The sequence below is a fragment of the Streptomyces sp. NPDC107471 genome, from assembly GCF_055582845.1.
This window is the reverse complement of the sequence record NZ_JBVJPC010000013.1, coordinates 115,344-170,485: the sequence shown is the minus strand read 5'-3', so window position 1 is coordinate 170,485 and position 55,142 is coordinate 115,344. Positions and strand designations below refer to the sequence as shown.

The window sequence follows — 55,142 nt, the reverse complement described above, 5'->3', positions numbered from 1 at the left end:
AACCAGGAGGCCACCGGAGTCTCCGGCGCGGCGGAGGCGAACGACGGCTTCGGCACGAGCGTCGCCGCCGACGCCAACTACCTCGCGATCGGCGCGCCCGGCGACGCCATCGGATCGGACGCCAACGCCGGAAACCTCGCCGTCTTCTCCCACACCCTGAACTCCGAGAACCGCCCCACTCCGAAGTTCGGCCTGGACCAGGACCTCGACACGGTCTCAGGTGGCGCCGAGGCCGGTGACCTCTTCGGTCAGTCCCTGGCCCTGGTCCCGTACCGTCCCTCGGGCTCCGCGGCCGCCACCGACTCGATCCTCGCGGTCGGCGCCCCCGGCGAGGCCCTGAGCGTGGACGGCGCCGACAAGGCGGAGGCGGGCCTGGTGCTGTCCTTCCGGATCACCGCGGCCGGCGCCTTCACCCAGCTCGAGAACTACAACTCGGGCACCGGTGACGACGACGTCTCCGGCACGGCGGAGGCCGGCGACCACTTCGGCCAGACGCTCGCCGCGATCAACACCGCACCGCGCGCGGCGAGCACCACGGCGACGATGAAGCTCGCCGTCGGCATCCCGGACGAGGCCATCGGCACCACCGCGAGCGCGGGCGCCGTGGAGACCTTCTCCCTGCTGGGCAGCCCCGGCGCGAACGAGCGCTGGCTCGAAGCGGGCGACGGGGACGGCATCCCCACCGCCCCGGGCGCGAACCAGAAGCTCGGCAGCAGCCTTCACTACACCGGCACCCGCCTCTACGTCGGTCTGCCCTACGGGCCGTCCACGTACGGCACCCTGTACGCCCTGCCGCTGTCCAACGTGACCGCAGGCGGCGCCGTCGCCGCCGTGACCACTTACCAGCCCGGAACCGGTGGCCTGCCCGCCGCCGGAGCGGACTTCGGCACCGCCGCGAGGTGACCCCATGAGCCCTCCGGGAACCGGCGACGACCGGTTCCCGGAGGGCTCGTCACCTCGTCGGCGCCGACGAATTGACGACGACTCCGCTACGGCCGGTTCGTCGCACGTGAAGGCAGACTGCGGCTGGTTCGCAGTGAACAGCTCAGGCAGACAGCCGGGCCGTCGGCCCACATCGGGCCCGACGCTTCCAACCTCCCTTCGCACCACGGCAGTTGCCCGCTGACCGTGGCGCAGCCGTGCCGTTCCCCCAGCCAAGAGAAGAGGTACGACGACGATGCAGGCGATACGACCCGAACGGCCCGGACGAAGACGAGCCCGGTCAGCCGTTCTGGCTCTGCTGACGGTGGTGACGCTGGGCGTGTCGACCGGCGTGAGCCATGCGCAGCAGGGGACGCAGGACTCGCGGCAGGTGGGCACCCACAAGTCGGCGACCACGCCCCTCGCCACGACCAGCGCCCTCCCGGCGAAGCCCGGAGAACGCTGCGAGCCGACCAGGGCTGGTTCGAAGGAACGCCGGGCGGGCGCCGTAGAGGCATGTGTGAGCACGACCCCGGCCCCCACCAAGCGCACGGCGACACAACAGCGGGGCCTCAACACGCTCGCAGCCGCCGATGCCACCAGTTGTGACATCACGATCCCCGGCAACTACTCCTACAAGCGTTTCGCGTACTGCGTCAGCGGCGTGAACGTCCTCTACATCCTGCGTGACAGCAACGGCAAGGAGCTCGGACGCGGCACCCTGACCGTGTCGACCAGCGCGACCCTGCCCGCGCAGGGCACCAAGTGGGACGAGCAGGTCACGGTGACCATGACCTCGGCGAGCGGTGGTGTCGCCGCCCTCAACGCCAAGTTCAGGGCCTCCTGCGGAACCGGCTGCACGACGACGAAGACCGCGCCCTGGTACGGCGGTGACCTGACGCTGGGTCAGTCCCTGACCGGCACGGTCTCCTACTCCTCGGCCCCGGCCCCGAACACGAACGTGCAGTTCACCACCTCGTACAAGATGTACGTGACCTCCCCGGGCGCCACGGCCGTCGACCCCAATGCCTCTTGGGACAACCCCCGCAAGATCCGCTGCGACGACGCCGTCCGGGACGTCACGACCTCGACCACGGCGTCGCCGGGCTGTGTCATCCCCTCGATCACACCCGTGGTGGAGATGGGCGCGCAGGGTTCGGACCCGGGTGGCGCGGTCGCCGCGTTCCAGTGGGCGCAGCAGAAGCTCGCGGACGGCTGGGGGCAGAACAAGCTGTTGACCAGAGAGAAGAGCAGTACCGCCGACCGTACGGCGCGCACCTGCGGCAGCGCGGGCAGCGAGCCCTTCCAGGCCAACACGGACCTCGTGGAGACCGACACCTGCGCCGAGTTCCCCTTCGCGGAGGTCGAGGAGGGAGGGATCGACGGCGCACGGTGCGTCGAGGTGATCCCCAACGCCAGCAGCGGGGGATGGGACACCTACGTGCTCGGCAACAGCCTTGACACGGATTTCGCCGCGCCCTGCGTGCGTGCCCATGTGCCCGCGGCCGACAAGCAGTTCGCCGACGGCGAGCTCACCAAGGGCTTCGAGAACCAGCGGGTGATCGACGCCGATCAGTTCAAGCTGGAGCTCTCGACGCCGGCCGCTGTCCCGCAGGCCCCCTGCCTGTCGAACCTGCCGACCGGTGCGCTTCCCTCGGGTACCGGTTGGATCAGGAACACCACCGAAACCGTCGCCCACGTCAACAAGACCACCACCCCGCTCGGCCCGCCCGGCACCCGGCCGGCCCTGGCGCAGGCCTGCCTCGGCAAGACCCTCGGCAAGGGCAAGGACGCCACGGGAGACATCACCGGCTGGCAGGACGCGCAGTTGTTCGCCCAGGCGAATCCGCCCGTGGTCGCGCAGGCCCGGTGCCATCTGATCGCCAAGGTTCTCGGCGGACCCGGCAAGATCCGTGACGGCGGCCAGAACAACCTCGTCCCCTGCTGGCAGGTGGGGATGAACACCGGTACGCCCAGCATGCGGACCTACGAGTTCGAGGCCCAGAAGGCGGTGGCGCTGGACTCGTTCGGGCCGAACGACGCGATCTTCTACGAGGTCACCCCCGTCTTCCGGGATGCAACCAGCACCATTCCGGTGGGGGTCACGATGAGCGCTAACATCCAGCGGGAGAACGGGACGACGGAGGAGCTGTTCCCCAACGTCTACGTTCCCAACACCCAGGAAGACACTGGGCTGCTCAACCTCGGAAACTGACCTCGGTCAGTTCGTGCCACGGGAGCCAGCATGAGTCGCACCACCCCGCCGCGGCCCTTCGACCTCACCGCGCTCTTCCCTCAACTGGCTCCCCTGGCACGCACGGCGACCCGACTGCACCCCCTTCCCGGGTCTTCGTCAGCGCACGACAGCTCCGTCGGCGGGCCGCTGCTGTGGCCCGCCGACGAGCCCTGGCCGCACTGCGAAGGCCCGCACAAGTGGGACCGGGTGAACGCGGCCCTCTCCCCGGAGGACGTACGGCTGTGGCGTCGCAACCGGGCTGACGCGGAAGGCCGGCGACGCCGCGATCCCGCCGGGCCCTGGGCCACGCCCGAGGAACTGGCGACGGAGGAGCGGCTCTTGGCCGGTCGCCCGTGGCCCGAGGGCCCGATCGCGATGCTGCCCGTCGCGCAGCTCTACTCGCGCGACATCCCGCTGCTGAGGCCGCCCGGTGACTCCCGAGCCGACCTGCTCCAGGTCCTCTGGTGCCCCTTCGACCATCCGGCGCACCCCAGGACCGCGCTGTTCTGGCGGACCGCCGCCGAGGTCACCCACGTACTCGACGCCCCGCCCGAGCCGCCCGCGGTCCAGTTCCCGGGTTACGTGCCGGAACCGTGCCTTCTCACTCCGGAGCAGGTCACCGAATACCCCAGCTACCTGGAGCTGGACAAGGAGCTTCAGGAGCAACTGGGTGACTGGAGCCGGTGGCAGGCGGCCGGACCGGAGCTGGACACCTCCTACGAGGTAGCCCCGGAGGAGCTGTACATGGACATGCTGTCCATCTCCCCGGGCTGGAAGACCGGCGGCTGGACCCGCTGGGGCCTCACCGACCCCCTGCCCCGGCTCTGCCCCACGTGCGGCACCGGAATGGACCCGCTCCTGACGATCGCCTCGACCGAATGGAACGACGGCACCGAGAGCTGGATCCCTGAGGAAGAGCAGGCTGACCCCACACCGCTCCTCCCTGGCACCCCTCCGGCCAACTTCACCATGCTCGACCTCGCCCGAGGCTACGACCTGCAACTGCACATGTGCCCGGTGTCCGCGGACCATCCGCACCTTGAGCTGATCCAGTAGGCCCACGAAACGATCCGGCGTACCGACCACGAGGGTCGCCTGCCTTCGTCCTGGCAGCGCGAGTGTCGCCGTAACCCTCCGCGCCCTTTAGTCTAGGTAGACCTACCTACCTAGTTTGGAGAACGATGGGCGACACCGACGGGAGCACGGCGGGCAGTGGGCGGCGCCGCCCGGCCCGGGAGCGGCTGCTGCGCGCCGCCGCCCGGCGGTTCTACGCCGACGGTGTGGCAGCGACCGGGATCGACACGATCACCGCCGAGGCCGGCGTGGCGAAGATGAGCCTGTACAACAACTTCTCCTCCAAGGCCGACCTGGTCCGGGCCTACCTGGATGCCCGGCACGAGGAGTGGCTCGGCCTGTACCGGACACGCCTGGAGCACGCCGACGGCCCGCGTGAGGGTGTGCTGGCCGTCTTCGACGCGTACGCAGACCACGCCTCGTTCGCGTACGAGCACGGCTTCCGCGGTTGCGGGCTCCTCAACGCCGCCGCCGAACTGCCGGCCGGCGACGAGGGCCGGACCGTGGTCCGCGCCCACAAGGAGGAGGTCGAGCGCCTGATGCTGGGACACCTGGAGCGGCTGCTGCCCGACCGGCCGGAAGAGGCCCGCGCGACGGCCGAGCACCTCTCCTTCCTGCTGGAGGGGGCGATGGCCCGGGCCGGCCTGGAAGGCGACGGCGAGCGGGTCCGGCACGCCCGCTCGATGGCCGCAGCGCTGCTGGACCGACTGTGAGGGGCACCAGCCGCCGCGGCCGGTCCGCGGCCATGGGAGCCCTGTGCGTGCTGGCCGCGTCCATGCTCTGGGGGACGACCGGAACGGCTGCCACCTACGCCCCGGAGGTAGGCCCGCTCGCGATAGGGGCCGTCGCCATGGGCCTCGGCGGACTGCTACAGGCCCTGATCGCCGCCCCGCAGATCCGCCGCCACACGTTCCGGCTGCGTGAGCAGCGAGGCACGGTCGTGCTGGGCGCCGTCTCGGTTGCCGTGTATCCGCTCGCGTTCTACACCTCCATGCGGCTGGCGGGAGTCGCCGTCGGCACCGTCGTCTCGATCGGCACCGCCCCGCTCGCCTCGGCCCTGATCGAACGCGTCGTGGACGGCCGTCGGCTCACCCGCCGCTGGATGCTCGCGGCCGGCCTCGGCCTGCTCGGAACCGCCCTGCTGTGTGTGGCCGAGGCCGCCCACGCCGGCGAGGGCACGGGCCGCGCCTCCACGGGCGGCACCCTGCTCGGCATCGGCCTCGGACTGGTCGCCGCCGCGACGTACGCCCTCTACTCCTGGGCCGCGCACCGGCTCATCACCCGCGAGATCCCGTCTCGGGCGGCGATGGGTGCCGTCTTCGGGCTCGGAGGGCTGCTCCTCACGCCCGTCCTCATCGCCACGGGCGCACCGCTGCTCGCCTCCTGGACCAACACCTCCGTCGGCATCTACATGGCGGTGGTCCCCATGTTCGCCGGGTACGTCCTCTTCGGCTGGGGCCTCGCGCACGTACCCGCCAGCACCGCCACCACGTTGTCCCTGCTGGAACCGGCCGTTGCGGCGGTGCTCGCCGTCCTCGTCGTCAGTGAACGCCTCCCCGCCCCGGGCTGGTTCGGCATCGCGCTCGTCGTCACCTGCCTCGCCGTGCTCACCACCCCGACGCCAACTCGCCGCTTCCACAGACAGCTTGGGAACTCCATGGAGTCCCTTCCTGTTGCCGTTCATCCCGACTCGGAGCTGGGACCCCGTCGTTAGAGGGCGATCAGTCCGGCCGCGGTCTCCTTGAAGCCGCAGGCGTCGAAGTGGAACGACCGCAGATGCTCCTCGAAGTCGACGTGGAGCCATGCGCACTTCGCAGTACGGGCTTCGTCGGCTGCGGTCGCGATCAGTGCGGCGCCGACACCCCTTCTCCGCGCGCGTGTGGCGACCACCGTGTCCACGAGGAAGGCGTGCGCCCCGCCGTCCCAGACGACGTTGACGAAGCCGATCAGCACGTCGTCCTCGCGGGCGCAGACCCAGCCGAGACTGTGGCGTTCGAGTCGTTCTCGCCAGTCGGTCCTTGTGACCGGGTGGCCGAAGCCGTCAGCGTGCAGCGCGTTGAGTTCCCCGTTGTCGAAGGCGCCCCGCCACTCGTACTTGATCGCCATTCCTCGATCGTACGGTCCCTGCGGCGATGCCCGACCCGTTGCGGCTGCGCGTATCGCGGGAACTCGAACGGCCCAAAGTGCAGAGGCCGCTCACGGCCGCCGTGGAAGCCGTCCGAACCGCGCGGGCCGTCGAGCCGGGGGAAGGCCGCGGCCTGCGCCGACTGCGGGAAAGCGGTCGCCAAGGCGGCCGAGTCGCCGACCGGTACGGCCGGCGTGGCCACGGCCACCAGTGCCGAACGGCGAACCTGCGAGGACATGGAGCCTCCTCAAGACTATGGACTGCGTACAGGAAGCGGAATTGAGGGGGCGGGCGCTGAGTGCAACACCCGAAAAGGTGAGGGAAAGGAAAGGGACGATGATAAAAGCGAGAACTTGGACGCCATTTGCCGCCGCTGTCCTGCTGTCTTTTCTGCCGACCGGTGCCGCGCCCGCGTGGGCCGATCGGCCGCCCTTTCCGGGCCCGTCCTCCTATGCCTGGCAGGCGCCGCTACCTCCGCAGTGGCCGGGACCCGACTTCGCGCACTGGCAGATATCCGCCCCGTTCCGGGACGGCGCCGAGCCCGCATCGGAACTCGCTGCTTCGAAAGTTGCCCAGGATGTCGTCGACAGGATCAACCGGCGTCGCGCCGCTGAGGGCTGCTCCCCGCTGCGCCTGCGGGCCACGCTCGGTCGGGCCGCTCAGCGGCACAGCGACGACATGGCCCGCCACGCGCACCTGAGTCACACCGGATCCGACGGTTCCAGCCCGGCCGACCGCCTCCGCGCCGTCGGCTACCACGCCACTGCCAGCGGCGAGACCATCGCGTCCGGAGCCGCATCAGGGAGCGCGGTCGTGGCGCTGTGGATGGACAGCCCACCCCACCGCGACATCCTGCTGAACTGCCGGTACACCCAGGCGGGCGTGGGTGTCGCCACCGGGTCCGGCGGGCCGTGGTGGACGGCGGACCTCGCCTCCGGCGGCTGAGCCCAAAGCAGGTCCGCTCCGGCGTCAGACGAGGTCGGCGTCCCACACGAGGCAATGCCGCGCGCGCGTAAAAATCAGCGCGGTGAGGACGTCGGGCTGATTCGCCGCCCCTGCACTCCAGACAACTGGCTTTCAGGCGCTGCATGTTGGGCGTGTCTTGGGCGACGTTACGTCAGCGTCCGTTGGAGTCTGAAAGCATGACCGACCCGAGTCAGGACCCACGCTTCCTCCAGGACCCCTATCCCACCTTGGCGGCCATGCGGGCCAGATGCCCTGTGCAGGCCATGCCCACGGAGTCGGGCGGACGCCTCAGCTACCTGGTCACCGGTTACGCGGAAGCCAGGCAAGCCCTCGGGGATCCCCGGCTCTCCAAGGACACGGCCGCCTTCTTCGCGGGCAAGGAGTCACGGCGTCGGCTGCATCCCGCGGTCGCGCACACCATGCTGGCCAGCGATCCGCCCCGCCACACCAGGCTGCGGAAGTTGGTGACGAAGGCCTTCACCGCTGGGGCCGTGGCGCGGCTGCGACCGTTCGTCGCGCAGGTCACCGAGGAACTGCTGGACCGGTGGCCGACCGGTGAGCCGTTCGACTTCGTGGCCGCTCTGGCCGTGCCGCTGCCGGTCGTCGTGATCTGCCAACTGCTCGGAGTTCCGCAGCAGGACCGGCCCGACGTCCAGCGCTGGTCCGGCGAACTGTTCGCGGCAGGAAGGCCCGACATCATCGACGCGGCCTCGCACGCCCTGGCCGCCTACATGACGGGCCTTATCGCGGCCAAGCGCAGGGACCCCGGCGACAGTCTCCTCGACCGCCTCGTCTCGGCTCGGGACGGAGCGGAGCGGCTCAGCGAGGAGGAACTGGTCTCCCTGGCGGTCCTGTTGCTGGTCGCGGGTCACGAAACCACGACCAACTTCCTCGGCAACGCCGTGCTGGCACTCCTCCAGCGCCCTGCCGAGCTGCGTCGCCTCCGCGACCGTCCGGACGACATCCCGGCCGCGCTGGACGAGCTGCTCCGGTTCGATTCCCCGGTCAGCACGGCGACCTTCCGGTTCACGACCGAGCCGGTCGCGCTCGGCGGTGTCGACATCCCGGCCGGGACCCCGGTACTGGTGGCGCTGGGGGCGGCCAACCGGGACCCCGTGCGCTTCCCGTCACCGGACCTCCTCGACCTGGACCGGGACGCCACCGCGCATCTCGGCTTCGGCCACGGCATCCACCGCTGCGTCGGCGCGTCCTTGGCCAAGGCCGAGGCGGAGATCGCCGTGCGGGCCGTACTGACCCGGTTCCCCGGCATCCGGCTCGCCGTGCCGGCTGATCGACTGGACTGGCGGCGCACTCGTCTCATGCGCGGGCTCGCAGCGCTTCCCGTCACGGTGTAAGCGGTCCGACTGTCGGGTGCGAAGAGGGTCCCCGCCGTCCGTGTGACCTCTGTTTGCCGGTCCGGCAATTTTTCGTGCGGATCGGTGCCGGTCCTAGCACCATCGACAACGCGCCCGAGTGGGACGGCGCGGCACAGCACCACGAACAACGGGAGGCATCCGGTGTCAGGACACCATGAGCACGGCGATCAGGCGGCGGCTGAGATGTTCGAGCCGGAGGCTTGGGACGAGCGGTACGCCGGGCAGGAGCGGTTCTGGAGCGGCGAGCCCAATCCGCAGCTCGTCACCACCGTCGGCGAACTCACCCCGGGCACGGCGCTCGACGTGGGATGCGGCGAGGGCGGCGACGTGGTCTGGCTGGCCCGGCAGGGCTGGCGGGTGACCGGGGCCGACTTTTCGACCGAGGGTCTGGCCCGTGCCGCCCGTCACGCCGAGCAGGCGGGTGTGGCTGAGCGTGTCGACTGGTGGCAGGTGGACGCGAGGACCTTCGATGCCGGCGAGCGCTCGTACGACTTGGTCACCACCCACTATCTGCACGCTCCGGACGGCGGCATGGTCGACGTGACCCGCCGCCTCGCCGGAGCCGTCGCCCCCGGCGGGTTGCTCCTGGTGGTCGGACACGCGCCGTCCCACGAGTTCACGCACCTCTCCGAGAGCCACCGCAAGGCGATGTTCCTGGCGGCGGAGCTCCTGCCCGGACTGCCCGACGGCTTCGAGCCCGTGGTCGTGGAGCAGCGCACGCGGACGCTCAAGCGGGACACCGGGCCGGTCGAGGCCGAGGACTCGGTGCTGCTGGCCCGGCGTGCGGAGAGCTGAACGACAAACTCGCCGTGCTCACCGCAGACCTGCCGTACGAGGGGTGTGACCGGTGCCGGGGTCCAGGGCAGGCCGCGGTAGGCAGCCCGGCCTGACGAGGACCCCGGCGGTTCGGATCAGCGGACGCGGATGAAGACCACGTCGTAACCGCTGTTGGTGGAGCGGGACTTGACGTAGACGCCGTCGCTGCCGCCGTTGGGGTTGCTGGTGTTGCCCTCGACGGTGGTGAAGGACGAGCCGCCGGACACCGTCCGGACGATGCCGATGTGCTCGTTGCCGCCGGTGAAGTCGCTGCCGCCGTCCCAGTCGAAGGCCACGATGTCACCCGGCTGCGGGCTGGTCGTCACGGACAGGTGGTAGTTGCCGGCCCGTGCCTGCTTGACCCAGCCCGACACGTAGGAGTTGCGGTAGGAGCTGGCTCCGGTCTGCTTGGCCACCCAGCTCACGAAGGTCGCGCACCAGGCGTAGTTGCTGGTGGACAGGGACAGGCCGACGGACGAGCCGTAGCTGTTCGCGCGGGCACTGCCCTCGACCGTGCCGACCTCGGCCGCCGCCACGTCGAGGATCTTGGCGTAACCGCCGCCGGGCGGGGGCGACGAGGGCGGCGTGACCGCGCCGTACAGGGCGGCCTTGGTGTTCGGCCCCACGTGGCCGTCGACCGAGAGGCCCTTCTCGGCCTGGAAGTCCCTGACGGCGCTGTCGGTGAGAGGACCGAAGTCGCCGTCCACGGCGAGATCGGCGCCGTGGTGGTTGAGCAGGCTCTGCAACTCGGTGACGCAGCCGCTGCGTTGGCCCTGCACGATCTCGTTCGGGCAGGAGGCGGAGTTCAGGTTGATCGGCGCGGGGGCGCCGTTGCCGCCGCCACCGCCGATGTTCGCGTACAGGGCGGCCTTGGTGTTCGGACCGACCTGCCCGTCGGCGGTGAGGCCGCTCGCGGACTGGAACGCCTTCACGGCCGTCAGTGTCTGCGGGCCGAAGCTGCCGTCGACGGCGAGGCTCTGCCCCTTGCCGTTCAGCAGGGACTGCAGGGTGGCGACGCAACCGCCGCTCTGCCCCTCGACGATGTTCTCCGGGCACGACGCCGACCTCAGGTCCAAGCCGGTCGACGGCGACTCGTCGGTGTCGTACAGGGCCCGCTTGGTGTTGGTGCCGACCTGGCCGTCCGCCGTCAGACCATGCGCGGACTGGAAGCTGCGGACGGCGGTCGCGGTCCCGGCGCCGAAGTCGCCGTCCACGTCGACGGCGTACCCGTGGTGGTTGAGCAGCCGCTGGAGCTCGGTGACGCAACCGCCCTTGGCGCCCTGGACGATGTCCGCGGGGCAGGAGGAAGAGTTGAGGTTGATGGGGGAGGGGGCCGAACCGCCGGTCACGTAGAGCTTGGTCTTGGTCGCTGGGCCCACCCGCCCGTCCACGGCGATGGCGGTGGCGGCCTGGTACTCACGGACTGCGTAGAGCGTGGCCGCCCCGAACTGCCCGTCCACCACCAGACCGGCGCCGTGCGCGTTGAGCAGGTTCTGCAACTCCGTGACGCAGCCGCTGGTCTGGCCCTGGAGGATCTCGTTGGGGCAGGAGGCGGACGTCAGCCTGATCGGGGCCGGTGCGGCTGACGCCGGGGCGGCGCCGAGGACGATGCCCGCCGAGACCATGGCCGCGGTGGCGGCGAAGGTTCCGACGCGGATCCGCCAACCCGGCCCGGTGGGGCGCGTGGCCCGTAGGGAGGAGTTCTTGTCTTCGGTGCGGACGAGAAATGCGGGTCTTCCCATGGCGGCGAGGTTCTCCTTCTGAGGACGGGCGGGGGGATCGGGCACACGGATCCGCGGCCCGTCCTTGCCGGGCAAGGACGGGCCGCGGGCGCGCACTTCACGAACGGCCCGGCCGCTGCGCGATCAGCCGGACAGGCGTTGTGCCGCGTCGGCGGATCGTGGTGGCCGGTCGGTCGTACCGGTCAGGCGGCGAAGCGCTTGAAGGCCGCCCGGGTGCCCGAACCGGCGATGCCGTCGATCTCGCCCGTGTAGCCGTAGTCGTCCTTCAGCAGGCGCTGCAGGGCCTTGATGGTGTTGGTGCCCGGGTCCCCGTCGATGGCGCCCGTGTAGCCCCAGTACGTCGCGAGGCAGCGCTGGAAGGCCTTCCAGCTATTGGTGCCGAGCTGACCGTCGATGGAGCCCGTGTAGCCCCAGTAGTCCGCGAGGAATTCCTGGACGTTCTTGGCCTCGGCCGTGGTCAGACCGAAGTTCTGCGTCGCGGCCACGGCGGCGGGCTGGGCCACCGCCGACGTCCCCGCGGTGCTCGCGCCTGCCGCGAAGCTGGTGCCCGCGGTCGCCACGCTGCCGGCGGCGAGGCCGACAACGGCGATGACACCGGCGATGGTCCTGCCCATAGCGTTCGGTCGCATGCGTTCCTCTTTCACTCGTGGGGTCGGCACCTGTCTCGCCGAGCGGGGCAGGTGGCGAGACCAAGGTGCAGGGCGCCCGGCCCCGGTGGCCACGGCTGCGTCCCAAGTGGCGGTCTTGCGGGACGGCCACCCCTCTGACCTGCGGAGACAGCATCCGGTGGGACGGTGATGCGGGACACCTGTGACAGATGTGGCGGGCTCATGCAGAATGCGCAGCAGCGGAGGGGAACCGCTGCTCACGCACATGACCATGCTGACGACCGCAGTGGGGGAAACATGCCGCGCTCCAAGACGCTGCCCGCGGAACTCGACCCCAGCGCACGCCAGTTGGTGGCCCGCTTACGCCGATTGAAGGACCACAGCGAGCTGACGATGAGGCAGCTCGCGGCCAAGACGGGGTACAGCGCGAAGTCGTGGGAGCGGTATCTCGGTGGTGCCTCGCTGCCACCGCGCGAGGCGGTGGAGGCGTTGGCGCGGATCACCGGCACCGACCCGGTCCCCCTGCTCGCGCTGCACGAGATCGCCGCCGATGCGCGGGACGATCGCCGGGCGGCCCGTGGGGCGGCCAGGGGAAGGCCCACCCCGGAGGGAGAGGGCGAGCAGCGGTGGGACGAGGAGGGGCAGAGCGAGGGGCAGCAGGACTCGTCGGTCAGTCCGACGACCCCCCTTCCCGGGCCAACGGCCGCCGCCGCAGCCGCCGTCAACCCGCTGCCCCCGGACCCCGAACCGGCCCCCGGTCGCTTCCCGCACGTCGCGCTCACAGCGGGTATCGCCACCGTGGCCGTAGCCCTGTCCGCGGTGCTCCTGCTGATGCTGCGCCTCGACGACGACGCCGGCCGGGCAGTGGTCACCGCTGCTCCCCGCACCACCGCGGCCTCCCCACCGCCCTCCTACACCTGCCGCGTCACAAAGGTCGACGGCCGCTGGTCGGCGGGCATCAACAAGGGCCGCAACACCGAGATCGTCTACGGCGCTTCCGGCGCCGACGTCGCCGAGGCGCAGTGTCTGCTGCGCCGGGCAGGCATCTCACCGGGCGGGATCGACGGCATGTTCGGCCCGCTGACGCTGCGGGCGGTGAAGACGTTCCAGGAACGTGCCGGTCTCACCGTCGACGGCATGCTGGGGCCGCGTTCGTGGAAGGCCCTGCGCGGATGACACCCCGAGCACCCTCACCTCCGGGGGCGCGACTGGCCGCCGTACTGCAGGAGTTGCGGCAGCGCACCGGACTGAGCCTCGCGCAGCTCGCGGGCGCGAGCACCTACAGCAAGTCGTCCTGGGAGCGCTACCTCAACGGCAAGGGCCTGCCGCCGCGCAGCGCGGTCAAAGAGCTGTGCCGCCTCGCCGACGAACCCGCCGACCACGCACTGGCGCTCCTGGACATCGCCCGGACGGAGCGGACGGAGGACGGTGGGACGGCGCGGGGTACGGCGGTGCGGCCGCACAGGGGTACGGCCACCGGGGCGGACGCAGGGGCACCTGTCTCGTCGGAGACGGTCGGGGGCGAGGCGGCTGTGGGTGACACGGTCGAGGCCGGCATGCCCCTGCCTGCTTCAGGCCCCAGCGACGCGGTTGAGTCGGGCACGCCACGGCCCGCTTCGGACCCGAGCGGTACGGACCACCCGCCGACCCGGCCAACCGGCCACCGGCGCGCGAACGTTGTCATCGCCCTCCTGGCGACCTGTGCCGTCGTCCTCGGGGTGCTCGTGCTCGCCAACCTCCCTCCCACGCAGCACGAAGTAGCGCCGCCACCGTCCGCCGCGCCCTCCGGGGTGCTCTGCCGGCACGCGGCCTGTCAGGACAAGGACCCGATCGAGACGCGGTGCGCTGCCGAACCGCTGACCCTCGCCGAGCACGAGACCGCCACCGGTGCCTGGATCCAGATCCGCTACAGCCAGGAGTGCGGGACGAGTTGGGCTCGGATGTGGGGTGCCGTGGTGCAGGACCGCGTAGAGATGCGAGTGGGAGGACGACCCGGTTCGCTCCAGAGCGCCGAGGTCACCACCCGCCGAGAGGCTGACACCTACGTCCACACCCTCATGAGCGTGATCGGCCCCGACATGCCTGTGCAAGCGTGCTTCAGCCCGGGAGCCGGCGGCGAGAGGGAGTGCTTCAAGGCTGATTCCTCGCCGCCGGACGGGGACGGGGACGGGGCGTAGCACTGGAGTCGGCTTGGACAGCCATGACGTACCACTGTCTGGGTGATGCTCCCCGCAGGTACAGATGCCGGCCCCGTCCTACGGGGCGTGCGTACCGCGTGAGTGGAGTCCCGTTGGGGAGCGTGAGCCGGGCTTCCTCGACCACTTGGGCCTCGTCTTCCGTCAGCCGGCAGAGGTGGAGGCGGTCCGGCTGTCGGTCGCCGCCCAGCAACGTGATGTGTTCTCCGTGCACGGCCATGCCCCGGGGAGCCGCTACGGGAGTCCTCCGGAGCTGCATAGCGCCGTTGGCCCGGACTTCGAGCAGCGGGAACGTCGGGTAGTAGTTGGCAAACGCGACACCGTCGCCGACGTTGAGGGCGTAGACCGTGTCGATGTGTTGCACGCCCTCGGGAGGCGTGTACCCCCATTGGTGGTTGCCGCCGCTGTCCCAGCGGACCAGGCCGGAGGCGCTGATCCGGTCGCTGTAGACGCCTTCGTCGGAGTAGGCGCTCCATACGTGGTGCCGCCGGTCTGCCATCAGATGCTGGACCGCGCGCCCCATCGGGAAGCTGCGGCGGCATCGCCCGTCCGGCCCGTAGATCTGCGCGTTCCGCTCCCCTGTGGGGCTGTGGCCCTGTACGACGAGTCGTCTGTTGGGCAGCGTGTCGAGATGGGTCACCCGCAAGCTCATGCCACGCAGGGCCTGCTCGCGGACCGTGCCGCCGTCGTCTATGACGAGGAGGGCGTCGTATGGGAAGTTGCGGGGGCGAGGGTGGGGGCTGCCGGACGGATTTGGGTGGAGTTCGGCGTCGGGGCAAATGAGCCAGAGACCTCGGCCCCAGGCGTCCACAGTGGTCGCCAGAACCCTCCGGTGGTCGTACTGCCGAGGCAACAGTGCGTGAGGACGCAGTGCCACCTTCTTCAAAAAATCACCTCACGGGCGAACGAACATGACGTGCCGATGATCGCATCCTCGCGGGTCCCTGGCTGCAAGTGAGCCCCGTCTCACCTCACCGGCAGCTCTTGGCTATGCAACTCGTTGCATAGAAAGATCGCGGCATGGCGCTCGAGCACGCGATTCTCGTCTCCCTGCTGGAGAAGCCGGGGTCCGGCTATGAACTGGCCCGGCGGTTCGAGCGGTCCATCGGGTACTTCTGGACCGCCACCCACCAGCAGATCTACCGCGTTCTCCGGCGTATGGAGAGCGACGGCCTGCTCGCCGTCCGTGAGATGCCGCAGCAGAACCGGCCGGACAAGAAGGAGTACTCCGTCATGGGCCCCGGCCGCGCCGCCCTCTCCGAGTGGCTGCACGAAGCGATCGAACCCGAGAGCATGCGGCACGACCTCGCCGTGAAGATCCGGGGTGCGGCCTTCGACGACCCGTCCGTGCTGGTGCGGGAGGTCGAGCGGCACCGTCAGGTGCACAGCGACCGGCTCGCGCACTACCTGGCGGGGGAGGAGCGCGACTTCACCGGACCCGCGGCCCCCGCCCCGCTCGACGCCGGTCAGGAGCTTCAGCACGTCGTGCTGCGCGGAGGCATCGCGTACGAGCGGATGACGATCGCCTGGCTCGACGACGTGCTCGCCACCCTCGGCCGACTGAGTACGCCACGGCCGCACGCCTGATCCGCCGGCCGACGAGACCCGCGATCCAAGGCCTGCGGAGAACTTCAGAGACCTTCAGCACCACCCCCTCACCCTCAACCCCCGGAAGGCGGACCTCCATGGCCGACTCCCTCCTGTTCAACCCGCGCACGTACGACCCCGCGCACTTCGACCCCGAGACCCGCAGGCTGCTGCGTGCCACCGTCGACTGGTTCGAGGACCGCGGCAAGCGCAGGCTCATCGAGGACTACCGTTCCCGCGCCTGGCTGGCCGACTTCCTCGCGTTCGCGGCCAAGGAAGGGCTGTTCGCCACCTTCCTCACCCCCGCGTCCGCCGGGCGACGGGAGGACCAGCGCTGGGACACCGCCCGGATCGCGGCCCTCAACGAGATCTTCGGCTTCTACGGCCTCGACTACTGGTACGCCTGGCAGGTGACCATCCTCGGCCTCGGACCGGTCTGGCAGAGCGACAACGCCGCCGCCCGTGCCCGAGCGGCGGAACTCCTGTCCCAGGGCGAGGTGTTCGCCTTCGGTCTCTCCGAGAAGACCCACGGCGCGGACATCTACTCCACCGACATGCTGCTGACCCCGGACGCCGACGGCGGCTTCCGGGCGACCGGCTCCAAGTACTACATCGGCAACGGCAACGCGGCCGGGCTCGTCTCGGTCTTCGGCCGGCGCACCGACATCGAGGGCCCGGACGGCTACGTGTTCTTCGCCGCCGACAGCCGCCACCCGGCGTACCACCTCGTGAAGAACGTCGTCGACTCCTCGAAGTACGTCAGCGAGTTCCGTCTCGAGGACTACCCCGTCGGCCCGGACGACGTCCTGCACACGGGCCGCGCCGCCTTCGACGCGGCCCTCAACACCGTCAACGTCGGCAAGTTCAACCTCTGCACCGCCTCCATCGGCATCTGCGAGCACGCGATGTACGAGGCGGTGACCCACGCGCACCAGCGCGTCCTGTACGGCCGTCCCGTCACCGCCTTCCCGCATGTGCGCCGGGAGCTCGCCGACGCGTACGTCCGCCTCGTCGGCATGAAGCTGTTCAGCGACCGTGCCGTCGACTACTTCCGCGCCGCCTCCGCGGAGGACCGCCGGTACCTGCTGTTCAACCCGATGACGAAGATGAAGGTGACCACGGAGGGCGAGAAGGTCATCGACCTCATGTGGGACGTGATCGCCGCCAAGGGCTTCGAGAAGGACAACTACTTCGCGCAGGCCGCCGTCGAGATCCGGGGACTGCCCAAGCTCGAAGGCACCGTGCACGTCAACCTCGCGCTGATCCTGAAGTTCATGCGCAACCACCTGCTGAACCCGGTCGAGTTCCCGGCCGTGCCGACCCGCCTCGACGCGGCCGACGACACGTTCCTCTTCGAGCAGGGCCCGGCACGTGGCCTCGGCTCCGTGCGCTTCCACGACTGGCGCCCCGCCTACGACGCGTACGCCGGCATTCCGAACGTCGCCCGCTTCCGGGAGCAGGCGGACGCCCTGTGCGAGTTCGTCACCACGGCGGCCCCCGACGAGGAGCAGAGCCGCGACCTCGATCTGCTGCTCGCCGTCGGCCAGTTGTTCGCGCTGGTGGTGCACGGTCAGCTCATCCTCGAACAGGCCCGTCTGACGGACCTCGACGAGGACGTGCTCGACGAGCTGTTCGCCGTCCTCGTCCGCGACTTCTCCGCCTACACCGTCGAGTTGCACGGCAAGGACTCCGCCACGGAGGCCCAGCAGCGCTGGGCACTCGAAGCCGTCCGGCGTCCCGTCGTCGACGAAGCGCGCTCGGGCCGCGTGTGGCAGCGAGTGGAGGCGCTGTCCGGGACGTACGAGATGGCACCGTGAGGGTCTGACGGAGAGGTCCGTCGACCCACGTCGACCGAGACTCCGGGGAGTTGTTACGTCCGTACCGTGGTCTTCCGGGCAATGCGCGGAGGGCCACGGCCGGCGGCGTTCGCCTGGCCTTCGCTCGCGACGTATGTGGCTGACGCCGGCTCAGCCGAGCGGGTTGGTGGGGTCGCGCAAGGTGGTCAAAGTCGGGCCGTACATGCGGGACTTGATCGTGCCGAGGGTGTCGCCGGCCTTGCTCGTCTGGGACTGGGCGATAGCGATGGCGGTGGAGCGTACGGCGTCCGCGTCGGTGGCCCGGTCGACGATGCCGGCGGCCGCGGCGTCCGTGCCGCCGTAGCGGCGGGCGGTGACCATGGCCTCGTGCGCGGTCTGCGGTGTCAGTCGGGACTGGATGAGCGCGGCCATGCCGGGGGTGAAGGGGATGTTGATGTCCGCTTCGGGCAGGCACCAGTAGCCGCGGTCCGCGCGCATGACGCGGAAGTCGTGAGCGAGGGAGAACATCGCGCCGGCGGCGAAGGTGTGCCCCTGGAGGGCGGCCACCGTGACGAACGGCAGGGACAGCAGCCGTGCGAACAGTTCGTGGACGGAGACGACGTAGTCAAGGTGCTGGTCGGCGTGGGCGAACAGCCAGTCCAGGTCGAGCCCGTTGGAGTAGAACTTGCCGGTGGCGGTGGTGACCAGGGCGCGCGGACCGTCGGTCTTCTCCACCTCGTCGAGCGCAGCCCCGACGGCGGTGATCCAGTCGGGGTGGAAGCGGTTCTCACCGTCTCCGAGGTCGAGGACGTAGACATCGTCCTGTCGGTCGAGCGAGGGCATGGTGGCTCCTTCGGGCAGAACGCGGCGAGGCTGGCAGGTCGTGCGCCTTGGCGGTGCCGACTTCCGCGAGACGGCGCTCCGTTCAGTGACCTACCCGTCGGTAACGTATGGCCCGGGGTCTGAACACACAAGGGGATGTGGGGGCGCTAGCCCAGACGGGCCTCGCGTGTCAGCAGGTCGGCGACCCGGGCGATCAATTGGCTCTCCGCACCGTCCCGTACCGTCGTCGGGTGGTACGCGAGTACGAAGCGGCGCTGCTGGTCCCGGGTGGAGAACGCGGCGTTCTTGTAGCCGTACGTCTCCCCGGTCTTGCCCCAGAAGGTGACCCCGTTGACGGTGGCCCGCTGCAAGCCGGTGCTGTAGCGCGCGGGAGAACCGTCCAGCATGCGTACGTCGTCGGCCGGCAGGGTGAACATGAGACGCAGCAACTCGGGCGGGAGCAGTGCGCCGGAGAACAGCGCGGCGAGCACGCGGTCGAGATCGCCCGTGCTGGAGATCATGTCGCCCTCGCCGCGGGCGGCCGACTGGTCGTACGTGGTGATGTCCCGCAGGCTGCCGTCGGCCGTCCTCAGGTAGCCGTGCACGTGGCGGCCGTGGAGGTGCGGGTCGTCGCCCGGCACCACGGTGCGGGTCAGACCCAGCGGACGCAGGACGCGCCCCGCCACGGCCTCCCCGTACGAGCGGCCTGTCACCTGCTCGATGATCAGGGCGGCCAGCACGTAGTTGATGCCGCGGTACTCCTGCCTGGTGCCCGGTGCGAATTTCAGCGGCCCGTGGGCCGCCGTCGCCACCCACTCCCGCGGCGTCCAGTGGTCGAAACGGTGGCGGAGGACTTCCTCCGCGGTCTGCGGGTCCGGTATGCCGACGTGGTCGGGCAGTCCGCTGGTGTGGCTGAGCAGGTGGGCCACGGTGACGGCGTCGAACCGGGCCGGCAGCAGTCCTGGCAGGACGCGCCGTACCGGTTCGTCCAGGCTGATCCGTCGCTCCGCCACCAGTTGAAGCATCACCGTGGCGACGAAGACCTTGGTGATGCTGCCGATCCGGACCTTGTCATCTGTAGTCACCGGTCGCTGCGTTCTGATGTCGGCCACTCCCGAAGTGCCTCGCCAGTGGCCGGACGTGCCGCTGACGCGCAGTTGGGCCGCGGTCGACGGTTGGTGCTCCAGATCGTCGATGGCCGCCTGGAGGGCGATGGGGTCCAGTGGGGGGAGCGCCGACGACGTGGACGCGGCGGTCGCCCGCGGCACGGGCAGTACCGCGGTGGCGGCCAGCGCGGCCGTTCCCGACACGGCGACGTATGCAAAGGACCTGCGTGACATACGCGTTGAGGGCATGCACGTCACCCTCTCAACGCGTATGCCCTCGGGCATCGGGGTCGGCCCCGGAGTGGTCCCCCATCACACCCTGATCCGTCCCCGACCCGGCTGCCCTCGACGTCAGTGGGGGCGGACCGGGTGTACGTGCTCGACCTGAGGTGGAGCCGCGAAGCAGGGGCCCGCCAGAGCCCGCCACCGGGCGAACCCGTCCGAGGCGCGGAAGGTCTCGGTGTGGTGCTCGACCGTCTCCCACTGGACCATGAGGCGGTACCGCGTGGGATGTTCGAGGCTGCGGAGCAGGTCGACCCCGTGGCAGCCCTCGGCCGCCAGGAAGACGGGCACAGCCTGACCGAAGGCCTTCTCGAAGGCATCCTCCTGCCCCGCTTTGATCTCGATCTGCGCTATCTCGGTGATCATCGAATGGGTTCCTGTCCTCCAGGACGTGCGGGTCAGCGGGTGGGCTTGGCGTGCTCCGCGTCCACGCGTGCGGTGACGCCCGTCTCCACGAGCGTGCGGGTCGCGTCGACCGAGGCGTAGATCCACAGGATGCGCATCGGCTCGGTGGGGGAGGCGTTGCGGAAGCGGTGCGGGGTGCCGGCGGCCACGTACGTGGTGTCGAACCGGGTGACCTCGTGCTCGATGCCGTCGATCTCCACGATGGCGTCGCCTTCGAGGATGGTGACGCTCTCGGGGCAGTTGTGGGTGTGCAGGGGAATGCCCGCGCCGCCCTCGAAGAGGGTCTGGCCGGTGAGGAACACCTCGGCGCCCACGGCCCGCGTGACCAGCGGAACGGTACGGGCGCCGCCGCCACGGCTGAAGACGGGCAGCTCGGCCGGGCGCAGTACGACGGGCGGGAAGGCGCCGCAGCAGGGCTCGTCGGGTATCTCGGTGGTGCTCATGGCGTGGTCGTCTCCGTGTCGTGTGCGGGTGGGGAGTGTCAGACGGCCGGGCCGATCCAGACCGTCTTGGTGTTGGTGAACTCGCGGATGCCTTCGCCGCCGAGTTCTCGGCCGTAGCCGGAGCGCTTGATGCCGCCGAAGGGCAGGCGGGGATCGGAGGCCACCATGCCGTTGACGAAGACGGCGCCCGCGTCGAGCGTGCGGGTGAGCCGGCGGGCGCGGACCAGGTCGGAGGTCCACAGGGCGGCCCCGAGACCGTACTCGGTGTGGTTGGCCAGGGCGATGGCCTCGTCGGCGTCGGCGGCGCGGGTGACAGCGGCCACCGGCCCGAAGGTCTCCTCGTCGAAGGCGGCCATGCCGGGTCGGACGTGGTCGAGAACGGTGGGCGGGTAGTAGAAGCCGGGGCCGTCCGGGATCGTCCCGCCGAGCTTGAGTTCGGCGCCCGCGGCGACGCTCCGCTCGACCTGGTCGTGGACGGTGTCGCGGAGACTGCCGCGGGCCATGGGCCCGATCGCGGTGGTCGGGTCGGTCGGGTCGCCCACCGCCAACTCGGCCGCGGCGGTGGTGAAGGCGGTGACAAACGCGTCGGCTACGGCCTCCTCGACGATGAAGCGCTTGGCGTTGACGCAGGACTGGCCGGCGTTGACGTAGCGGGCCTTGACGGCGGTCGCTGCGGCGGCCGGGATGTCGGCGTCGGCGAGGACGACGAACGGGTCGGAGCCGCCGAGTTCCAGGACCTGCTTCTTCAGGGCGGAAGCCGCCTGCGAGGCGACGATCGCGCCGACCTCGGTGGAGCCGGTGAGGGTGACCGCGGCGACGCGCGGGTCGGCGATGATGCCGGCCACCTGGTCCACCTCGACGAGCAGCGTGCGGCACAGGCCCTCGGGGGCGCCGGCCTTGCGGACGACCTCCTCGACGGCGAGGGCGCACTGCGGAACGTTGTTCGCGTGCTTGAGCAGGGCGCCGTTGCCGGCGGCGAGCGCGGGGGCGGCGAAGCGGAAGAACTGCCAGAAGGGGTAGTTCCACGGCATCACCGCGAGGACGACGCCCAATGGGTCGTACACCACGGCACTTTCGGTCGCGTTGGACTCGACCGGCCGGTCGGCCAGGTGCGTCGGAGCGTGCTCGGCGTAGTAGTCGCAGGTGGTCGCGCACTTGTCGATCTCGGCCAGTGCCTCGGTGACCGGCTTGCCCATCTCGGCGGTGATCAGGGCCGCGTAGGACTCCCGGTTCTCGCGCAGGACCTCGGCCATGCGCCGCAGCAGCGGGACACGGTCGGTGATGTCACGGCGGCGCCAGTCGGCCTGGGCGGTCACCGCGCCGGTGAGGATCGCGTCGACCTCGTCGGCGGACTGCGGTGCGTAGCGCGCGAGTTCGGCGCCGGTGGCCGGGTTGGTGGAAATGATCATCAGAGGGTTTCTCCGTGGGGCTTGGAGGTGGGACAAGGGTGCTGGGGCCCAAGGCGCGGGTGGATGGTGCGGCGATGCGCCGGCGCGGGGGAGCTGCGCGGCGAGGAAAGCGGGCGGGTCGAGGCGGCCGTAGACGCTGCCCACTCAGGCCACGGGTAGCGTCTCCGTCTCCGTGGCGCCCTCCTGCGCCGCGAGGGCTTTGTTGCGGCGGACGGAGGACCAGAAGGACCAGCCGATGAGGATCACGCCGACCAGGCCGGTGATGATCTCGTTGATCTGGTACTGGATGGTGACCATGAGGATCACCGCGAGGGCGCCGATGGCGTAGTGGGCGCCGTGCTCCAGGTAGACGTAGTCATCGAGGGTGCCCTGGCGGACCAGGTAGACGGTGAGCGACCGGACGTACATCGCGCCGATACCGAGGCCGAGCGCCATCAGGACGATGTCGTTGGTGATGGCGAAGGCGCCGATGACCCCGTCGAAGGAGAACGAGGCGTCCAGGACCTCCAGGTACAGGAACATGAAGAACGCGGCCTTGCCGGCCATGGCCACGGCCGACTTGGGCTTGCCCTCGCGCTCCTCGCGCTCTTCCGCTTCGTCGAGTCGGCTCTCGAAGTAACCGGAGAGACCGCCGACGACGAGATACGTGATCAGACCCGCGACACCGGCGAGCAGCACGGTGGCCTGCTTGTCGACGTGGGCGCCGCCGTGCTGGTGGGCGTGGACGGCGACGGTCATGGAGGCGACCAGCAGGACGACCAGGGCGACGCAGACCGACAGCATGTCGACCTTGCCGAGCTTGGCCAGCGGCCGCTCGATCCAACGCAGCCACTGGATGTCCCGGTCCTCGAAGATGAAGTCCAGGAAGATCATCAGCAGGAACATGCCACCGAACGCGGCGATGGACGGATGCGCGTCGGTGACCAGCTCCTGGTAGCGGTCGGGCTGTTGGAAGGCGAGTTCGACGGCCTCGAACGGGCCGGTGCTGGCGCTGATCGCGACGATGACGACGGGGAAGACCAGCCGCATGCCGAACACGGCGATCAGGACGCCGACGGTGAGGAAGATCTTCTGCCAGAAGGCGTTCATCTTCTTCAGGATCCCGGCGTTGACCACCGCGTTGTCGAAGGACAGCGAGATCTCCAGGACCGCGAGGATCGCGACGACCCCGAAAGCTGTCGCCCCGCCGTAGAAGGCCGCCGCGATCAGACCGAGCACGGTGACCGCGAACGACCAGCCGAAGGTTTTCAGAACCACTGGCATTCCCTTGTGAGTTGTCAGTCGGTGCGCGGCAGGAGTACGACGCCGTCGTCGTCGGCGTGCAGCACGTCGCCCGGCCAGAAGGTGACGCCGCCGAAGGTGACCGGCACGTCGACCGTGCCCGCCGCGTCCTTGCGGCTCTTGCGCGGAATCGTGCCCAACGCCTGGATGCCGAGGTCGAGTTCGGCGAGGGCGGCGCTGTCCCGCACGGCGCCGTGGAGGATCAGGCCGGCCCAGCCGTTGTCCTGGGCCGAGCCGGCGATGAGGTCGCCCACCAGGGCGGTCCGCAGCGACGCCCCGCCGTCGACGACGAGGACGTGCCCCTCGCCCGGAGTGCGCAGCAGGTCGCGCAGGAGGCCGTTGTCCTCGTGGCAGGAGACGGTGCGCACCGGCCCGGCGAAGGCGCGGCGCCCGCCGAACCGGCGGAACTGGACATCGCAGACGCGTAGTTCGGTGCCGTACCGGTCAACCAGGTCGGCGGTGGGGACGGGTGGGACGGTGTGGGGCATGGGGGAATCCTCGTGAGGTGGTGTCGAGATACGGCTGCCGCGCTCGGGCCGGTCCGGCCGTCACTGGGTGGGCGCGAGCGCGGCAGCCTGTTCCGGGGTGAGGGGACGTGTGCGGTGACCGTGCAGGAGGAGGTGGAGCCTGGCGGTCTCCTCCAGTTCCTCCGTGGCGTCGGCGGCCTGCTCCAGGGTCGGCGCGGCGATCACGGGGCCGTGATTGGCGAGCAGCACAGCGCGGTGCGAACGGGCCGTCACCTCGGCCAGCGGTTCGAGCGCGCTGTCCCCGGGGGCGTGGTAAGGCAGGAGCGGGAGGGTGCCGACGCGCATCGCGTAGTACGCGGTGAGCGGCGGCAGCACGTCGGCGGGGTCGATGTCCACGAGGCAGGACACGGCCGCCGCGTGTGTCGAGTGCAGGTGGACGACGGCTGCGGCCCCGGGCCGGGCCCGGTAGAAGGCGGCGTGCAGGAACGCCTCCTTGGTGGGTCGCGGGCCGTCGAGGTGACGCGCGCGCAGATCCGTGCGGGACAGGGCGTCCTCGGTGACGGTCCCCAGGCTGCACCCGGTGGGCGTCAGCAGCAGGGTGCCGTCGGTGAGACGGACCGAGAGGTTGCCGGTGGAGCCGTGGGTGAGGCCCCGCGAGAAGAGCGAGTGCGCTGTGCTTACGATCGTCGCGCGCGCCGCGGACTCATCGGTGTACGGGCTCATCAGGCGTCCTGAAGGGCGCGGACGAACAGGTCCGGAGCACCGAAGTTGCCGGACTTCAGCATCAGGGCGAGGTCGTCCGCGTACGTCCAGGGCACTCCGGGGTCGGCCTCCTCGCCCACGAGTACGGCGCGCACGTCCAGCGCGGTGGTGACCGCGCCGGAGGTCTCCCCGCCGGCCACCAGCAACCTGCGCACTCCGCGCGCGACGAACTCCACGGCGAGCGTGCCGAGCAGTTCCTCGACCTTCGCCGCGGCCTCAGCCACGCCCAACTGCGCCTGCACGGCGGCCAGTTCGTCGGCCGACGCGGACGCGTACACGAGGACCGGAACATCCGGTGCCTGCGCCTCGAACCAGGTCAGCGCCTCACCTGCGACATCCCGTCCGGCGGCCGCGGCCAGTACGTCGAGATGGAGGGCGGGAAGTCCGGCGGAGTAGAAGTGCGCGATCTGTTCCAGGGTGCGGGCCGAGCAGCTACCGGCGAGAACGGCCGCCCGGCCGCCCTTCACGGGAGCCTGCGCGAGCGGTCGTGCGGACGGTGGGTAGGCGCGCCCGAGGCCCTCCGCGAGCCCGGCCGCCCCCGTGACGACGGGCAGTTCGAGCGCGGCGGCGCCGAGGATGTTGAGGTCGTCGTCGGTGAGGGCGTCGGCGATCACGTGCCGCACGCCGTCGCGCTCGAAACGGGAGAGGGCATCGCGCACGGCGTCCACCCCGCGTCGGACCGTGGCCCAGTCGAGCAGCCCGACGCGGTGCTCGGTCTGCGCGGCGAGCAGGCGCGGCAGCGAGGAGTCCGTCATCGGGTTGAGCGGGTGGTGGCGCAGCGGTGACTCGTCGAGCGGCTGGTCGTGGACGAAGAGGTGGCCCTGGTAGACGGTCCTGCCGTTGGGCGGGGACGCCGGGCAGGCCAGGGTGAGCGGCGCGGTCGCGGCGTCCAGGAGGGCGTCGGTGACCGGCCCGATGTTCCCGGCGGGAGTCGAGTCGAAGGTGGAGCAGTACTTGAAGTAGACCTGCGCGGCGCCCTTGGACCACAGCCACTCCTGGGTGGCCAGCGACTGGGTGACGGCCTCTTCTGCGGGAACGGAACGGGACTTGAGGGCCACGACGGCGGCATCGCAGTCACCGGGCAGTTCGGTGTCGGCGCCGGGAACGCCGAAGACGAGCGCGGTGCGCAGTCCGGCCCGCCGGAACGCGGCGGCGACGTCGGTGCCGCCGGTGAAGTCGTCGGCTGTGCAGCCGATGCGCAGGGTCATGTCGGGGGTCTCCAGGGGCGTACGGGGGAGGGGGCGGGAAGGGGGGTGTTGGTGCATGCCGGTCGGGACATTCGGTCCCGTCCCGCGAGAGGGTTGATGCGCGGCCGGGTGTGGTGAGGGTCGGTTGGGCGTTCGTGGTCCGTTCCTGCTCGCGGTCCCGTGGGGTCGTACGCCCATGAGGGCCGCCGGCCGAGGGTGACGGGTCAGTGGGGCTGACCGCCTGGCTTCACCCGCCTTACGGGGGAGTGGGGTTGACCGTCGGCCGGGCCCTTCGGGTTTCCCGGTCCCACCCGGCTTACGGAGGTGGGGCGCCGATCCGGTCTCCCGGCCCTGTCAGCCTTAGGGAGCATGGGGCTGACCGCGGACGCGGCCTGCCCGGTCTCCCCCAGCCCTGCGGGAGAGCGGGTCCGGTCGCCGGCCCCACCTCACGGAGGCAGTGGACGGATCCCGCCGCCGCTCGGGCCCGACCCCGGCGCCCGGCCTCACCCCCCCAACCCTCGATCAGCCCTGACCGGCGCCGGCCTCGATCGCCTTGATGACAGCGGCCGTGAACTCCGTGGTGGAGGCCGTGCCGCCGAGGTCGCGGGTCGAGGTGCCGGCGGCGATGGTCCGGGCGACACCCGCCTCGATGATCTGGGCGACCTTGGCCAGCGCCGGGTCCTGGTGGCGTGCGGACAGCCACTCGAAGAGCATCGCACCGGACAGGATCATCGCGACCGGGTTGGCGATGTCGCGGCTCGCGATGTCGGGGGCGGAACCGTGGGACGCCTGGGCCATGGCGCGGTCGGCGGAGGCGTTGATGGAGGGGGCGGTGCCCAGCGAGCCGGAGATCTCGCCGGCGAGGTCGGAGAGGATGTCGCCGAACATGTTCTCCGTGACGATCACGTCGAAGTCCTGGGCGCGCCGCACCAGGTGGACGGTCATCGCGTCGATGTGGAAGTCGTCGACCGTGACGTCCGGGTACTCCGCGGCGACCTCCTGGCACACCGTGCGGAACAGACCGGTGGTGAGCTTCAGGACGTTGGCCTTGTGCACGATCGTCAGCTTCTTGCGCCGCGAGCGGGCCAGGTCGAAGGCGACCCGGGCGACCCGCTCGGTGGCCTCCCGGGTGATGATGCCGAGCATGATCGCGGTGTCCGGGGTGGGCATGAACTCACCCGTGCCCGCGAAGGTGTTGCGGTCGGCGTAGAAGCCCTCGGTGTTCTCGCGGACGATGACGAGGTCGGCGTTGTCGCACACGGCCCGGGCGCCGGGGAAGGACTTCGCCGGGCGGATGTTGGCGAACAGTTGGAAGTGCTTGCGCAGGGTGCCGGACGGGTTGAGAGCGGACTTGTGCGGCTCGGGGTAGGAGACCGAGTCGTGCGGGCCCAGGTACCAGCCGTCGAGGTCGGCGAGGGCGGCCTTCGTCTCGTCCGGGACCGGGGTGCCGTGGGTCTCGATGGAGGTGGCGCCGAGCGGCAGGGTGACCCAGTCGATGCTCGCGCCGGCGGCACGGGCCGCGGCGGTGGCGATCTCCACGGAGGACGGGACGATCTCGGGGCCGATCCCGTCGCCCTCCAGGACGCCCAGGCGGTAGGTGGTGGTGCTCATGTCCGTTTCCTCTCAAGGGTGTTGCTGTGCGGGGGAGTGGGGTGCGTGGGTCAGAGGCGGGCGGCGTCGTGCACGGCGGTCCAGGACCGGGCCGCGGCGAGGACGCTGTCGCCGTTCTGGGTGTGTTCCATGGCGAGCCAGCCCGTGAAGCCGCCGTCGCGCAGGGCTCGCAGGATGCCGGGCAGGCGGGGGTCGCCGGTCTCCAGCGGGCCGCGCCCGGCCGGGGAGGCGAGCTGGAGGCAGCCGCTGTCCTCGACGTGCGCGGCGACAGCGGTCACCGTCTCCAGGCCCTCCTGCTCCAGATGGTGCGTGTCGAGGACGAGCCCGGTCGGCGCGTCGAGCCGGGCGGTGTACGCGAGGACCTCGGCGGGGGTGTTCCACAACGAGGTGTTGGCCTTTTTCTGCGGCTCGATCAGCAGCCGCGTGCCCAGGTCGGCCGCCTCGACGGCAAGCCTGCGCACGGCTTGTTCGGCCCAGGTCCGCTGGAGATCCTCCAGGCCGGGCAGGAACGTCCCCCGGGTCTGACCGAGGGTGACGGGCACGCCAAGCGCGGCGGCCAGCCGGGTCGCGCCCAGCAGCCGGTCCAGTGCGTGCCGGCGGACGTCGGGCGCGGGGTCGGTCAGGCTCAGGCCGTCCTGGGCGGCGACCGGGCCGGTGCCGAGGGCGGCGATGCGCAGACCCGACGCCGAGACGGTACGGCTCAGACGTTCCGCGTCCCGGCCGTCCACCTCGCGGACCTGGACCTCCAGGGCGTCGTAGCCGAGCGCGTCCAGTTCGTGGACGGCCTCCGCGAGCGGGGCGTCGAAGCCGAGGGGCACGGGCGTACGGCAGTCGTCGGAGGAGACCGTGTAGGCGAGGGGCCAGGGCAGTCCGGGCGGGCTTGCGGTGTTCACAGGGCGGCCTCGGCGTGTGCGGTCACCGAGGGCAGCAGGAGGGAACGCAGTTCGAGGGCGGCCGCGCCGGCGCCGTCCAGGACCGGCACACCGAGCATGCCGGACAGTGCGGACCCGGCCGGGGCCAGGGAGTACTGGGCGAGGAGCACGGTCTGCGGAGCATCGTCGGCGGGTGCCGCGCGCAGCGCCGCCGCGAGGTGACGGGCGGTGTCCTCGGACGTGGTGGCGTCCGCGGCGGCTTCGCTCAGCGCTGCCGTGACGTGCACGGGCCGGTCGGGGCGAAGGCGCGCGGCCAGGTCGTCGATCTGGGACAGTGCCGCCGGGACGGCGGGCTGCGTGGAGGCGACGACCGCGAGCCGGTCGTGCGGGCCGCTGAGCGCGGCGCGGAACATCGACTCGTCCGACTTGAGGACGGGGATCTTCCACAGCGTGCGGGCGGTGTCGACCACGTCGCCGTACGAGGAGCAGGTGAGCAGGACGCCGTGGGCGCCGCCCTCGGCGGCGAGGCCGATCAGGCGCAGCATGCGCCGACGCAGCGCGTCGTCGAGTCCGCCGACGGCGCGGGCGTCGTCGAGGAGTCGGTCATCGAGCAGATTCCACAGTCGGGCCTCGGGAAACTCCCGGGTGAAGCTGTCCTGCGCGATCCGCGCGGCGGCGGGGACGGCATGGATCAAGGCGATCAGCGGTGGGCGGTCACGCACCGGGCTTCCCCTCTTCCGGTTCACGGCACTGAGTCGTTCGGTGCCGCCGGTTCACTCTAGGCAGCGATGGTCAACCGGTCAACCGGTAAACCGGTTGAATGTGCGAGGGGGCATCCCCGGCGTCGGGGGTGCCCCGGTTTCCCGGTGGTCGGTCGGCGGTGGCCCTGGGGTGGCAGCAGCCGGTCGCCCTTCGTCAGTCGGCGGCGGTGCTCTGCTCCAAGGCCTGGCGCAGCCGACGTGAGGCGTCACGCATGTGCCGGCCCATCGCCTCCCGGGCGGCGTCGGCGTCGCCCTTCTCGACGGCCTCGAAGATCGGCACGTGATCGTCGTAGGCGATCTTCCTGCTCCGCACCGACCCGGTCCGCTCGACCCAGCCGCGCTGGATCATCGCCCGCATGCCCTTGAGCATGTCCCGCAGCACGCTGTTGTCGGCCACGTCGGCGAGAGCGGCGTGGAAGGCGGTGTCGGCCTCGGCGAACTCGTCGTCCGGGCACTCGCGCATAGCGGCCAGCCGGGCGCGCAGCAGCTCGATTCCGGACTCGTCACGTGCCTCGGCGGCGAGCCCCGCGACGACGACCTCCAGCTCGGCGCGCGCCTGCATCATGTCCTTCGCGCCGCGCTCGCCGAGGACGAGGCCGAGCTCGAACAGGCGGTACAGCACGTCCGAATCGGTGCCGCGGAAGTACGTTCCGCTCGACTGGCGGATCTCCAGCAGACCCAGGAATCCGAGGGACTTGATGGCCTCCCGCACGGTGGGGCGGTTGACTCCGAGCATCTCGGTGAGCTGGCGCTCCGAGGGGATGCGGTCGCCGGGCTGGACCTCGCCGGACATCAGATAGTCGATGAGCCGCCGGGAGACCTCGGCGGCCAGCGGCTCGCGCGGCTCGACCGTGATTCTCGAGAGTTCGGCCATGGATTCCCTCACTTCGGTATTGACGATCAGCCCGGAGTCTAGTTACCTACCGGCCAACCGGTAAACCGGTTAGCCGCATCCGGATGTGCCGTACGACACCTGAGCCGCCCCCACAGGTTCACCGCCACAGCACGCCCGGCGATCCGCCCTGCGTCCATACCCGTCCCCGCGTCGTACGGCAGCCGCCGCAGCGCCCTTGCCAGGCGCGTCGCCTGCCCGGCGTGTCGGCCCGTGCGCCGCGGCTGAGACGCAGGACACCACCCACCGACGCAGGACGCCACCCACCGACGCAGCCGCCACCCACCACAGGAGCCGCACCTACCATGAGCCCCTCGCACCTTGCGCCGAGCTTCGCGGCGTGGGTCCGGCGGGGCAGTCACCGGCCCCGCTGATCCGTGCCCTGGCCGCCACCCGCCGCCGCCCCGAGCCCCGCCCCAAGGAGCAACGATGCTCGCCGTCCTCGGCTTCGCCACACTGGGCAGCTTCATGCTGCTCGTGATGCGCAAGTACCTCTCCGCATTCACCGCCATCATGCTCACGCCCATCATCGCCGCCGTCATCGTCGGCAAGGGCACCCAGATCGGCGACATGATCATGAACGGTCTGGAGACCGTCGCCCCCACCGCCGTACTCCTCCTCTTCGCAGTCCTCTATTTCGGCCTGATGATGGAGGCCAAGCTCTTCGACCCCATATCGGCGTTCATCATCCGGGCCGCGAAGGGCGACCCGATGCGCATCGTCGTGGGCACGGCGGTGCTCTCCCTCCTGGTCGCCCTCGACGGAGACGGCACCACCACGTACATGATCGTCTGCTCGACGTTCCTGCCGATCTACCGCCGTCTCGGCATCAACCCGCTGATCCTGGCCGCGCTCGCCACGATGGCCCTGGGCACGATCTCCGGCACCACACCGTGGGGCGGCGCCGCCACGCGTGGCATCAGCGCGCTGCACCTCGACGCCGGCGACTACTTCGTCCACATGATCGGCCCCATGGCACTCACCAGCCTCGCCATCGTGGCCGTCGCCTACTGGCTCGGAGTGCGGGAACGCGGCAAGCTCGACCCCGAGAAGCTGGACGCCTACCGACTCGAGGTCGCCGGCGGCGAGGCCATCCCCAAGGTCGAGGTCACCTGGCGGATGTGGGTCAACGCCGCCCTCACCGTGGCCCTGATGGTCCTGCTCATCCTGGAGGCCGCCGACCTGGTCGTCCTGTTCATGGTCGCCTTCGTCATCGCCCTGCTCATCAACCTGCGCACCATCGACGCCCAGCAGGACCTCATCAAGCGGCAGGCCGCCAACGCCGTACCCGTCGTGATGCTGGTCCTCGGCGCCGGCATCTTCACCGGCATCATGACCGACGCCGGAATGATCAAGGCCATGGCGAACGCGGCCCTCTCCCTCGTCCCCGAAGGCTGGGGCAGCATCGTCCCCCTCTTCACCGCCGTCCTCGCCCTCCCGCTGGGCTTCTTCATGTCGAACGACGCCTACTGGTTCGGTGTCGTCCCCGTCCTCGCCGAATCCGCGAGCCACTACGGCATCCACGCCAACGAGATCGCCCGCGCCGGCGCCATCGGCCAGATCCTGCACAGCATGGGCCCCACCTCAGCGCCCCTGTGGGTACTGCTGGGCCTGGTCAAGGCCGAACTCGGCGACTTCCAGAAACTGGCACTGCGCTGGGGCATCCCGGTCTCCCTCGCCTACATCGCCTTCGCGCTCGTCACGGGAGCGATCACGATCTCGTAGCGGCAGGGACGTCGAAACCTGGGACTCGCGCGACGCGGCACGCCGGACTGTCCATCGGCGTACCGCGTCGCGCCCTCAGCGAAGTGAACGAGAGCGGCCCGCGTCGGAGCGCCGGAGGCGCGCGATCTGTGGGTCACCCCGCCCGCGCTCGCGGCGATGGCCGGGTCCGCCTCACCGGTCCCCGTCGCTGTAGGCGGGCGGCACATCGCCGTACGGCGGCTTCGCCTCGCCCTCGGTCGTCACCTCGAAGGTGTTGAGGAAGTCGCAGATGAGTTGGTAGAAGCCGACCGTGAGGACGAGGTCGGCGAGCTGGTTCACCGTGAGGAAGGCGAGGAGTTCGTCGCGCGCGCCCTCGTCGAGGCAGTGCTGGTCGAGCAGCCGGTCGGTGGCGGCGAGGACGGCGGCCTCGGACGCGGACAGCCCTTCGGCGGAACCGGTCGAGGCGGCGGTGATCGCCTCCTCACTCAGTCCGACGAGACGGGCGATGTTCTCGTGATGGTGGACCTCGTACGCCGCCCGGTAGACCTGGCCGACCCGGACGATGGCGAGTTCGCGCAAGGCGTCCGGCAACGAGTTCCGCCGCAGGATCGCGTCCCCCAGCGCCAGCACGCCGGGCGCCAGCGCCGGGGAGTGCGTCAACATCCGGAAGACGTTGAGCGAACCGCGAGCGGTCACGTCCTCCTGCAGCTCCGCGGGCAGTGCGGAAAGGTCCGGGTACTCCATGTCGGCTCCGTTCGCTGGGCGATGGACTGCACAGGACGGGGATCCCCACCCAGCCCGCGTCGAACACCAGGTGCCCGAAGTGACGGTTGCGCTCACAGCCATGCGGGGCCGCGCCACGCCCGTGCCCTGTTCGAGAGCGACCCCGCAGCGGAGGTTGCACACGCGAGGCCGGGCTCCGGCACCGGCCGACTAGTAACTGTCGTACCGGGGCTTGCCATTGGGCCGGTAGACACCGACGACGGTGCCGCTCTTCGTCGTCGAGACGCTGACCGGCTCCAGCGACGTGGGGATCGCCCCGTCGGCGAACAGCCGCTTGCCGGTGCCGATGATCACCGGATGGACGGTCAGCCGGTACTCGTCGACGAGGTCGTGCCGCATGAGGGTCTGCGCGAGATCACCACTGCCGACGACGTTGATGTCGCCTCCCTCGGACGACTTCAGCGCGCGTACGGCATCGGCGACATCGCCCTCCAGCAGCGTGGAGTTCTGCCACTCGACGGACGTCAGGGTCCGGGACGCCACGTACTTGTGCATGCTGTTCATCCGCTCGGTGAACGGGTTGCCGGGATCGGCGGTCGGCCAGTACGACGCGAAGATCTCGTACGTCTTCCGGCCGAGCAGCATCGCGTCCGCGGGCTCGTACCAACCGGCGATCGCCGCGCCCACCTCGTCGTCCGACACCGGCCTCTGCCAGCCGCCGTGCTCGAACCCGCTCTGCGTGTCCTCATCGGGCCCGCCCGGCGCCTGCATGACGCCGTCCAGTGTCAGGAACGTGCAAACAATGATCTTGCGCATGATGCGCTCCCTTCGTCGAGGGGATAGACGGCACGGCCGCCGGAAAATCATCGGAGCAGATCCACGTCCTGCTGGGTTTCGGGAACCGATTGCGTCTGTCAGGCACCGTCGCGGCTACTCGGCTGATCCGTGGTCGTGGTGCCTCGCCTGCCATGCCCTGACGGCTTCCGCAAGGTGGACCTGGAGGTGCTCGGGCATCGGTGTGCCAGTGGCGACCTGCGTGATGGCCTCGGCCACCGTGTGGATGTCGACGTCGGTGCGCCGCGAGACGGTCATCAGGATCTCCCACGCATCCTGCGGCGGACAGCCGTAACCGGCCGCCAGCACGCCGCGGGCCATGTCGATCACCGGGCGGTTCTCCATGGCCCGCTTGAGCAGCTCACGTTCTTGCTGGAGCTCGGCGGCGGTATCGAGCTGCTGGTATTGCTCGTTTCCTAGCGGTGCAGGTGCCGGTGCCGGTGCCGGTGCGGATCGGGGCAGGGTGGGGTCCTGTCGTGGGGAGGGGCGCATGGCCGTCGCCTGCCCTTCACTCCCACCGGCACACGCGTGTGCGCCCAAAATGGCCCTTTCCCTCACATCATCAGGTGAGTCCGCGCGCCGGGGGGACCCGGGTGACCGACCTGTCTTCACAGGTGTGGCCCGCGTCAAGAGACGACCCCCGCCGCACCGGAACTAGAGCGAGCACCAGCCAGTGCGGCCTGTTCACCGCGCCTTACCCTCACGATGGAGGCGAGAAAGACGCCGGTGTATCGGCGTCGAGGGCCGCCAGGCGCAACGCTGCCGCGACACGGGCGCTCGGGTCGGTCATCGGGTGGGGGAGACGGGCGAGTAGGAGGCGCCGTTGTTCCTGGGGTCCACCGCGGACGGGCAGGACACGGACACCTGGTGGCGCGGCGGAGGCGAGGACTGCGGGCACCGTCGTCAGTCCGCAGCCTGCGGCGACCAGGTGGAGCTTGGCGAGCCAGTCGCGGGCGGTGTGGGCGATCTCCGGCCGCTCGTCCAGCCCCGGCCACACGCCCAGTAGCTTGTCCTCTCCCGAGGAGGATGCGGTGATCCACCGTTGCCCGCGCAGGTCGGCCACGTCGATGTAGTCGCCGCGGGCCAAGGGGTGGGTCGCGGGCACGGCCAGGCAGAGGGCGCGTTCGGTGAGTGTCTGCACTGCCAGTGGAGGCGACTCGGCGTCAGGCGGTCGGAACGGCGGCGCCGAGGCGAGCAGGGCGAGGTCCAGGCTTCCGGCCCGCAGAGCGCGCACGAGCGCAGACGTACTGCCCTCCCGGCCGATGACATGCAGGTCCGGATCCGTGCGGCGCAGCGCGGACAGCGCACGAGGCACCAGCACGGCGCCGGCGCTCGGGAACCAGCCCAGGCGGACCGTCCCGGCCTGACCGGGCAGGCCCGACAGTTCGCGGGCCGTCGCGTCGATCTCGTTGAGCACGGTCGTCGCACGGCGCATGACGACCCGGCCGGCCGCGGTGAGCCGTACGCCGTCGCGCCGCCGTTCCAGCAGCTCGGCGCCGGCGGCCCGTTCGATCGAGGCGATCTGGCGCGAGACCGCGGACTGGGTGTAGCCCAGCGACGTGGCGGCCGCCGTGAAGGTTCCCTGCTCCGCTACGGCACGGAGGACGCGCAGCGCGGTGAGTGACACATCCGTGAAGTCCATGACGATTACGCATGCTAGCCGTGCGGAACTTTCGTTGGACGCATGGACGCGGGATTCCTAGCGTGGCAGGCATGAACGCATCCCGAATCGCCCTCGTGACGGGCGCCAACCAAGGACTCGGCCGTGCCCTGGTCGAAGGGCTGGCGGCCCGTATGCAGGGAGACGACCTGATCCTGCTCACCGGCCGCAGTCACCGGCGGGTGACCGAGGCCGCCGTCGAGGTGGGCCGGCTGCCCGGCACCCGTGCGCGCGTCGAGGGCCGGGTCCTCGACGTCACCGACACCGAGGCCATAGCTCACCTCGCCGAGGACCTCCGCGCCAGGTACGGAGGGGGCGACGTCGTCATCTCCAACGCGGTGGCCCGCGTACTGCCCGAGGAGTCGCAGGCCGAGCGAGCGGACGAGTTCATCGACGTCTCCAACACCGCCACGCACGCGATCCTCCGCTCCTTCGGCCCCGTGCTTCGCCCCGGCGGCCGGCTGCTCGTCGTGGCGAGCAGCCTCGGCACCCTCGGCCACCTTGATCCGCGCCTGCACCGTCTGTTCGACGGCGCGAGCCTCGACGAGGTCGAGTACGCCGTCGAGTCCTGGCGCAGCGCCATCCACAACAGGACGGCTCAGGAGGCGGGTTGGCCCGTCTGGCTGAACGTGCCCTCGAAGGTGGCGCAGGTCGCCGCCGTACGCGCTCTCGCCGCCGAGCGCCGTGAAAGCGACCTCGCCACCGGCACGCTGATCGCGTCCGTGTGCCCCGGCATGGTCGACACCGCCACCTCACGCCCTTGGTTCAGTGACTACAGCCACGCGCAGTCACCGGCCCAGGCCGCCGCGGCCGTGCTCGACCTCGTCTTCGCCGAAGGCGTCGATCCCGCTCTGCACGGCGAGTTGGTCCGCTTCGGCAAGGCCCTGGACTGGTACGAGGGGACTCCTCCGGTGGAGCAGGACCGCATGGTCACACCCTGAACGCACCGAGTCGGTACCCGGCACCGGGGCAAGATCCCGACAACCCCCGCGACCGCCGCGACCCCCGCGATCTCAGTGTTCTCGGCAGGAAAGAAAGCAGTTGTCCGCCGAATGGTTTCCCTGAACGATCCGGGGGTGACCACGTTGTTCCTCACCGTCGGCCTGCCAGGTGCCGGCAAGACCACAAGAGCTCGGCAGTTGGCCGAGGAGCACAACGCCCTCCGGCTGACGCCTGACGAGTGGATGATTCCGCTGTTCGGTGAGCCGGAGGCGGGCGGGAAACGTGCCGTCCTGGAAGGCCGGTTCCTTTCGCTCGCCCTGGAGGCGTTGAAGCTGGGAACCAACGTGATCCTGGACTTCGGATGCTGGTCTCGTGACGAGAGGTCCGCGATCCGCTGGCTGGTGGGATCCGTGGGGGCGTCCTGTCACATCGTGTACGTGCCGGTGGATGTCGAGACCCAGCGAGCCAGGATCGCCCACCGTCAGTCGAGCACTCCGGATCAGACCTTCCCGATGAGTGAGGCGGACCTCGTACGCTGGCGTGCGCTGTTCGACGAGCCGGACGCGGTCGAGCTCGACGGACAGGAGACGGCCAACCCGCCTCCGCATTGGCCGGGTTGGCCCGAGTGGGCCGCCAACCGATGGCCCTCACTTGTCATCTGACACACAGTCACATCTGTAGTATCACGTGGCTTTCGGGGCGTGGCCGGTCAGTGCCAGTCGCTGATCTTCAGGTCGCGCGGATCGGGCGCGCCATCCCCGGTCTCCAGGAGCTGCTTCAGGCTCAGCAGGAAGGTGGCCCACTTGGTGCTGCAGTGGTGCATGAACTCGACCTGCTCACGCCAGCCTTCGTGCCTGAACAACACGATCGTGTAGTCACCTTCCTGACGGAGGTCCCACTGCACGCTGGTGCCGATCCATTCCTGCGGTCCGTCCACGACGTCCCAGCGGACGAGCCGGCCCGGATCGAGCTCGGCGACCTTCATGTCGAACCCGCCCGGCCCGAAGCGGAACTCGATCACGCCACCGAGGTCGGTCTCCCCGGACGTCTTCTCGGTCCACCAGCCGGACAGGCCGTCCAGGGTGGTCAGAGCGTCGTACACCTGCTGCGGCGAGGAGTGCTCGATGCCGATGCGGTGAAGGATGTCAGCCATCTCCGTGTTCCTCTCTACTGTTCGCTGTCGGTCTCGTTCTCCGTGTCCTTGCCGCGCTGGATCGTCTCGGCGATGCGCTTGATGCGCTGGAGACGGGAGTCCCAGGCGGCGCCGACATCGGCAAGTTGCGTGATGGCGCGGGCCAGTTGGGCCTCGTCGACGCGGAAGTGTCTCTCGCGGCCGGCGGTGGTGGCGTGCACCAGGCCGACCCGGTCGAGGACGACGAGGTGTTTCGCCACCGCCTGACGGGTCACCGGCAGCCGCTCGCTGAGGCTGGTCGCCGTGCCGCTGCCGTCGCTGAGCAACAGGTCGAGCATGCGGCGCCGGGTCGGGTCGCCGACCGCCGACCAGAGGTCGTCGTCCACCATCATGCCTGTGCAGCTCCGACCTTCGCGGCGTACGCCGGCAGTCGCGGCAGGTAGAAGTCCCAGCCGGTGACGTGTTCGGCGTACTTGGCGGCGATCTTCGCCTCGTCCCAGCCGCGCTCGCGGAAGCCGCTCTCGGTCATCCGCAGGAGCGTCCCTGTTCCGGCGGCTTCGAGCTCGAAGACGACCAGGTTGGAGTTGCCGGGGGCGGCCGGCTCGCCTTCCTCGTGGGTCCACCGGAAGGAGAAGAGCCGCGGCGGTACGGCGTCGACGACCGTGAACTGCACCCAGGTGCCGCCGCCCTGCGAGCAGTCGCCGAAGCCGATCCGTCCCGATCCCCCCGGCGTCACCGGGAACTCCGCCTCGTCCGGCCACCACTCGCGCAGGTGCTCGGGACTGCTCACGACGTCGAAGACGACCTCGGGTGAGGCGTCGATGTGGATCTCCCGCTGGAGTGTTCCGTATTCCATGTTCGCGCGCCTTCCGCAACGTTTGGTTGCACATCAATCTAGCGGCTGGCTACGCGATGTGCAACCTTAAGTTGCGTGAACATGTGGGCCGACTCGGCGACTGGTCGTTCCAGGGGCGTGGCGGACGGCCGACGGCAGGTGCGGTGACGCTGGACCGGTGAGAGAGGGGTGCGGGAGCGGTTGGGCAGGTGACAGCCGCGCCGCGACCGTTCCGGAGAGTCGGCGGGGGGCTGGCGGCTGTCCGGAACGGCGCCGACGGGCGCGACGTCACGCAGGGGTGCCGAGCGGCGGGTGTTCGAGCACGCGGGGCTTGTACTCGACGAGCTGGATGCGGCCGTCGAAGGTGCGATGCTCGGTCATCTCGAGGGCGACGTCCGGATAGCCGTCGTAGATGCGTTCCTGACCCGTGGCGCCGGTGATCACCGGGAACATCACGACCCGGAAGCGGTCGACGAGTCCGGCTCGCAGCAGGGACCGGCTCAGGCTGAGGCTGCCGATCGTGCTGAGGAGCCCCGACTCGCTGGCCTTCATGGCGCGGACCGCCTCGACGGCGTCGTCACGGACGAGGGTGGAGTTGGCCCACGTCAGCGGCTCCTTGAGCGAGGAGGAGAACACCACCTTGGAGGCTTGCGTGAGCTCGTCGACGGACGCCTCCTCCTCAGGCCGGAACTCGTCCTGACCACCGGGGATCTCACCCGCGGCGAAGCCCGACATCAGACGGTAGGTGTTCGTTCCCATCAGGTAGGTGACCTTGGGCTGCTCACCGAGCCATGCGAGGTACTCCGGGCCTTCGAGGCCCCAGAACCCGGGCCATCCCTCTCCGGACGCGTAGCCGTCGAGGGAGGTGATGAAGTCGACGAGAAGCTCCGACATGACGGTGTCCTTTCCTAGTGCCAGGGCGTCATGAGCTTGGACCGACCGGGAGCCACAAACTCATCGGCGCGCTGTGGAGCAATGAGGAAAACCATGACGGGGGAGCCGATCGGGTCGACGGAGCGACACTCCTTCTGTGTGGCCGAGACTCCGACGGGATCTATGCGATCCGGGACTGCGAAGCCGCCCCGTCCCTTGCGACGGCGATTTGGTGTGCACGCAGTTCCGCACGTGTCCGTGGGCGGTACTTGGGCTCCTTGTCGCACCCACAGGCCGACCGGCCCTCGTAGCGCATCCCTGCGCCCAACACGGCATCCACCACGGACCACGCCGTCGAGAGGGCGCCCCAGAAACGAGCAGATCGTCCCATCAGCAATCCGTGGATCGTGCCGACCTGACGGCAACGGTCTGACGTCATGGCTGTGTGCCGGCGTGCGTGACCCCGCGCCCTGCCGCCCGTCGCACCCTCCGACACTGTCGCCGTGAACCCACCCGCCCCTCGATAAGATCGAACGCATGGCCCTGACTCTGAGCGACGTAGACCGGTTCGAAGCGGCCAGGCCGCGTCTCGAGGCAATCGCCTACCGGATGCTCGGCTCGTCGAGTGAGGCGCAGGACATCGTGCAGGAGACCTTTCTGCGTTGGCAGGGCGCCGACATCGCACATATCGAGGTGCCGGAGGCCTGGCTGACCAAGGTGCTCACCAACCTCTGCCTCAACCAGCTCTCGTCGGGTCGAGTACGCCGGGAGACCTACGTCGGCCAGTGGCTGCCGGAACCGCTTCTCGAAGGGGACCCGATGCTGGGTCCGGCGGAGACGGCCGAGCAGCGCGAGTCGGTGTCGTACGCCGTGATGGTGCTGCTGGAGCGGCTCTCGCCGAACGAGCGCGCGGTGTACGTGCTGCGCGAGGCGTTCGCGTACTCCCACCGGGAGATCGCCGGGATGCTGGATCTCACCGAGGCGGCCAGCCAGCAGATCTTCCACCGCGCGAAGAAGCACGTGGCACAGGGCAGGGCCCGGGCCGAGATCGACCAGGCGGCCGCGCGCCGCGTCGTCGAGGAGTTCCTCGCCGCGGCGACCAGCGGGGAGACCGAGCCCCTGATCAAGTTGCTCACCACGGACGCCATCGTGGTCGGTGACGGCGGCGGGAAGGTGCCGGCCCGGGCCAGTGCCGTCCAGGGCGCCCTCGCGGTGGCCAAGTTCCTGCGCGGTCTGTTCAAGCCGGCCCCGTCCAAGCGGCAGGTGGTCGGAGGCTCCCCCGATCTCTACGCCACCACGGCCAACGGCGGCCCCGCGGTCGTCGCGGTGGTCGACGGACGCGTCTTCGGTGTCATGTGCCTGGAGCGCACGGACGAAGGCGTCGTCGCGGTGCGCAGCCAGGTCAACCCGGACAAGCTGGAGCGCGCGACACAGCGGTGGGCGGCGGGCGATTTCGGTCCTCCGGTCGTGACCGGAGCCCTCTGATCCGGCGTGTGACGCAGGTCACTCTCCACTTCTGTCAGGGATCCACGGGTTGCCCGGTTCAAGGGGCGTGACCGGGCCAGAAGGCACCGGACCCGTGTGGACAGGAGCAAGCGAATGAAGCACCGGATCATCGTCCTCGGCGCCGGCTACTCCGGAACGATCGCGGCAGGCCGCCTCGCCAAGCGGCTGCGCCGTGAGGACGTCACCATCACCCTCGTCAACGCCGAGCCCGACTTCGTCGAGCGGGTCCGGATGCACCAACTGGCCGTGGGCCAGGACCTCAAGCCCCGCCCGCTGGACGAAGTGTTCGCCGGCACCGGCGTCGAGGTGAAGCTCGCCAAGGTCATCTCGATCGACGTGGACGGCAAGTCGGTCACGGTGGACAGCACGGAGGGCACGGCGGAACTGTCGTACGACACCCTCGTCTACGCCCTCGGCAGCGCCGGGAACGACCACGGCGTCCCCGGCGTCACCGAGCACGCCCACCAGATCGCGAGCCGACCCGGCGCGCTCCGGTTGCGTGAGCGGCTGGCCTCGATGGCCGAGGGCGAGACGGTCCTCGTCGTGGGGGGCGGCCTGACCGGCCTTGAGTTCGTGACGGAGGTGGCCGAGGCCCGCCCGGACCTCGACATCGCCATTGCCGCACGCGCCGAGCTGGGCGACTGGCTCTCCCCGAAGGGCCGTACGCACCTGCGCAAGGTCGTCGACAGGCTCGGCATCACCGTGCACGAGAACGCCACGGTGACCGCGGTCGAGGCGGACAAGGTCATGACCGCGGACGGCCGTACCCTCCCGGCCACCGTTACCGTCTGGACGACCGGCTTCGCGGCGCACCCCCTGGCCGCGTCCACCAGCCTCGAACTCGCGGACGACGGCCGCATCGTGGTCGACGGCACCATGCGTTCCGTGTCGCACCCGGACGTGTACGCGATCGGGGACGCCGGCCACGCCCTGGGCGTCGGTGACAAGCCGCTGCGCATGTCCTGCGCGTCGGGCACCCCGATGGCCTGGCAGGCCGCCGACTCCATAGCGGCTCGCCTCACCGACGGCAAGCTGCCGAACGCGCCGCTGCGCTACTTCAACCAGTGCATCTCGCTCGGTCGCACGGAGGGGCTGATCCAGTTCGTCACCGCCGACGACCGTGCCGTGGACCGGGCCCTGACGGGCCGCTTCGCGGCTCGCTACAAGGAGCTGGTCTGCAAGGGCGCGGCCTGGGGCGTCGCCAATCCGACGCTGGGCATCCCGGTACGGCGCCGGCGGGTGGTGGCGAGCCGCCAGGCGGCGGAGGAGACGACACGGGTGGTGGCGTGAGGTACGCGGTGCGCTGTGCGCGGCACGAAAGATCCGGACGGCTTCGGCGTCCACTGTGCCGCGCGCGGCCACCGCATTGCTGACGGGGCCGTCGTAGGGACGCGAGTGCTACGACGGCATCGTGGCCGGTGGAGGCCAGGGCTGGGGCCGCGGCTGGGGCCACCTTTTCCCGCAGCGGTCCGCGGGGGTGCACCCGCCCTGCCGTCACTGCTCCGCCCTGGGCCTGAGCTGCTGGACAGCGAGCACGGCCAGGGACAGTTTCCGCAGGTGCGCGGGCGGTCATGACCCCTGCCGACTGCAACCCGGGAGCGGACGGCGTGTCGGGTCGAGTCTGCCGATGAGTTTGTCGGTCGCTCGAAGTCCTTCCTGTGACAAGACCGCACCGTCGGCGGATCGGGAAGGGCCGGATCGCGCGGTCACGGTCGAGAAAGGGAGACCAGGATGAGCAATCCGATTCGGCTGTACATGTCGATGTCGCTCGACGGCTTCATCGCCGGACCGGACGACCGGCCGGGGCAGGAGCTCGGACGCGACGGTGGACGGCTCTTCAACTGGCTCGACGACCGGGAGTCCGACGGCCCCAGCGGCCAGGTGTACCGCGAGGCGCTGGCGACCGGCGCGTTGATCTCCGGTCGTCGGACCTTCGAACTCGCCGGGCGCTGGCAGGGCGACCACCATGACGGTGTACCGATCTTCGTCCTCACGCACCAGGTCGACGACGATGACGTACCGCCCGGCCACGCACGTTTCGTCACCGACGTCGAGGACTGTGCCCGTCAGGCCCGCGCGGCCGCGGGGGACCGGGCGGTCATGGTCCACGGGGCGCAGGCAGCCCAAGCCCTGCTGCGGGCCGGGCAGTTGGACGAGATGGAGATCCACCTGGTGCCGGTCCTCCTCGGAGCCGGCCGACGGCTGTTCGACCACCTGGGTGGCGAGCACATCGAACTCGACCTCGTACGACGGCTCGAGGACCGGGACGTGACGCATCTGCGCTACCGGGTGCACCGGACCGAGGAGGCCGCGTGAAGACACTCTTCGTCGGCTACCGCGTCACCGATCTCGACCGCTCGCTCGGCTTCTACACCGCCCTGGGCTACGCCGAACTCGGCAGAGTCGAGAGCGGCGAGGGAACTCGCCTCGCGATCCTCAAGTTCCCCGACGAACCGGCGGCCTCACTGGAACTGGTCCACCGTCCTGGCGACGGACCGGTCGACGTGGGCAACGGGTTCGACCACCTCGCGATCCAGGTGGACGACCTCGCCGACACGGTCGGGGCGCTGACCGAAGCCGGCCTGACACCCGAACCCGTCCAGTACCCGGGTGGCCCGCAAGGCCCCCGGACGTCGTGGCTCACCGACCCGGACGGTTACCGCATCGAGCTGGTGGAGTGGCCGAGCGGACATGCCGACGGCCTCACCGCAGCCGACTTCGCCTGAGACGGCCCCGCTCTGCGAAGCGGGAGGGAAAGGGGTCAGAGGGTGATGAAAGGCGAGTGCTCGGTGAGCAGCAACTTCCGCAGTAACCGGCCAAGGTGCGACAGGGCTCGTCGGCACGAGGGCACAGGTGTGGACATGACCCCTCCAGAGGTAAGGTACGTCTAGCGGCGTACCTCCATGGAAGGTACGTCAGTGGCCGTACCTTGTCGAGAGGTGGAGCGATGGCGTCGGACGAGTTGCCGCACCCCGGTGTGGACGATCTGCAGATCGGGCCGATCCTCTTGGCGCTCGCCGACGACAACCGCCGTCGGGTCATCGCCGAACTGGCCGCACAGCCGGACGAGGAGAGACTCTGCGCCTCCTTCGAGCTGCCGGTCAGCAAGTCGAGCCGCACCCATCATTGGCGGGTGCTGCGTGAGGCGGGCCTGGTCCGTCAGCGCGACGCCGGGAACCGTCTCTACATGCGCCTCCGCAAGAAGGACCTCGACAGTCGGTTCCCCGGCTTGATCGAGGCTGTAGTGACCGCGGACCAGCAGACACCCTGAATTCGATCACGTATAGACGCCCTGGCGTTCCACGTTCGGTCGTCCCTGCCGTCGGAGAACATCGGCAGCGCCTGTGGGCGTGTCATCGTGGCCCAGTGACGAACGAAGAAGAAGAGGAGTGGCTGGCGACGCAGCGACCGTCGCGCATACGTGAGGTCCAGGCCGGTCGGCTGGCCTGGACCGAGGTGGACCTGATCGACATCGAGAGCGGGTTCGCGCATGCGTTGCGTGACGGGCTCGAAGTCTTCGGGATCCAGGTGAACCATCTGCGGGTCGGTCAGCCCCGTCATCTGGTGGCCGCACTGGACGGCACCAGACCGATCGCACCGTACGTGATCATGTCCTGCCACGGCGACGAGGGACGCATCCTGCTGGAAGAGGTAGCCGAAGAACTGGCCAGGTTCCAGCCGTTCAACGGGCCCGTCGGACCGGACCAAGTACGCCGGCACTTCCGACTGCCGGGCAGCGTCATGCTCGTCACCGGCTGCGACACAGGGGACCCTGGCCTCGCCGACGCCTTCCTCGACGCAGGCGCCGATACCTACATCGCCCCTCGCGGCGCCCCGTTCGGCTATGCCGGCATGTTCGCCCCGTTGTACTTCTTCTACGAGCTCACCGAGCAGCGCACCCCGGCGGAGGCGGTCGCGCGTCTCCGCGCGCACGACAAGGAACTTGCGATGTGGCGGATGTATCGACGCTGACTCGAAGGCCAGGTCGAGCAGGCAGATTCGGACCCATCCGCGATCTGCTCCTGAAAGGCCCTTCGGCGTGGCCCGACCGATGATTTTCGCGCGCCGTGCTGGTCTGTACGCCGAAGACCGACTCACAGGAGGCTGACTGTGCGGAAACTGACCTTCGGCATGAACATGAGCCTGGACGGTTACATCGCCGCGCCCGGCGACGACCTGGGCTGGGGTGTGTCGAACGACGAGCTGTTCCAGTGGTGGTCCGACCGGGTGGCCGCGACGGGACTGGCGTTGTACGGGCGCAGGTTGTGGGAGGGGATGAGCTCCCACTGGCCGACCGCCGACACGAAACCCGATGCCACACCGGCGGCGATCGAGTTCGCCGGCCGCTGGCGGGATATGCCGAAGGTGGTGTTCTCCTCGACGATCGACAAGGTCGACTGGAACGCCCGCCTGGTCACCGGCGACGCGGTCACCGAGATCACCCGGCTGAAGGCCGACGACGGCGGCCCCATGGACATCGGCGGTGCCACGCTCGCCGCGGCGGCCATGCGGGCCGGGCTGATCGACGAGTACGCGATCGTCACCCACCCGGTCCTCGTGGGCGGCGGCACACCGTTCTTCACAGCCCTGGACAACTGGGTGAACCTGCGCCTGGTGGAGACCCGGACGTTTCCCGACGGAGTACTCCTGACCAGGTACGAGACGAGGCGCTAGTGCCGCCTTGCCGGATCCTCGGCACGCCCAGCCTCCGCGCCACCGCCGCGCGAAGCCCGCCTCTCGGTGCGGTAGTCGTAGTACGCCCACACCGACACGGCTACGGCAGCCGTGATTCCCACAGCGACGATCCGTAGGGACCCGCTGGTCATGGCGGCGGCCAGACCGGTGAGTCCTGCGCCGCCCAGCATGAGCACGCGGCTGACGAAGCGCTGCTTGGGCGGTTGGGGGTCCTCGCGGTCCTTGAGATCGTGCACGGCGTCACGAGCTGGATGCACGGAACCGCGCCGGACGCGAGCACGGTATGTCAGCGCGTAGCTGATCAGTGCGTACAGTGCGAGAGCACCAAGGACCCAGAGCCAGGCGTACGGGTCAGCGCTTGATCCGCGTGCCAGATTCATGACGCCTGTCCTCCACAGTGGGCTTCACCGGTGAGTGGATCTCAACTTCGGTCATCTGTAAGGCCGGTGGCGGCAGCCGGGTCGGCGGGACGGAAGCATGCCGTCACCGTCTTGCCGTGCCGCTGGCACCTCGTTCCCCACTCATCGGCGAGCTTGCGCACGATGGACACGCCGCGGCCGGATGTCGCGCCCTGATCCGGTTCGCGCTGCCGCGGCAGAGAGGGGTCCTCGTCGTGAACGCTCACCTGTAGGCAGTCACCGTCCCAGGTGAGGACCAGGTGAGCGTCGCTGTGCGCGTGGACGTGCGCATTGGTGATCAACTCGGACACCGCCAGCACGATGGCGTCCACCGTGTCCGGTTCGGCAGCGGTCCAAGGCAGGGACTCAAGACGCTTGCGCGTCCACTCCCGACCGACGCGCACTCCTTCGGACATGGGGAACGAGTGCGCCCACCCCATCGCCTTCACCGCCACTGTCCGACTTCCTCTCCTAGACCCACCAAACGGCACATGCACGCACCGTGTACCCGGGCCCTGCCACAACAGGCATGACGCCGACTTTTCTGCGGACGTGATCGAATGCAGGAAACCCGGCGACGCCGTCCGTGTCCGGTGGGTCAACCCAGCAGAGCTCGTGACGTAGCACAGGCCCGCCGCCGTTCGAGCCGATAACCGGACCCACGCCGCTCTGGTCGGCCGGGATGAGAGTCGCTTGCCTCCGCTTCAGAGGGGCTCAGTCCTCTGAAGCGGAGGCAACTGCGCAGCCAGTGAACTGTGTTGAGCGGCTACCAGCCCACAGCCACCAGGAGCCACTGCGGGTCGCCGTGGGAGATGAAGGAGGACTGGCCCGCCACGTCGTCGTAGGGGAATCCGTAGGCGAGGCGGTTGATGGCGTTGTCGTGCCAGAACTTGGCGTAGTAGTTCGCCGGTGCCGCCTTGTAGAACTGTGCCGGGTCGGACTGCTGGGAGGCCGGCAGGGTGGCCACGTGGCGGTTGAGGGCGGCGCACATGTCGGGGTTGTTCGCGAGGGAGGCGGCGCAGCCGAAGATGTCGGAGGTGGCCGCGCTCACGCCCACGGACTGGGCGTAGGAGGTGAAGTAGTTGGCGTTGGCGCCGCCGGCGCGGAAGCTCGGGTCGCTGCCGGGCGCGATGATCCGGTACGGGGCCTGGGTCTGGGCCAGCACCTTGAACTGGTCCGGAACGGCCGCCGTGAAGCGCTGGAAGGTGGTGGCGCGGTCCTCGGCGAAGGTCTGCCGGTTCTCGCCGACCTCGACGTCGTAGCCGTCCTTGGAGTGCAGACGCATGGCGAGCTTCAATCCGAAGGCGTCGACCCGGGTGGTGTTGCCGTTGAAGACGTTGTTGCCGACGGTGAACTCGATGAAGTCGTAGTAGGGACCGTTCGGTGAGCCGAGGTAGAAGTACATGCGGCCCGCGGAGTTGGCGGGCATGTCGAGGTAGGGCTGCTCGGCGATGGAGTGCGTCTGGCCGTTGAAGCTCCAGTACACCTGGCTGTCGGGGTACTTGCCGTTGGTGCGGTTGAGGATCTTCACCTCGACGGCGTTGCTCGCCGGGGGTATGTCGCTGGTGCTGCCCCAGAAGTCGTCCGGCGGGGTGGTGCCGCCGGGCCCGTAGACCTGGAACTCCCACAGTGAGTAGCCGTACGGGGTGGCGCGCGCGGTGCCGTAGAGGCGGACGTAGCGGCCGCTGCCGGAGACGGTGATGTTCTGGGTGCCACCGGTGGCCGTCGTGGTGGAGTGGACGGTCGTCCAGGTGTTGGCGTCGGTGGAGGTCTGGATCTGGAAGGCGGTCGCGTAGGCGGCCTCCCAGTTGAGACTGACGCGGCTGAGCTGCTGGACGGAGCCGAGGTCGACCCGTATCCATTGCGGGTCGGAGAAGGCGGAGGACCAGCGGGTGCCGGTGTTGCCGTCCACGGCCGCGCTCGCGGGAGTGCCGGCGTTCTCGGTGGACGAGGCGGTGACCGGCCGTCCCTGGGACAGGAGTTGGTCCGCGGCGTGCGCGGGCGCGGGTGCCAGGACGGCGAAGAAGGCGGCGATCAGGGCGACGACCAGGACGAGCGCCGCGCGGGAGCGCGCGATGTCGGACGGGGGTCTGGCGGTGGGGGTGCCGACGATCCTCTGCATGGGGGTCTCCTCAAGCCGGTACGGCATGCGGGGGGATGGAGCGACAGCAGACGTGAGAGCGCTCTCTCGCCCAGGAGTGTTGAGGGCATGTCATCAAGATGTCAAGGGATTCGGCGGGAGTTGAGCCGCAAAGATTTCAACTTCCGAAGGCTTGCCGCCACTTGCAACTCATGAGTTAAATCAAGACGTGAACTAAGCGCCGCCGCGGCGAACGCACCAAGTCCCAGGCCCCTGCCGCCGACGCGCTCCCCGCACCTTCCCGACGCACCCGCAGGAACCCTCATGAGACTCAGATCCCTGGGTGTCGCGCTGGCCGCCACGGCAGCGCTGATCACCCTGCCCACCACCCAACTCCCGGCGGCGGCAGCCGCGTCCGCCGACACGAACCTGTCCCAGGGCAAGACGGCCACGTCCTCCAGCACCGAGAACGCCGGCACTCCCGCGAGCGCCGCCGTGGACGGCAACACCGGCACCCGGTGGTCCTCGGGCTTCTCCGACGACCAGTGGTTGCAGGTCGACCTCGGGTCCACCGCCTCCATCAGCCAGGTCGTCATCAACTGGGAGGGCGCGTACGGCAAGGACTACAAGATCCAGGCCTCGAACGACGGCGGCTCGTGGACCGACCTGCGCTCGGTCACCGGCGGAGACGGCGGAATCGACACCCTCGCCGTCTCCGGTCAAGGCCGGTACGTACGGCTCCAGGGCGTCCACCGCGCCACCCAATGGGGCTACTCCGCATGGGAGTTCCAGGTCTTCGGCACCACGGGCGGCGGCAGCGGACCGATCCAGGGCGGCGGCGACCTCGGCCCGAACGTGATCGTCGTCGACCCGTCCACCCCCAACCTTCAGCAGAAGTTCGACCAGGTCTTCGCCCAGCAGGAGTCGGCGCAGTTCGGCTCAGGGCGCTACCAGTTCCTGCTCAAGCCGGGCACGTACAACGGCATCAACGCCCAACTCGGCTTCTACACCTCGATCTCGGGCCTCGGGCTGAACCCCGACGACACCCAGATCAACGGTGACGTCACCGTCGACGCGGGCTGGTTCAACGGCAACGCCACCCAGAACTTCTGGCGTTCGGCGGAGAACCTCGCCATCAGGCCGTCCAACGGCACCGACCGCTGGGCCGTGGCACAGGCCGCGCCGTTCCGCCGTATGCACATCCAGGGCGGCCTCAACCTGGCGCCGAACGGCTACGGTTGGGCCTCCGGCGGCTACATCGCCGACTCGAAGATCGACGGCACGGTCGGCCCGTACTCCCAGCAGCAGTGGTACACCCGCGACAGTTCCGTCGGCGGCTGGACCAACGGCGTGTGGAACATGACGTTCACCGGAGTGCAGGGCGCGCCCGCCACCAACTTCGACTCGGGCCCGTACACCACGCTCGACACGACGCCCGTCTCCCGCGAGAAGCCGTTCCTCTACCTCGACGGCAACACCTACAAGGTGTTCGTGCCCGCCAAGCGCACCAACGCGCGGGGCGTGTCCTGGCCGGCGAACGCGGGGACCTCGCTCCCGCTCGACCAGTTCTACGTCGTCAAGCCCGGCGCCACCGCCGCCACCATCAACCAGGCGCTGGCCCAGGGCCTCAACCTGCTGTTCACGCCCGGCGTTTACCACCTCGACCGGACCATCGACGTGACGCGGCCCGGCACGGTGGTGCTCGGACTGGGCCTGGCCACGATCGTGCCGGACAACGGCGTCGACGCCATGCACGTGGCCGACGTCAACGGCGTACGCCTCGCCGGTTTCCTCATCGACGCCGGTCGCACCAACTCCGACACGCTGCTGCGGATCGGTGAGCCCGGCGCCTCCGCCGACCACTCGGCCGACCCCACCACCATGCAGGACGTCTTCGTCCGGATCGGCGGGGCGGGCCCCGGGCTCGCGACCAACTCCGTCGTCGTCAACAGCGACGACGTGGTCATCGACCACACCTGGCTCTGGCGCGCCGACCACGGTGACGGCGTCGGCTGGGACAGCAACCGGGCCGACTACGGGCTGAAGGTCAACGGCGACGACGTCCTGGCCACCGGGCTCTTCGTCGAACACTTCAACAAGTACGACGTGCTGTGGAGCGGTGAACGCGGCCGCACGATCTTCTTCCAGAACGAGAAGGCGTACGACGCCCCGAACGCCGCCGCCATCTCCCACGACGGCATCGTCGGCTACGCGGCCTACAAGGTCGCCGACACGGTGACGCAGCACGAGGCATGGGGGCTGGGCAGTTACTGCAACTACACCTCGGACCCGTCCATCGTGCAGCACCACGGCTTCCAGGTCCCTGTCAAATCCGGCATCAAGATGCATGACGTGCTGGTGATCTCGCTGGGCGGCAAGGGCCAGTACGCCCACGTCATCAACGACACCGGGGCGCCCACGTCCGGAACGGACACGGTGCCTTCCAAGATCACGCTGTTCCCGTAACCGACGCGAGCGTGCCACTGCCGGCCCGCCATCGAAGCCTGAACCCAAGGCTTTGGTGGCGGGCCGGCGGCATTCGCTCCACAACCCCGCCGGTCCGCTTCGAAGTCACTGGACCGCCAACCAACCAAGTCACGGGTGCGTAGAGCGGTTGCTCGTAGGTCCGGGGCAGGCCCCTCGCCGGCCGCAGACACTGGCCTGGAGCTTCACCGGCGGACCGCCGAGATCAGTCCGCCCGGGCGCTCCTCGCGCCGGGGTGGGGTGCTGATCGGGCGGCCGTAGGCGGCAGCACACTCGCGCAGGGTGTGGCTGTCGGCCTCCCAGCCGTGCCGGGCCAGCCAGCCCACCGGGTCGTCGGGCATCTCCGAGATCCACAGGGACGCCGCTGATCCCGGCACGGCGTCCGCGCCGAAGCGCTCGATCACGCCCCGCGAGCTCAATGTCAGCCCCATCCGGCTCCCTGCCGCCGACTGCGCGCCGATCCGGCCCAGAAGCAGCTCTACGGCGTCCTCTGGCAGGTAAATCAGCAGTCCCTCGGCGATCCACGCGGTCGGCGCGGTCGGGTCGTGCCCGGCGGCGGCCAACGCGACCGGCCAGTCCCCACGCAGATCCACCGCGACGGTGATCCGTTCGCAGCGCGCGGCGGCTCGCTCCTGGCGCAGCACCGAAGCCTTGAACTCCAACGGGGCGGCGGTGTCGACCTCGAACAGCCGGGTCCCCTCGGGCCAGTCCATCCGGAAGGCCCGGCTGTCCATGCCGGCACCGAGCAGTACGACCTGCCGGACCCCGGCCGCGGAGGCCTGCCGCAGAAGGTCGTCTAGGAACTTCGTCCTGATGACGATGGAGAACGACACGGCCAGCCGGCGGCGTCGCGCTGCCTCGTCATCGGGCGACGTCGGCGAGGAGGGCCACAGTCCGCCGGCGCGGGCGAAGGCCTGTGCCAGGGGGTCGCGGAACAGCGCGTTCTCCCGCTCGGTCTCCAGAGCCCGGACTCTGGCCACCCCCACCGCAGTGGCCCACACTCCCGACGGCCGCACCGGCTCCTGCTCATCAGCCACCGCGCCAGCCTAGATGCCCGATTCCAGGGCCCGGTGAGAGGCCTCGCGTGGGTGGTTGGTGCCGGGGCCCTTCTCGAAAGCAGCCGGGGGCCGCCTTCTGCGCCGCCCGGTGCTCTCGGAGCAAGCCACTACGGGGATGAAGTCGGGCCCCCACGGGCCGCCGCCATCGCGGCGGTTGCGGCCTCGCGTACGGCCCGTATGGCCGGGCGGTCGCGGTGTTCGGCCGGCCAGCCGAGGGCGGACACGGTGGGGGACAGGTCCACCACGTCGACGTAGCGCACGCCTGGGCGGGGGAAGAGGTGCCGGGCCGCGGCGGGCAGGAAGCACATGCCCTGTCCCGTGGCTACCGTGTGCAGCAGTCCCTCCATGTCGGACACGACGGGGCCGTAGCGCACTCGTCTGCCGTCCGGGCGCGGGTCCACCGCCCAGAAGTCCCACCAGACACGGGGCACTTCGGGAGGGACGTCCACGAAGACCCGGTCGCTGAGGTCGGCGAGGGAGATCTCGGACCGTTGTGTCAGCGGGTCGTCGGCGGGCAGGCAGGCGATGCGCGGCTCGGTGGCCAGTTCCAGCAGTTCGACACCTGCGGGCACAGGGGGCCGGAGGAAGGCGACGTCGATGTCGCCGGAGAGCAACCGGACCAGATGCTCGGCGAAGCCGAGGGTGCGGATCTCTACGGTGAGTGCCGGATGCAGGACGCGAAGGTGCTCCAGGACCGCGTGGGTGTAGGGCATGGCGGCCTCGGCGCCGACCGTGCCCACCACCACATGCGCGGAGAGGGTGCGGGCCCACTGGCCGGCGCGACCCCGCAGTCGGCTCATCGCCTCCACCGTCGCCCGCGCCTCCTCGGCCAGGGAACGGCCCGCGTCGGTGAGGGTGACGCTACGGCTGTCGCGGGAGAACAGCGGTACACCCAGCCGCTTCTCCAGGTCCTGGATCTGGCGGCTCAGCGTCGGCTGGGTGATGTGCAACCGCGCGGCGGCCCGACCGAAGTGCAACTCCTCGCTCAGCGCCAGGAAGAGCCGTAGCTGATGCAGGCTCGGCTCCGCCGTTCCCTCCGGATCAGGCACCGCGCACGTCCTTAACCTGCGGCCATAGCGGCCCCTGCATCGATCGAGCCCATATTCTCATCGCTCGCGCCGCATTGGACGGATCTTCTCCATGCCACCCTGGGAAACCGCCGCCGCTCCGCCGGAATGACCACCGGCACGGTCGGCGGGAGCAATTGGCAATCGGGGGAGAAACAGTGCTGCGCATTCACTTCACGGCGGCGGACCTGGCACGCGTACATCTGGCTCGTGAACCGGACCCGGTGTGGGAGACGCTGCTGAGCCTGCACCACATGAGCGAACCGAGGCGGGGCCTGCCCGTCTTCGCGCACTGGCGGCGCACCGCGCGGGCCGGGCTGGTCGCGAAGGGACTGGCAGGACCGGCGAGAATGCTCTCCGTCCTAGCCCCGGCGTCCGCGAGTTACTGGCCCGATTTCCTGACACCCGGCGCCTCGGCCGACGGCCTGGAGGCAGCGGTGGAGGAACTGCGCGCCACCCCGAGGTCACGGCTGCGGCGGGAAGTGGACCGCATGGCGGGCCTCCACAGACTGCCGCGCTGGGCGCACGAACTCGGCGCTGGGGAACGGACGTTGATGGACGAGGTCGCGACGGCGTTCCGGTCGGTGCACCGTACGATCGTGACGCCGGACTGGGCCGGGACGGCCAGGACCACCGAAGCCGACCGGGCCCTGCGGACGCGCACCCTGCGCGATCGCGGAGTCCACGGACTGCTGGACTCCTTCCGCCCGCTGATGGTCTGGCGGCCGCCCGTGCTGCACGTGCGCTATCCGGAGGACCGCGATCTGCACCTCGGCGGACGGGGCGTACGGCTGATCCCCTCGCACTTCTGCTGGAACACGCCCATCGCGCTGGCCGACCCCACCCTGCCGCAGGTCCTCGCCTACCCCGTCGCCCATCCCGCGACCTGGGCGCCGGAGGTCACCCGCGACCGGCGCCCCGAGGCACTGGCCACCTTGATCGGCCGTACCCGCTCCCGGGTACTCGCCTGCCTGGACACCACCGCGACCACCAGTGAGATCGCCCGGCGCCTGGGCATCTCGGCCCCGTCGGCGAGCGAACACGTCGCCGCACTGCGGGAGGTGGACCTCGCGGACAGCCGGCGCGACGGCACCCATGTCGTGCACAGCCTCACCCCGTTGGGTGCCGCACTGCTCAGCGGCGATCTGCCGACGCAACGATCGGCCGGCCTGGACGGCCCCTCACTCCTGAGCCCGGCGCTTCGGCGGTGAAGGTGCGATACCAAGGCCCTGATGACAGCAGCCCCCGCTTATGGTCACGGCCTCGCGGCGCGAACAACTTCCCTTGTTCCAAGATTAGTTGCACCACATGACTGATCCGCTGAGCCCACCGCAGCCGGCGGGCGGTGGGCTCAGCGGACGGATGCGCCGGGTCGGTCAGGTCAGCCAGCTTCCTGAACCGCACTCGGAGGCGGTGACCCAACGGTGGGACCGGATGTGGTCGTTCACGACCTGCCCGGTGTTGGCGAAGTAGTTGTCCGTGAGGTTGTCGGCCCACCTCTCACCCGGAGCGAGGCAGACGTAGCCCTTCGCGTACTGGTAGTCCTTCTCGGCGTAGAAGGCGACGACATCCCTGCCGCCGATGAACCCGCTGTTCATCACCGAGGACGCCAGTATCTGGGACAGTCCCTGGAACCCGCCGGCGTCGTCGCCCCAGAAGCGGTCGTCTCCCTGGTCCTGGCCGAGGAACCCGCCGTCACAGCCGTAGTCCTGCCAGGCCCGTACGTAACCGTCGCGGCCCGGCCACTTGCTTCCGCAGACGTAGTCCTGCGTCCCCGCCGAGGCGGAGGTGGCCGGTGCCATGAGCCCGAGGCCGGCCAGGGCGACGACGAGGGCGGCTGTTCCTGATCTGCGCATGACGTACTCCTTGATGTCCGCCTCTGAGTGAGGCATGTGGTTCCCACGGTCGGGCCGTGGAGGTGAGGGGTGGTCAGACCCGAGGGCCGACGATCTTCCTGGCGCGGTCCAGTGCCTGGTGCTGCAACCGGAAGTACGTGTCGAGGGCGTCGCCGTAGCGGTCGCGTAGCTGGGCGACGTAGTGGCGCTCGCGCTCCTCGCCGATGGAGCGGAGGTCGGTGTTCCGGACGCAGGTCGCGTCGGCCACGGCGAGCTTCCGCTCGGCCTCGAAGACCTTGGGCTCCGCCGCTCGGTCGGACCGCGCGGTCGCCGCCTGGCGGGCGGCCCCGGGGTCCTTGTAGTCGTAGCCCGCCTTCTTCATGCAGTGCGACCAGGCGTCCTGGGCTGCCGAGAAGCGCTGGTCGGCCAGCACCTTGGGGACGTAGAGCGACCGCAGGTGCCCGGAGGTCTTCTCGGCGCGGAACCATGTACGGGGATCCCCGTACAGCTTCTTCTCGGAGTCGGCCACACAGCCGCCCATCTGCTTGCTCACGGTCCCGCCGCCGGGGATGTCGACGGAGATCACGGGCACGTCGAGCCCGCCGTCCAGCGCCTTGTCGTAGGCCTGGCGCCGTTCTACGGACAGGGTCTTGCGGTAGGCGAGGTTGGGGTTGGCGGCGCGGGTGGCGGCGTCCTTGGCCCGGAGGCGGCTGCCGTAGCCGTACTCGCGGGCCCAGTCGACGTCGTCCAGTACGTAGCCCAGCGTGCGGCTCTCCGCCAGGCTGAGCCGCTCGGCCTCCCAGAACCTGAAACCCTGGCTTCTCATGCACGTGCCGATCAGCCGTTGCTGGGCGTCCGAGATCCGCAGTTGTTCGGCGTCCGTCAGGGGAGCGGTCTCGGTGGCCGGCAGGCCCACCGTGTGACGTGGGGTCTCCTCGGTGCCGGCACAGCCGGTAACAGCGGCCGACACGAGGAACAGGCCGATCACAGCCTTGCGCATGACGTCCTCTCGTCTGGGGGGGCGGGGTTTCTGTGCGGCTGCCGACGGGTGTCGGCGGCCAGTGGTTGTCCATCTGCGGTCGACTCGGGTGCGGACCTGCTCCTGTGGGACGGGACGAGACGGGACGAGATGGGACGCGAAGAAGACGGTGTGACGTCACCGGCGCTGCGCGTCACAAGGGTGTCCGCGGTCAGGAAGGCTGACCAACACCTTTCGGCGACAGCCGAAAAGGGGAGGCCAGGCGGAGGGCTTGCCGGCGGTGGACACACCGGTAAGACGTGCTGGCAGTGTGGGGGTGTGAACCCGTGCCGACGTGGCACCGCCGGCACCACCAGGAGGAACCAGTGTCATCCCCGGAACTGCTCACCCCTGAGGACAAACTCGCCGATGCGAAGAGGCTGTTGAGCCTGCCGCTGATCGTCGTGATCTGCGGGTCCACCCGCTTCATGGCGGAGATGAACGAAGCCGATCTGCGCGAGACCGAGGCGGGAAGGATCGTGGTCAAGCCGGGCTGCGATTTGAAGTCGCCGCACGCACTCTGGTCGGATCCGGTTGAGGCCAAGGCGCTGAAGGT

57 protein-coding genes (2 of these 57 cut by a window edge) are annotated in these 55,142 nt (G+C 70.0%); 25 read left to right on the top strand and 32 right to left on the bottom strand.

Annotated features, from left to right (window positions below; all coding sequences use genetic code 11):
• From ACZ66S_RS34930 to ACZ66S_RS34910, 5 genes are all read left to right on the top strand, one after another.
• A protein-coding gene (locus tag ACZ66S_RS34930) for a trypsin-like serine protease (RefSeq protein ID WP_469905575.1) crosses the window boundary here: on the top strand, positions 1-903 show its 3' end. The gene continues 1,314 nt to the left of window position 1, outside the view; only the last 903 of its 2,217 coding nucleotides appear in the window; its start codon lies off the left edge, out of view; its stop codon occupies positions 901-903.
• A 358-nt stretch (positions 904-1,261) separates the two neighbouring features.
• Positions 1,262-3,136 carry a DNA/RNA non-specific endonuclease gene (locus ACZ66S_RS34925; RefSeq protein ID WP_469905574.1) on the top strand — a complete coding sequence of 625 codons (1,875 nt, stop codon included), beginning with the start codon at positions 1,262-1,264 and terminating at the stop codon, positions 3,134-3,136.
• Positions 3,137-3,166: 30 nt separating this feature from the next.
• Entirely contained in the window at positions 3,167-4,213 is a 1,047-nt protein-coding gene (locus ACZ66S_RS34920; protein WP_469905573.1) for a hypothetical protein, read from the top strand.
• Between the two features lie 125 nt (positions 4,214-4,338).
• Entirely contained in the window at positions 4,339-4,944 is a 606-nt protein-coding gene (locus tag ACZ66S_RS34915) for a TetR/AcrR family transcriptional regulator (protein ID WP_469905572.1), read from the top strand.
• A gap of 32 nt (positions 4,945-4,976) precedes the next feature.
• Positions 4,977-5,945: a DMT family transporter gene (locus ACZ66S_RS34910; RefSeq protein ID WP_469905624.1), complete on the top strand. Its 969-nt coding sequence runs from the start codon at positions 4,977-4,979 to the stop codon at positions 5,943-5,945.
• Here ACZ66S_RS34910 and ACZ66S_RS34905 read toward each other — a convergent pair.
• On the bottom strand, positions 5,942-6,337 hold the full coding sequence (locus ACZ66S_RS34905; RefSeq protein ID WP_469905571.1) for a GNAT family N-acetyltransferase: 396 nt from the start codon (positions 6,335-6,337) through the stop codon (positions 5,942-5,944). The genes ACZ66S_RS34910 and ACZ66S_RS34905 overlap by 4 nt on opposite strands.
• Before the next feature lie 274 nt (positions 6,338-6,611).
• Here ACZ66S_RS34905 and ACZ66S_RS34900 point away from each other — a divergent pair, with 274 nt between their 5' ends.
• The 3 genes from ACZ66S_RS34900 (at position 6,612) to ACZ66S_RS34890 (ending at position 9,493) form a co-directional block, all read left to right on the top strand.
• A complete protein-coding gene (locus ACZ66S_RS34900; protein ID WP_469905570.1) occupies positions 6,612-7,301 on the top strand; it encodes a CAP domain-containing protein in 690 nt (229 codons plus the stop codon).
• A 197-nt stretch (positions 7,302-7,498) separates the two neighbouring features.
• Positions 7,499-8,677, top strand: coding sequence for a cytochrome P450 family protein (locus ACZ66S_RS34895; protein ID WP_469905569.1), 1,179 nt, complete (start codon positions 7,499-7,501; stop codon positions 8,675-8,677).
• Between the two features lie 162 nt (positions 8,678-8,839).
• Positions 8,840-9,493 carry a class I SAM-dependent methyltransferase gene (locus ACZ66S_RS34890; RefSeq protein ID WP_469905568.1) on the top strand — a complete coding sequence of 218 codons (654 nt, stop codon included), beginning with the start codon at positions 8,840-8,842 and terminating at the stop codon, positions 9,491-9,493.
• Between the two features lie 116 nt (positions 9,494-9,609).
• Here the strand turns inward: ACZ66S_RS34890 and ACZ66S_RS34885 are convergent, their stop codons facing one another.
• The gene (locus ACZ66S_RS34885; protein ID WP_469905567.1) at positions 9,610-11,256 is read right to left on the bottom strand and encodes a peptidoglycan-binding protein; all 1,647 of its coding nucleotides are present in this window, start codon (positions 11,254-11,256) and stop codon (positions 9,610-9,612) included.
• Positions 11,257-11,438: 182 nt separating this feature from the next.
• On the bottom strand, positions 11,439-11,885 hold the full coding sequence (locus tag ACZ66S_RS34880) for a peptidoglycan-binding domain-containing protein (protein WP_469905566.1): 447 nt from the start codon (positions 11,883-11,885) through the stop codon (positions 11,439-11,441).
• Between the two features lie 276 nt (positions 11,886-12,161).
• Between ACZ66S_RS34880 and ACZ66S_RS34875 the strand changes: the two genes are divergently transcribed.
• Together ACZ66S_RS34875 and ACZ66S_RS34870 are read left to right on the top strand one after the other, a co-directional pair.
• Entirely contained in the window at positions 12,162-13,040 is an 879-nt protein-coding gene (locus tag ACZ66S_RS34875) for a peptidoglycan-binding protein (RefSeq protein ID WP_469905565.1), read from the top strand.
• Positions 13,037-14,041, top strand: a complete 1,005-nt coding sequence (locus tag ACZ66S_RS34870; RefSeq protein ID WP_469905564.1) for a helix-turn-helix domain-containing protein — start codon at positions 13,037-13,039, stop codon at positions 14,039-14,041. The genes ACZ66S_RS34875 and ACZ66S_RS34870 overlap by 4 nt, the downstream gene beginning before the upstream one ends.
• On the opposite strand, the gene ACZ66S_RS34865 is transcribed toward ACZ66S_RS34870, so the two are convergent.
• Positions 13,995-14,711, bottom strand: coding sequence for a hypothetical protein (locus ACZ66S_RS34865; protein ID WP_469905563.1), 717 nt, complete (start codon positions 14,709-14,711; stop codon positions 13,995-13,997). The two genes, ACZ66S_RS34870 and ACZ66S_RS34865, sit on opposite strands and share 47 nt — an antisense overlap.
• Positions 14,712-15,079: 368 nt before the next feature.
• Here ACZ66S_RS34865 and ACZ66S_RS34860 point away from each other — a divergent pair, with 368 nt between their 5' ends.
• On the top strand, positions 15,080-15,646 hold the full coding sequence (locus tag ACZ66S_RS34860) for a PadR family transcriptional regulator (protein WP_469905562.1): 567 nt from the start codon (positions 15,080-15,082) through the stop codon (positions 15,644-15,646).
• A 98-nt stretch (positions 15,647-15,744) separates the two neighbouring features.
• Positions 15,745-17,463 carry an acyl-CoA dehydrogenase family protein gene (locus ACZ66S_RS34855; RefSeq protein WP_469905561.1) on the top strand — a complete coding sequence of 573 codons (1,719 nt, stop codon included), beginning with the start codon at positions 15,745-15,747 and terminating at the stop codon, positions 17,461-17,463.
• Between the two features lie 150 nt (positions 17,464-17,613).
• Here ACZ66S_RS34855 and ACZ66S_RS34850 read toward each other — a convergent pair whose 3' ends face one another.
• The 13 genes from ACZ66S_RS34850 to ACZ66S_RS34790 all read right to left on the bottom strand — a co-directional run bounded on the left by ACZ66S_RS34850 (position 17,614) and on the right by ACZ66S_RS34790 (position 29,724).
• On the bottom strand, positions 17,614-18,285 hold the full coding sequence (locus tag ACZ66S_RS34850) for an enoyl-CoA hydratase-related protein (RefSeq protein WP_469905560.1): 672 nt from the start codon (positions 18,283-18,285) through the stop codon (positions 17,614-17,616).
• Between the two features lie 146 nt (positions 18,286-18,431).
• The gene (locus tag ACZ66S_RS34845; RefSeq protein ID WP_469905559.1) at positions 18,432-19,619 is read right to left on the bottom strand and encodes a serine hydrolase domain-containing protein; all 1,188 of its coding nucleotides are present in this window, start codon (positions 19,617-19,619) and stop codon (positions 18,432-18,434) included.
• 102 nt (positions 19,620-19,721) lie between these two features.
• The gene (locus ACZ66S_RS34840; RefSeq protein WP_469905558.1) at positions 19,722-20,018 is read right to left on the bottom strand and encodes an antibiotic biosynthesis monooxygenase family protein; all 297 of its coding nucleotides are present in this window, start codon (positions 20,016-20,018) and stop codon (positions 19,722-19,724) included.
• Between the two features lie 32 nt (positions 20,019-20,050).
• Positions 20,051-20,500 carry a cupin domain-containing protein gene (locus ACZ66S_RS34835; RefSeq protein WP_469905557.1) on the bottom strand — a complete coding sequence of 150 codons (450 nt, stop codon included), beginning with the start codon at positions 20,498-20,500 and terminating at the stop codon, positions 20,051-20,053.
• A 38-nt stretch (positions 20,501-20,538) separates the two neighbouring features.
• The gene (locus tag ACZ66S_RS34830; protein WP_469905556.1) at positions 20,539-21,909 is read right to left on the bottom strand and encodes an NAD-dependent succinate-semialdehyde dehydrogenase; all 1,371 of its coding nucleotides are present in this window, start codon (positions 21,907-21,909) and stop codon (positions 20,539-20,541) included.
• 144 nt (positions 21,910-22,053) lie between these two features.
• Complete coding sequence (locus ACZ66S_RS34825; RefSeq protein WP_469905555.1) at positions 22,054-23,166, bottom strand: DUF475 domain-containing protein; 1,113 nt, start codon at positions 23,164-23,166, stop codon at positions 22,054-22,056.
• 20 nt (positions 23,167-23,186) lie between these two features.
• Positions 23,187-23,678, bottom strand: a complete 492-nt coding sequence (gene rraA, locus ACZ66S_RS34820) for a ribonuclease E activity regulator RraA (protein ID WP_469905554.1) — start codon at positions 23,676-23,678, stop codon at positions 23,187-23,189.
• A 60-nt stretch (positions 23,679-23,738) separates the two neighbouring features.
• Positions 23,739-24,380 (bottom strand): 3-oxo-tetronate 4-phosphate decarboxylase, encoded by a 642-nt coding sequence (gene otnC, locus ACZ66S_RS34815; protein WP_469905553.1) that lies wholly within the window; start codon positions 24,378-24,380, stop codon positions 23,739-23,741.
• The gene (gene otnK, locus ACZ66S_RS34810; protein ID WP_469905552.1) at positions 24,380-25,627 is read right to left on the bottom strand and encodes a 3-oxo-tetronate kinase; all 1,248 of its coding nucleotides are present in this window, start codon (positions 25,625-25,627) and stop codon (positions 24,380-24,382) included. Before otnK ends, otnC begins: the two co-directional genes overlap by 1 nt.
• Before the next feature lie 501 nt (positions 25,628-26,128).
• Complete coding sequence (locus ACZ66S_RS34805; protein ID WP_469905551.1) at positions 26,129-27,217, bottom strand: isocitrate/isopropylmalate dehydrogenase family protein; 1,089 nt, start codon at positions 27,215-27,217, stop codon at positions 26,129-26,131.
• A 50-nt stretch (positions 27,218-27,267) separates the two neighbouring features.
• Complete coding sequence (locus tag ACZ66S_RS34800; protein WP_469905550.1) at positions 27,268-28,110, bottom strand: sugar phosphate isomerase/epimerase family protein; 843 nt, start codon at positions 28,108-28,110, stop codon at positions 27,268-27,270.
• On the bottom strand, positions 28,107-28,811 hold the full coding sequence (locus ACZ66S_RS34795; protein WP_469905549.1) for an aspartate/glutamate racemase family protein: 705 nt from the start codon (positions 28,809-28,811) through the stop codon (positions 28,107-28,109). The genes ACZ66S_RS34800 and ACZ66S_RS34795 overlap by 4 nt, the downstream gene beginning before the upstream one ends.
• Positions 28,812-29,004: 193 nt before the next feature.
• Entirely contained in the window at positions 29,005-29,724 is a 720-nt protein-coding gene (locus ACZ66S_RS34790) for a FadR/GntR family transcriptional regulator (protein WP_469905548.1), read from the bottom strand.
• A gap of 447 nt (positions 29,725-30,171) precedes the next feature.
• Here ACZ66S_RS34790 and ACZ66S_RS34785 point away from each other — a divergent pair, with 447 nt between their 5' ends.
• Positions 30,172-31,467, top strand: a complete 1,296-nt coding sequence (locus ACZ66S_RS34785; protein ID WP_469905547.1) for a CitMHS family transporter — start codon at positions 30,172-30,174, stop codon at positions 31,465-31,467.
• Between the two features lie 171 nt (positions 31,468-31,638).
• On the opposite strand, the gene ACZ66S_RS34780 is transcribed toward ACZ66S_RS34785, so the two are convergent.
• The 4 genes from ACZ66S_RS34780 to ACZ66S_RS34765 form a co-directional block, all read right to left on the bottom strand.
• Positions 31,639-32,190, bottom strand: a complete 552-nt coding sequence (locus tag ACZ66S_RS34780) for a carboxymuconolactone decarboxylase family protein (RefSeq protein ID WP_469905546.1) — start codon at positions 32,188-32,190, stop codon at positions 31,639-31,641.
• A 189-nt stretch (positions 32,191-32,379) separates the two neighbouring features.
• On the bottom strand, positions 32,380-32,985 hold the full coding sequence (locus tag ACZ66S_RS34775) for a dihydrofolate reductase family protein (protein ID WP_469905545.1): 606 nt from the start codon (positions 32,983-32,985) through the stop codon (positions 32,380-32,382).
• Positions 32,986-33,099: 114 nt separating this feature from the next.
• The gene (locus ACZ66S_RS34770; protein WP_469905544.1) at positions 33,100-33,495 is read right to left on the bottom strand and encodes an ANTAR domain-containing protein; all 396 of its coding nucleotides are present in this window, start codon (positions 33,493-33,495) and stop codon (positions 33,100-33,102) included.
• Positions 33,496-33,703: 208 nt separating this feature from the next.
• Entirely contained in the window at positions 33,704-34,645 is a 942-nt protein-coding gene (locus ACZ66S_RS34765) for a LysR family transcriptional regulator (protein WP_469905543.1), read from the bottom strand.
• Positions 34,646-34,716: 71 nt separating this feature from the next.
• Between ACZ66S_RS34765 and ACZ66S_RS34760 the strand changes: the two genes are divergently transcribed.
• Together ACZ66S_RS34760 and ACZ66S_RS34755 are read left to right on the top strand one after the other, a co-directional pair.
• A complete protein-coding gene (locus ACZ66S_RS34760) occupies positions 34,717-35,604 on the top strand; it encodes an SDR family NAD(P)-dependent oxidoreductase (protein ID WP_469905542.1) in 888 nt (295 codons plus the stop codon).
• Positions 35,605-35,739: 135 nt separating this feature from the next.
• Positions 35,740-36,267: a P-loop nucleotide/nucleoside kinase family protein gene (locus ACZ66S_RS34755; RefSeq protein WP_469905541.1), complete on the top strand. Its 528-nt coding sequence runs from the start codon at positions 35,740-35,742 to the stop codon at positions 36,265-36,267.
• A 47-nt stretch (positions 36,268-36,314) separates the two neighbouring features.
• Here the strand turns inward: ACZ66S_RS34755 and ACZ66S_RS34750 are convergent, their stop codons facing one another.
• The 4 genes from ACZ66S_RS34750 to ACZ66S_RS34735 form a co-directional block, all read right to left on the bottom strand.
• Positions 36,315-36,758 carry an SRPBCC family protein gene (locus tag ACZ66S_RS34750; RefSeq protein WP_469905540.1) on the bottom strand — a complete coding sequence of 148 codons (444 nt, stop codon included), beginning with the start codon at positions 36,756-36,758 and terminating at the stop codon, positions 36,315-36,317.
• Between the two features lie 14 nt (positions 36,759-36,772).
• Entirely contained in the window at positions 36,773-37,129 is a 357-nt protein-coding gene (locus ACZ66S_RS34745; RefSeq protein ID WP_469905539.1) for an ArsR/SmtB family transcription factor, read from the bottom strand.
• On the bottom strand, positions 37,126-37,593 hold the full coding sequence (locus ACZ66S_RS34740; RefSeq protein WP_469905538.1) for an SRPBCC domain-containing protein: 468 nt from the start codon (positions 37,591-37,593) through the stop codon (positions 37,126-37,128). The genes ACZ66S_RS34745 and ACZ66S_RS34740 overlap by 4 nt, the downstream gene beginning before the upstream one ends.
• Positions 37,594-37,860: 267 nt before the next feature.
• Positions 37,861-38,466, bottom strand: coding sequence for a dihydrofolate reductase family protein (locus ACZ66S_RS34735; protein ID WP_469905537.1), 606 nt, complete (start codon positions 38,464-38,466; stop codon positions 37,861-37,863).
• A 516-nt stretch (positions 38,467-38,982) separates the two neighbouring features.
• On the opposite strand from ACZ66S_RS34735, the gene ACZ66S_RS34730 reads away from it, so the two are divergent.
• The 7 genes from ACZ66S_RS34730 (at position 38,983) to ACZ66S_RS34700 (ending at position 44,625) form a co-directional block, all read left to right on the top strand.
• Complete coding sequence (locus ACZ66S_RS34730) at positions 38,983-39,930, top strand: RNA polymerase sigma-70 factor (protein ID WP_469905536.1); 948 nt, start codon at positions 38,983-38,985, stop codon at positions 39,928-39,930.
• Positions 39,931-40,044: 114 nt separating this feature from the next.
• Complete coding sequence (locus ACZ66S_RS34725; protein WP_469905535.1) at positions 40,045-41,241, top strand: NAD(P)/FAD-dependent oxidoreductase; 1,197 nt, start codon at positions 40,045-40,047, stop codon at positions 41,239-41,241.
• A gap of 441 nt (positions 41,242-41,682) precedes the next feature.
• Positions 41,683-42,267, top strand: coding sequence for a dihydrofolate reductase family protein (locus tag ACZ66S_RS34720; RefSeq protein WP_469905534.1), 585 nt, complete (start codon positions 41,683-41,685; stop codon positions 42,265-42,267).
• Positions 42,264-42,677, top strand: coding sequence for a VOC family protein (locus ACZ66S_RS34715; protein WP_469905533.1), 414 nt, complete (start codon positions 42,264-42,266; stop codon positions 42,675-42,677). The genes ACZ66S_RS34720 and ACZ66S_RS34715 overlap by 4 nt, the downstream gene beginning before the upstream one ends.
• 221 nt (positions 42,678-42,898) lie before the next feature.
• Positions 42,899-43,222, top strand: a complete 324-nt coding sequence (locus ACZ66S_RS34710) for an ArsR/SmtB family transcription factor (RefSeq protein WP_469905532.1) — start codon at positions 42,899-42,901, stop codon at positions 43,220-43,222.
• 95 nt (positions 43,223-43,317) lie between these two features.
• The gene (locus ACZ66S_RS34705; RefSeq protein WP_469905531.1) at positions 43,318-43,923 is read left to right on the top strand and encodes a hypothetical protein; all 606 of its coding nucleotides are present in this window, start codon (positions 43,318-43,320) and stop codon (positions 43,921-43,923) included.
• Between the two features lie 138 nt (positions 43,924-44,061).
• Positions 44,062-44,625, top strand: coding sequence for a dihydrofolate reductase family protein (locus tag ACZ66S_RS34700; protein WP_469905530.1), 564 nt, complete (start codon positions 44,062-44,064; stop codon positions 44,623-44,625).
• On the opposite strand, the gene ACZ66S_RS34695 is transcribed toward ACZ66S_RS34700, so the two are convergent.
• The 3 genes from ACZ66S_RS34695 to ACZ66S_RS34685 all read right to left on the bottom strand — a co-directional run bounded on the left by ACZ66S_RS34695 (position 44,622) and on the right by ACZ66S_RS34685 (position 47,166).
• The gene (locus tag ACZ66S_RS34695; protein WP_469905529.1) at positions 44,622-44,882 is read right to left on the bottom strand and encodes a hypothetical protein; all 261 of its coding nucleotides are present in this window, start codon (positions 44,880-44,882) and stop codon (positions 44,622-44,624) included. The two genes, ACZ66S_RS34700 and ACZ66S_RS34695, sit on opposite strands and share 4 nt — an antisense overlap.
• 185 nt (positions 44,883-45,067) lie before the next feature.
• Positions 45,068-45,499 carry an ATP-binding protein gene (locus ACZ66S_RS34690; protein WP_469905528.1) on the bottom strand — a complete coding sequence of 144 codons (432 nt, stop codon included), beginning with the start codon at positions 45,497-45,499 and terminating at the stop codon, positions 45,068-45,070.
• Positions 45,500-45,810: 311 nt separating this feature from the next.
• Positions 45,811-47,166, bottom strand: coding sequence for a beta-1,3-glucanase family protein (locus ACZ66S_RS34685; RefSeq protein WP_469905527.1), 1,356 nt, complete (start codon positions 47,164-47,166; stop codon positions 45,811-45,813).
• Between the two features lie 282 nt (positions 47,167-47,448).
• Between ACZ66S_RS34685 and ACZ66S_RS34680 the strand changes: the two genes are divergently transcribed.
• A complete protein-coding gene (locus tag ACZ66S_RS34680; protein ID WP_469905526.1) occupies positions 47,449-49,590 on the top strand; it encodes a discoidin domain-containing protein in 2,142 nt (713 codons plus the stop codon).
• A 203-nt stretch (positions 49,591-49,793) separates the two neighbouring features.
• On the opposite strand, the gene ACZ66S_RS34675 is transcribed toward ACZ66S_RS34680, so the two are convergent.
• Together ACZ66S_RS34675 and ACZ66S_RS34670 are read right to left on the bottom strand one after the other, a co-directional pair.
• Positions 49,794-50,609 carry a class I SAM-dependent methyltransferase gene (locus ACZ66S_RS34675; RefSeq protein WP_469905623.1) on the bottom strand — a complete coding sequence of 272 codons (816 nt, stop codon included), beginning with the start codon at positions 50,607-50,609 and terminating at the stop codon, positions 49,794-49,796.
• A 164-nt stretch (positions 50,610-50,773) separates the two neighbouring features.
• Positions 50,774-51,715 (bottom strand): LysR family transcriptional regulator, encoded by a 942-nt coding sequence (locus ACZ66S_RS34670; protein WP_469905525.1) that lies wholly within the window; start codon positions 51,713-51,715, stop codon positions 50,774-50,776.
• Positions 51,716-51,891: 176 nt separating this feature from the next.
• Between ACZ66S_RS34670 and ACZ66S_RS34665 the strand changes: the two genes are divergently transcribed.
• Positions 51,892-52,944: an ArsR/SmtB family transcription factor gene (locus ACZ66S_RS34665; protein WP_469905524.1), complete on the top strand. Its 1,053-nt coding sequence runs from the start codon at positions 51,892-51,894 to the stop codon at positions 52,942-52,944.
• 165 nt (positions 52,945-53,109) lie between these two features.
• On the opposite strand, the gene ACZ66S_RS34660 is transcribed toward ACZ66S_RS34665, so the two are convergent.
• Both ACZ66S_RS34660 and ACZ66S_RS34655 read right to left on the bottom strand, forming a co-directional pair.
• Positions 53,110-53,625 (bottom strand): hypothetical protein, encoded by a 516-nt coding sequence (locus ACZ66S_RS34660; protein ID WP_469905523.1) that lies wholly within the window; start codon positions 53,623-53,625, stop codon positions 53,110-53,112.
• Positions 53,626-53,662: 37 nt separating this feature from the next.
• Positions 53,663-54,568, bottom strand: coding sequence for a hypothetical protein (locus tag ACZ66S_RS34655; protein WP_469905522.1), 906 nt, complete (start codon positions 54,566-54,568; stop codon positions 53,663-53,665).
• A 344-nt stretch (positions 54,569-54,912) separates the two neighbouring features.
• Here ACZ66S_RS34655 and ACZ66S_RS34650 point away from each other — a divergent pair, with 344 nt between their 5' ends.
• Positions 54,913-55,142 carry the 5' portion of a hypothetical protein gene (locus ACZ66S_RS34650; protein ID WP_469905521.1) on the top strand. 160 nt of this gene lie beyond the right edge of the window, so the window shows 230 of its 390 coding nt (coding positions 1-230); it begins with the start codon at positions 54,913-54,915; the stop codon falls past the right edge of the window.

Bases quoted from the DNA above. Each gene is read 5' to 3' on its own strand.
- ACZ66S_RS34920 (WP_469905573.1), top strand. From the start codon at position 3,167: ATGAGTCGCACCACCCCGCCGCGGCCCTTCGACCTCACCGCGCTCTTC.
- ACZ66S_RS34915 (WP_469905572.1), top strand. From the start codon at position 4,339: ATGGGCGACACCGACGGGAGCACGGCGGGCAGTGGGCGGCGCCGCCCG.
- ACZ66S_RS34910 (WP_469905624.1), top strand. From the start codon at position 4,977: ATGGGAGCCCTGTGCGTGCTGGCCGCGTCCATGCTCTGGGGGACGACC.
- ACZ66S_RS34905 (WP_469905571.1), bottom strand. From the start codon at position 6,337: ATGGCGATCAAGTACGAGTGGCGGGGCGCCTTCGACAACGGGGAACTC.
- ACZ66S_RS34900 (WP_469905570.1), top strand. From the start codon at position 6,612: ATGGACTGCGTACAGGAAGCGGAATTGAGGGGGCGGGCGCTGAGTGCA.
- ACZ66S_RS34895 (WP_469905569.1), top strand. From the start codon at position 7,499: ATGACCGACCCGAGTCAGGACCCACGCTTCCTCCAGGACCCCTATCCC.
- ACZ66S_RS34885 (WP_469905567.1), bottom strand. From the start codon at position 11,256: ATGGGAAGACCCGCATTTCTCGTCCGCACCGAAGACAAGAACTCCTCC.
- ACZ66S_RS34880 (WP_469905566.1), bottom strand. From the start codon at position 11,885: ATGCGACCGAACGCTATGGGCAGGACCATCGCCGGTGTCATCGCCGTT.
- ACZ66S_RS34875 (WP_469905565.1), top strand. From the start codon at position 12,162: ATGCCGCGCTCCAAGACGCTGCCCGCGGAACTCGACCCCAGCGCACGC.
- ACZ66S_RS34870 (WP_469905564.1), top strand. From the start codon at position 13,037: ATGACACCCCGAGCACCCTCACCTCCGGGGGCGCGACTGGCCGCCGTA.
- ACZ66S_RS34865 (WP_469905563.1), bottom strand. From the start codon at position 14,711: ATGAGCTTGCGGGTGACCCATCTCGACACGCTGCCCAACAGACGACTC.
- ACZ66S_RS34860 (WP_469905562.1), top strand. From the start codon at position 15,080: ATGGCGCTCGAGCACGCGATTCTCGTCTCCCTGCTGGAGAAGCCGGGG.
- ACZ66S_RS34855 (WP_469905561.1), top strand. From the start codon at position 15,745: ATGGCCGACTCCCTCCTGTTCAACCCGCGCACGTACGACCCCGCGCAC.
- ACZ66S_RS34850 (WP_469905560.1), bottom strand. From the start codon at position 18,285: ATGCCCTCGCTCGACCGACAGGACGATGTCTACGTCCTCGACCTCGGA.
- ACZ66S_RS34845 (WP_469905559.1), bottom strand. From the start codon at position 19,619: ATGCCCTCAACGCGTATGTCACGCAGGTCCTTTGCATACGTCGCCGTG.
- ACZ66S_RS34840 (WP_469905558.1), bottom strand. From the start codon at position 20,018: ATGATCACCGAGATAGCGCAGATCGAGATCAAAGCGGGGCAGGAGGAT.
- ACZ66S_RS34835 (WP_469905557.1), bottom strand. From the start codon at position 20,500: ATGAGCACCACCGAGATACCCGACGAGCCCTGCTGCGGCGCCTTCCCG.
- ACZ66S_RS34830 (WP_469905556.1), bottom strand. From the start codon at position 21,909: ATGATCATTTCCACCAACCCGGCCACCGGCGCCGAACTCGCGCGCTAC.
- rraA (WP_469905554.1), bottom strand. From the start codon at position 23,678: ATGCCCCACACCGTCCCACCCGTCCCCACCGCCGACCTGGTTGACCGG.
- otnC (WP_469905553.1), bottom strand. From the start codon at position 24,380: ATGAGCCCGTACACCGATGAGTCCGCGGCGCGCGCGACGATCGTAAGC.
- otnK (WP_469905552.1), bottom strand. From the start codon at position 25,627: ATGACCCTGCGCATCGGCTGCACAGCCGACGACTTCACCGGCGGCACC.
- ACZ66S_RS34805 (WP_469905551.1), bottom strand. From the start codon at position 27,217: ATGAGCACCACCACCTACCGCCTGGGCGTCCTGGAGGGCGACGGGATC.
- ACZ66S_RS34790 (WP_469905548.1), bottom strand. From the start codon at position 29,724: ATGGCCGAACTCTCGAGAATCACGGTCGAGCCGCGCGAGCCGCTGGCC.
- ACZ66S_RS34785 (WP_469905547.1), top strand. From the start codon at position 30,172: ATGCTCGCCGTCCTCGGCTTCGCCACACTGGGCAGCTTCATGCTGCTC.
- ACZ66S_RS34780 (WP_469905546.1), bottom strand. From the start codon at position 32,190: ATGGAGTACCCGGACCTTTCCGCACTGCCCGCGGAGCTGCAGGAGGAC.
- ACZ66S_RS34775 (WP_469905545.1), bottom strand. From the start codon at position 32,985: ATGCGCAAGATCATTGTTTGCACGTTCCTGACACTGGACGGCGTCATG.
- ACZ66S_RS34770 (WP_469905544.1), bottom strand. From the start codon at position 33,495: ATGCGCCCCTCCCCACGACAGGACCCCACCCTGCCCCGATCCGCACCG.
- ACZ66S_RS34765 (WP_469905543.1), bottom strand. From the start codon at position 34,645: ATGGACTTCACGGATGTGTCACTCACCGCGCTGCGCGTCCTCCGTGCC.
- ACZ66S_RS34760 (WP_469905542.1), top strand. From the start codon at position 34,717: ATGAACGCATCCCGAATCGCCCTCGTGACGGGCGCCAACCAAGGACTC.
- ACZ66S_RS34750 (WP_469905540.1), bottom strand. From the start codon at position 36,758: ATGGCTGACATCCTTCACCGCATCGGCATCGAGCACTCCTCGCCGCAG.
- ACZ66S_RS34745 (WP_469905539.1), bottom strand. From the start codon at position 37,129: ATGATGGTGGACGACGACCTCTGGTCGGCGGTCGGCGACCCGACCCGG.
- ACZ66S_RS34740 (WP_469905538.1), bottom strand. From the start codon at position 37,593: ATGGAATACGGAACACTCCAGCGGGAGATCCACATCGACGCCTCACCC.
- ACZ66S_RS34735 (WP_469905537.1), bottom strand. From the start codon at position 38,466: ATGTCGGAGCTTCTCGTCGACTTCATCACCTCCCTCGACGGCTACGCG.
- ACZ66S_RS34730 (WP_469905536.1), top strand. From the start codon at position 38,983: ATGGCCCTGACTCTGAGCGACGTAGACCGGTTCGAAGCGGCCAGGCCG.
- ACZ66S_RS34725 (WP_469905535.1), top strand. From the start codon at position 40,045: ATGAAGCACCGGATCATCGTCCTCGGCGCCGGCTACTCCGGAACGATC.
- ACZ66S_RS34720 (WP_469905534.1), top strand. From the start codon at position 41,683: ATGAGCAATCCGATTCGGCTGTACATGTCGATGTCGCTCGACGGCTTC.
- ACZ66S_RS34710 (WP_469905532.1), top strand. From the start codon at position 42,899: ATGGCGTCGGACGAGTTGCCGCACCCCGGTGTGGACGATCTGCAGATC.
- ACZ66S_RS34685 (WP_469905527.1), bottom strand. From the start codon at position 47,166: ATGCAGAGGATCGTCGGCACCCCCACCGCCAGACCCCCGTCCGACATC.
- ACZ66S_RS34680 (WP_469905526.1), top strand. From the start codon at position 47,449: ATGAGACTCAGATCCCTGGGTGTCGCGCTGGCCGCCACGGCAGCGCTG.
- ACZ66S_RS34660 (WP_469905523.1), bottom strand. From the start codon at position 53,625: ATGCCTCACTCAGAGGCGGACATCAAGGAGTACGTCATGCGCAGATCA.
- ACZ66S_RS34655 (WP_469905522.1), bottom strand. From the start codon at position 54,568: ATGCGCAAGGCTGTGATCGGCCTGTTCCTCGTGTCGGCCGCTGTTACC.